This window comes from Microcoleus sp. LAD1_D5 (genome assembly GCF_036702115.1).
Classification (GTDB): Bacteria; Cyanobacteriota; Cyanobacteriia; order Cyanobacteriales; family Microcoleaceae; genus Microcoleus.
Genome location: NZ_JAUBSA010000023.1, coordinates 1 through 55,554, shown reverse-complemented (window position 1 = coordinate 55,554; position 55,554 = coordinate 1). Strand labels below are relative to the sequence as shown.

The 55,554-nt window shown below is 44.4% G+C and carries 54 protein-coding genes and 2 pseudogenes; 27 read left to right on the top strand and 29 right to left on the bottom strand.

The genetic code is table 11. From position 1 onward, the window contains the following. The 7 genes and pseudogenes from QUA70_RS12380 to QUA70_RS12350 form a co-directional block, all read right to left on the bottom strand. A pseudogene (locus tag QUA70_RS12380) lies at positions 1-1,140 on the bottom strand (hypothetical protein); the annotation flags it as partial. A 2-nt stretch (positions 1,141-1,142) separates the two neighbouring features. Further along, positions 1,143-1,946: a hypothetical protein gene (locus QUA70_RS12375; RefSeq protein WP_333347216.1), complete on the bottom strand. Its 804-nt coding sequence runs from the start codon at positions 1,944-1,946 to the stop codon at positions 1,143-1,145. After that, positions 1,946-2,212: a hypothetical protein gene (locus QUA70_RS12370; RefSeq protein WP_333347219.1), complete on the bottom strand. Its 267-nt coding sequence runs from the start codon at positions 2,210-2,212 to the stop codon at positions 1,946-1,948. Before QUA70_RS12370 ends, QUA70_RS12375 begins: the two co-directional genes overlap by 1 nt. A 350-nt stretch (positions 2,213-2,562) precedes the next feature. Beyond that, the gene (locus QUA70_RS12365; RefSeq protein WP_333347222.1) at positions 2,563-3,132 is read right to left on the bottom strand and encodes a hypothetical protein; all 570 of its coding nucleotides are present in this window, start codon (positions 3,130-3,132) and stop codon (positions 2,563-2,565) included. A 3-nt stretch (positions 3,133-3,135) separates the two neighbouring features. Then, complete coding sequence (locus tag QUA70_RS12360; protein ID WP_333347225.1) at positions 3,136-3,933, bottom strand: hypothetical protein; 798 nt, start codon at positions 3,931-3,933, stop codon at positions 3,136-3,138. Positions 3,934-3,946: 13 nt separating this feature from the next. Then, positions 3,947-4,297, bottom strand: a complete 351-nt coding sequence (locus tag QUA70_RS12355) for a hypothetical protein (protein WP_333347228.1) — start codon at positions 4,295-4,297, stop codon at positions 3,947-3,949. 3 nt (positions 4,298-4,300) lie between these two features. Continuing rightward, a complete protein-coding gene (locus QUA70_RS12350; RefSeq protein WP_333347231.1) occupies positions 4,301-4,642 on the bottom strand; it encodes a hypothetical protein in 342 nt (113 codons plus the stop codon). Between the two features lie 539 nt (positions 4,643-5,181). On the opposite strand from QUA70_RS12350, the gene QUA70_RS12345 reads away from it, so the two are divergent. The 10 genes from QUA70_RS12345 to QUA70_RS12300 all read left to right on the top strand — a co-directional run bounded on the left by QUA70_RS12345 (position 5,182) and on the right by QUA70_RS12300 (position 9,749). Continuing rightward, positions 5,182-5,523: a hypothetical protein gene (locus QUA70_RS12345; protein ID WP_333347234.1), complete on the top strand. Its 342-nt coding sequence runs from the start codon at positions 5,182-5,184 to the stop codon at positions 5,521-5,523. 127 nt (positions 5,524-5,650) lie between these two features. Next, positions 5,651-6,358: a hypothetical protein gene (locus QUA70_RS12340; RefSeq protein WP_333347237.1), complete on the top strand. Its 708-nt coding sequence runs from the start codon at positions 5,651-5,653 to the stop codon at positions 6,356-6,358. Then, positions 6,358-6,741, top strand: coding sequence for a hypothetical protein (locus QUA70_RS12335; RefSeq protein WP_333347240.1), 384 nt, complete (start codon positions 6,358-6,360; stop codon positions 6,739-6,741). The genes QUA70_RS12340 and QUA70_RS12335 overlap by 1 nt, the downstream gene beginning before the upstream one ends. Continuing rightward, on the top strand, positions 6,738-6,992 hold the full coding sequence (locus QUA70_RS12330) for a hypothetical protein (RefSeq protein ID WP_333347243.1): 255 nt from the start codon (positions 6,738-6,740) through the stop codon (positions 6,990-6,992). The genes QUA70_RS12335 and QUA70_RS12330 overlap by 4 nt, the downstream gene beginning before the upstream one ends. 3 nt (positions 6,993-6,995) lie before the next feature. Beyond that, the gene (locus tag QUA70_RS12325) at positions 6,996-7,412 is read left to right on the top strand and encodes a hypothetical protein (protein WP_333347246.1); all 417 of its coding nucleotides are present in this window, start codon (positions 6,996-6,998) and stop codon (positions 7,410-7,412) included. Next, the gene (locus tag QUA70_RS12320; protein WP_333347248.1) at positions 7,412-7,756 is read left to right on the top strand and encodes a hypothetical protein; all 345 of its coding nucleotides are present in this window, start codon (positions 7,412-7,414) and stop codon (positions 7,754-7,756) included. The genes QUA70_RS12325 and QUA70_RS12320 overlap by 1 nt, the downstream gene beginning before the upstream one ends. After that, complete coding sequence (locus tag QUA70_RS12315; protein ID WP_333347250.1) at positions 7,750-8,103, top strand: hypothetical protein; 354 nt, start codon at positions 7,750-7,752, stop codon at positions 8,101-8,103. Before QUA70_RS12320 ends, QUA70_RS12315 begins: the two co-directional genes overlap by 7 nt. Before the next feature lie 17 nt (positions 8,104-8,120). Further along, complete coding sequence (locus QUA70_RS12310) at positions 8,121-8,462, top strand: hypothetical protein (protein WP_333347253.1); 342 nt, start codon at positions 8,121-8,123, stop codon at positions 8,460-8,462. A gap of 2 nt (positions 8,463-8,464) precedes the next feature. After that, positions 8,465-8,719: a hypothetical protein gene (locus QUA70_RS12305; protein WP_333347256.1), complete on the top strand. Its 255-nt coding sequence runs from the start codon at positions 8,465-8,467 to the stop codon at positions 8,717-8,719. A gap of 223 nt (positions 8,720-8,942) precedes the next feature. Further along, the gene (locus QUA70_RS12300; protein WP_333347258.1) at positions 8,943-9,749 is read left to right on the top strand and encodes a C39 family peptidase; all 807 of its coding nucleotides are present in this window, start codon (positions 8,943-8,945) and stop codon (positions 9,747-9,749) included. Between the two features lie 382 nt (positions 9,750-10,131). On the opposite strand, the gene QUA70_RS12295 is transcribed toward QUA70_RS12300, so the two are convergent. Together QUA70_RS12295 and QUA70_RS12290 are read right to left on the bottom strand one after the other, a co-directional pair. After that, the gene (locus QUA70_RS12295; RefSeq protein WP_333347260.1) at positions 10,132-10,455 is read right to left on the bottom strand and encodes a hypothetical protein; all 324 of its coding nucleotides are present in this window, start codon (positions 10,453-10,455) and stop codon (positions 10,132-10,134) included. 68 nt (positions 10,456-10,523) lie between these two features. After that, positions 10,524-10,778 (bottom strand): hypothetical protein, encoded by a 255-nt coding sequence (locus tag QUA70_RS12290; protein ID WP_333347262.1) that lies wholly within the window; start codon positions 10,776-10,778, stop codon positions 10,524-10,526. A gap of 75 nt (positions 10,779-10,853) precedes the next feature. Between QUA70_RS12290 and QUA70_RS12285 the strand changes: the two genes are divergently transcribed. After that, the gene (locus QUA70_RS12285; RefSeq protein WP_333347265.1) at positions 10,854-11,243 is read left to right on the top strand and encodes a hypothetical protein; all 390 of its coding nucleotides are present in this window, start codon (positions 10,854-10,856) and stop codon (positions 11,241-11,243) included. A 152-nt stretch (positions 11,244-11,395) separates the two neighbouring features. After that, positions 11,396-11,719, top strand: a complete 324-nt coding sequence (locus QUA70_RS12280) for a hypothetical protein (protein WP_333410430.1) — start codon at positions 11,396-11,398, stop codon at positions 11,717-11,719. A gap of 64 nt (positions 11,720-11,783) precedes the next feature. Here QUA70_RS12280 and QUA70_RS12275 read toward each other — a convergent pair whose 3' ends face one another. The 3 genes from QUA70_RS12275 to QUA70_RS12265 form a co-directional block, all read right to left on the bottom strand. Continuing rightward, on the bottom strand, positions 11,784-13,313 hold the full coding sequence (locus QUA70_RS12275; protein ID WP_333347271.1) for a hypothetical protein: 1,530 nt from the start codon (positions 13,311-13,313) through the stop codon (positions 11,784-11,786). Positions 13,314-13,425: 112 nt separating this feature from the next. Next, a complete protein-coding gene (locus tag QUA70_RS12270) occupies positions 13,426-15,714 on the bottom strand; it encodes a hypothetical protein (protein WP_333347274.1) in 2,289 nt (762 codons plus the stop codon). 311 nt (positions 15,715-16,025) lie between these two features. After that, positions 16,026-16,496 (bottom strand): DUF4079 domain-containing protein, encoded by a 471-nt coding sequence (locus QUA70_RS12265; RefSeq protein ID WP_333347276.1) that lies wholly within the window; start codon positions 16,494-16,496, stop codon positions 16,026-16,028. A 96-nt stretch (positions 16,497-16,592) separates the two neighbouring features. Between QUA70_RS12265 and QUA70_RS12260 the strand changes: the two genes are divergently transcribed. Beyond that, positions 16,593-18,074, top strand: coding sequence for an ankyrin repeat domain-containing protein (locus QUA70_RS12260; protein ID WP_333347279.1), 1,482 nt, complete (start codon positions 16,593-16,595; stop codon positions 18,072-18,074). A 177-nt stretch (positions 18,075-18,251) separates the two neighbouring features. Here QUA70_RS12260 and QUA70_RS12255 read toward each other — a convergent pair whose 3' ends face one another. Both QUA70_RS12255 and purH read right to left on the bottom strand, forming a co-directional pair. Further along, positions 18,252-19,184 carry a 2OG-Fe(II) oxygenase gene (locus QUA70_RS12255; protein ID WP_333347281.1) on the bottom strand — a complete coding sequence of 311 codons (933 nt, stop codon included), beginning with the start codon at positions 19,182-19,184 and terminating at the stop codon, positions 18,252-18,254. Between the two features lie 300 nt (positions 19,185-19,484). Continuing rightward, positions 19,485-21,032: a bifunctional phosphoribosylaminoimidazolecarboxamide formyltransferase/IMP cyclohydrolase gene (gene purH, locus QUA70_RS12250; protein ID WP_333347284.1), complete on the bottom strand. Its 1,548-nt coding sequence runs from the start codon at positions 21,030-21,032 to the stop codon at positions 19,485-19,487. Between the two features lie 474 nt (positions 21,033-21,506). Here purH and QUA70_RS12245 point away from each other — a divergent pair, with 474 nt between their 5' ends. Beyond that, positions 21,507-23,399, top strand: a complete 1,893-nt coding sequence (locus tag QUA70_RS12245; RefSeq protein WP_333347287.1) for a PAS domain S-box protein — start codon at positions 21,507-21,509, stop codon at positions 23,397-23,399. Positions 23,400-23,599: 200 nt separating this feature from the next. Here QUA70_RS12245 and glcD read toward each other — a convergent pair whose 3' ends face one another. The 3 genes from glcD to QUA70_RS12230 form a co-directional block, all read right to left on the bottom strand. Then, positions 23,600-25,075, bottom strand: a complete 1,476-nt coding sequence (glcD, locus tag QUA70_RS12240; protein ID WP_333347290.1) for a glycolate oxidase subunit GlcD — start codon at positions 25,073-25,075, stop codon at positions 23,600-23,602. Between the two features lie 69 nt (positions 25,076-25,144). Continuing rightward, positions 25,145-26,029 carry a DUF6671 family protein gene (locus QUA70_RS12235; RefSeq protein WP_333347293.1) on the bottom strand — a complete coding sequence of 295 codons (885 nt, stop codon included), beginning with the start codon at positions 26,027-26,029 and terminating at the stop codon, positions 25,145-25,147. Positions 26,030-26,118: 89 nt separating this feature from the next. Next, positions 26,119-26,511, bottom strand: a complete 393-nt coding sequence (locus tag QUA70_RS12230; RefSeq protein ID WP_333347295.1) for a transporter — start codon at positions 26,509-26,511, stop codon at positions 26,119-26,121. Positions 26,512-26,667: 156 nt separating this feature from the next. Here QUA70_RS12230 and QUA70_RS12225 point away from each other — a divergent pair, with 156 nt between their 5' ends. The 3 genes from QUA70_RS12225 (at position 26,668) to QUA70_RS12215 (ending at position 28,577) form a co-directional block, all read left to right on the top strand. Further along, positions 26,668-27,846, top strand: coding sequence for a glycosyltransferase family 2 protein (locus QUA70_RS12225; protein WP_333410429.1), 1,179 nt, complete (start codon positions 26,668-26,670; stop codon positions 27,844-27,846). 129 nt (positions 27,847-27,975) lie between these two features. After that, positions 27,976-28,230 carry a hypothetical protein gene (locus QUA70_RS12220; RefSeq protein WP_333347301.1) on the top strand — a complete coding sequence of 85 codons (255 nt, stop codon included), beginning with the start codon at positions 27,976-27,978 and terminating at the stop codon, positions 28,228-28,230. After that, on the top strand, positions 28,227-28,577 hold the full coding sequence (locus QUA70_RS12215) for a type II toxin-antitoxin system PemK/MazF family toxin (protein ID WP_333255831.1): 351 nt from the start codon (positions 28,227-28,229) through the stop codon (positions 28,575-28,577). The genes QUA70_RS12220 and QUA70_RS12215 overlap by 4 nt, the downstream gene beginning before the upstream one ends. A gap of 96 nt (positions 28,578-28,673) precedes the next feature. Here the strand turns inward: QUA70_RS12215 and QUA70_RS12210 are convergent, their stop codons facing one another. The 3 genes from QUA70_RS12210 to QUA70_RS12200 form a co-directional block, all read right to left on the bottom strand. Beyond that, positions 28,674-28,880, bottom strand: coding sequence for a type II toxin-antitoxin system HicB family antitoxin (locus QUA70_RS12210; RefSeq protein ID WP_333347304.1), 207 nt, complete (start codon positions 28,878-28,880; stop codon positions 28,674-28,676). Next, the gene (locus tag QUA70_RS12205; protein WP_190739750.1) at positions 28,870-29,145 is read right to left on the bottom strand and encodes a type II toxin-antitoxin system HicA family toxin; all 276 of its coding nucleotides are present in this window, start codon (positions 29,143-29,145) and stop codon (positions 28,870-28,872) included. Before QUA70_RS12205 ends, QUA70_RS12210 begins: the two co-directional genes overlap by 11 nt. A 262-nt stretch (positions 29,146-29,407) precedes the next feature. Continuing rightward, a complete protein-coding gene (locus tag QUA70_RS12200; protein WP_333347307.1) occupies positions 29,408-33,403 on the bottom strand; it encodes a magnesium chelatase subunit H in 3,996 nt (1,331 codons plus the stop codon). Between the two features lie 535 nt (positions 33,404-33,938). On the opposite strand from QUA70_RS12200, the gene QUA70_RS12195 reads away from it, so the two are divergent. Both QUA70_RS12195 and QUA70_RS12190 read left to right on the top strand, forming a co-directional pair. Continuing rightward, on the top strand, positions 33,939-34,922 hold the full coding sequence (locus tag QUA70_RS12195; RefSeq protein WP_333324831.1) for a calcium-binding protein: 984 nt from the start codon (positions 33,939-33,941) through the stop codon (positions 34,920-34,922). 134 nt (positions 34,923-35,056) lie between these two features. Next, the gene (locus QUA70_RS12190; protein WP_333347310.1) at positions 35,057-36,100 is read left to right on the top strand and encodes a calcium-binding protein; all 1,044 of its coding nucleotides are present in this window, start codon (positions 35,057-35,059) and stop codon (positions 36,098-36,100) included. On the opposite strand, the gene QUA70_RS12185 is transcribed toward QUA70_RS12190, so the two are convergent. Further along, positions 36,090-36,221 (bottom strand): hypothetical protein, encoded by a 132-nt coding sequence (locus QUA70_RS12185; protein WP_333410427.1) that lies wholly within the window; start codon positions 36,219-36,221, stop codon positions 36,090-36,092. The genes QUA70_RS12190 and QUA70_RS12185 overlap by 11 nt on opposite strands. A 90-nt stretch (positions 36,222-36,311) precedes the next feature. Between QUA70_RS12185 and QUA70_RS12180 the strand changes: the two genes are divergently transcribed. After that, the gene (locus QUA70_RS12180; RefSeq protein WP_333324835.1) at positions 36,312-37,301 is read left to right on the top strand and encodes a calcium-binding protein; all 990 of its coding nucleotides are present in this window, start codon (positions 36,312-36,314) and stop codon (positions 37,299-37,301) included. On the opposite strand, the gene QUA70_RS12175 is transcribed toward QUA70_RS12180, so the two are convergent. Beyond that, a complete protein-coding gene (locus QUA70_RS12175) occupies positions 37,294-37,509 on the bottom strand; it encodes a hypothetical protein (protein ID WP_333324837.1) in 216 nt (71 codons plus the stop codon). The two genes, QUA70_RS12180 and QUA70_RS12175, sit on opposite strands and share 8 nt — an antisense overlap. Positions 37,510-37,583: 74 nt before the next feature. Between QUA70_RS12175 and QUA70_RS12170 the strand changes: the two genes are divergently transcribed. After that, the gene (locus QUA70_RS12170) at positions 37,584-38,615 is read left to right on the top strand and encodes a calcium-binding protein (protein ID WP_333347312.1); all 1,032 of its coding nucleotides are present in this window, start codon (positions 37,584-37,586) and stop codon (positions 38,613-38,615) included. 105 nt (positions 38,616-38,720) lie between these two features. Here the strand turns inward: QUA70_RS12170 and QUA70_RS12165 are convergent, their stop codons facing one another. Next, positions 38,721-39,197 (bottom strand): ankyrin repeat domain-containing protein, encoded by a 477-nt coding sequence (locus QUA70_RS12165; RefSeq protein WP_333324840.1) that lies wholly within the window; start codon positions 39,195-39,197, stop codon positions 38,721-38,723. Positions 39,198-39,233: 36 nt separating this feature from the next. Here QUA70_RS12165 and QUA70_RS12160 point away from each other — a divergent pair, with 36 nt between their 5' ends. Further along, positions 39,234-40,520, top strand: a complete 1,287-nt coding sequence (locus tag QUA70_RS12160; RefSeq protein ID WP_333347314.1) for a lipid-A-disaccharide synthase — start codon at positions 39,234-39,236, stop codon at positions 40,518-40,520. A 132-nt stretch (positions 40,521-40,652) separates the two neighbouring features. On the opposite strand, the gene QUA70_RS12155 is transcribed toward QUA70_RS12160, so the two are convergent. Next, entirely contained in the window at positions 40,653-40,823 is a 171-nt protein-coding gene (locus tag QUA70_RS12155) for a YqaE/Pmp3 family membrane protein (protein ID WP_332979828.1), read from the bottom strand. A 39-nt stretch (positions 40,824-40,862) separates the two neighbouring features. Then, positions 40,863-41,807, bottom strand: a complete 945-nt coding sequence (locus tag QUA70_RS12150) for a fused MFS/spermidine synthase (RefSeq protein WP_333347317.1) — start codon at positions 41,805-41,807, stop codon at positions 40,863-40,865. A gap of 126 nt (positions 41,808-41,933) precedes the next feature. Here QUA70_RS12150 and QUA70_RS12145 point away from each other — a divergent pair, with 126 nt between their 5' ends. Both QUA70_RS12145 and priA read left to right on the top strand, forming a co-directional pair. After that, the gene (locus QUA70_RS12145; protein WP_333347320.1) at positions 41,934-42,755 is read left to right on the top strand and encodes an ATP-binding protein; all 822 of its coding nucleotides are present in this window, start codon (positions 41,934-41,936) and stop codon (positions 42,753-42,755) included. A gap of 79 nt (positions 42,756-42,834) precedes the next feature. Then, entirely contained in the window at positions 42,835-45,396 is a 2,562-nt protein-coding gene (priA, locus tag QUA70_RS12140) for a primosomal protein N' (protein WP_333347323.1), read from the top strand. A gap of 213 nt (positions 45,397-45,609) precedes the next feature. On the opposite strand, the gene QUA70_RS12135 is transcribed toward priA, so the two are convergent. The 4 genes from QUA70_RS12135 to QUA70_RS12120 form a co-directional block, all read right to left on the bottom strand. Then, positions 45,610-47,916, bottom strand: coding sequence for a tetratricopeptide repeat protein (locus tag QUA70_RS12135; RefSeq protein ID WP_333347326.1), 2,307 nt, complete (start codon positions 47,914-47,916; stop codon positions 45,610-45,612). After that, positions 47,858-49,216: a P-loop NTPase fold protein gene (locus tag QUA70_RS12130; protein ID WP_333347328.1), complete on the bottom strand. Its 1,359-nt coding sequence runs from the start codon at positions 49,214-49,216 to the stop codon at positions 47,858-47,860. Before QUA70_RS12130 ends, QUA70_RS12135 begins: the two co-directional genes overlap by 59 nt. Before the next feature lie 472 nt (positions 49,217-49,688). Beyond that, positions 49,689-51,173 (bottom strand): glutamate synthase small subunit, encoded by a 1,485-nt coding sequence (gltD, locus tag QUA70_RS12125; RefSeq protein WP_333347331.1) that lies wholly within the window; start codon positions 51,171-51,173, stop codon positions 49,689-49,691. A 119-nt stretch (positions 51,174-51,292) separates the two neighbouring features. Then, complete coding sequence (locus tag QUA70_RS12120; RefSeq protein ID WP_333347333.1) at positions 51,293-51,445, bottom strand: hypothetical protein; 153 nt, start codon at positions 51,443-51,445, stop codon at positions 51,293-51,295. Between the two features lie 240 nt (positions 51,446-51,685). Between QUA70_RS12120 and QUA70_RS12115 the strand changes: the two genes are divergently transcribed. From QUA70_RS12115 to cysE, 3 genes and pseudogenes are all read left to right on the top strand, one after another. Further along, positions 51,686-52,717 (top strand): sulfate/molybdate ABC transporter ATP-binding protein, encoded by a 1,032-nt coding sequence (locus QUA70_RS12115; protein ID WP_333347336.1) that lies wholly within the window; start codon positions 51,686-51,688, stop codon positions 52,715-52,717. Between the two features lie 215 nt (positions 52,718-52,932). Continuing rightward, positions 52,933-54,870 carry an ATP-binding protein gene (locus QUA70_RS12110; protein ID WP_333347339.1) on the top strand — a complete coding sequence of 646 codons (1,938 nt, stop codon included), beginning with the start codon at positions 52,933-52,935 and terminating at the stop codon, positions 54,868-54,870. 156 nt (positions 54,871-55,026) lie between these two features. After that, positions 55,027-55,482, top strand: a pseudogene (cysE, locus tag QUA70_RS12105) (serine O-acetyltransferase); the annotation flags it as partial. Between the last annotated feature and the right edge of the window lie 72 nt (positions 55,483-55,554).

The following is a 55,554-nucleotide window of genomic DNA, read 5'->3' as shown; positions in this document are numbered from 1 at the left end:
AGCCATGCTCATTGGAATTTGCGCCGCCACTCCCATGCCTTGAGGGATTTGTATTCCCGTTTTTAATGTCAATCCACTGATAGCTTTGCCAATACCGTCTAGAGCCGTCCCCAGCAGGGTAATCAGCAAGAATATCGGGGCTACAAATTCCGCTACAGTTTCACTCGTTGTGCGAGGATTTTTTGCTGAGACTTCGATACTGGTCGCTGTCATATTTGCGATCGGTGTAAGCAGCTCTACTAATCCCTCCAGAATGGGATTTGTGATTTCAGAATAAGTTTCGGGGATAAGCGTGATCGCCTCCATGATGGGGTCGATCATTTTAGAAATTCCCTCCAGCACCGGGGAAAAATCAAGCTGGAAATCTTGCAGGCTTAGTTTTATTTGCTGAATATCTAGATCAAGTTTTTTGAGAAAACCGACAATCGGAGTGAGCAGATTTACCCCTCCGGTTTCCACATCCAAGGATGAAGGAGTTGTCAACGTCTCGGTTTGAGGCTTGATTGGTGCGAGGATGATTGAGCCTGTGCCTGCCTTAGCATCAAAATCGATCGCCCTTCTCGCTTCAGGATTAGGAACTGGTTTCGGTTTGAAAGGTGCTGGTGCTGGAGTTGGTGCAGGGACCGGTGTTGTCGGAATTGAAACAGGCGAATAGGGTTCCTCAATACTGAAGATCGGCGCGAAGGGGTCTTCTCTTCCCACGGTAGGCGATCTCACTTGAGGCTGAGTTTGAGGTTGCGGTCGCGTTTGGGTCTGGGTTCGTGGTGCTGTGGTCGCGGGTTTGGATATCGGGCGACCGCCTACCATGTCCGAGCCAAGTCCAACAGGTTTGGGAAAAATCAAATCGGTCGCAAGGTCAGCCACCACACCCAGCCCGACACTTGCAATCTTAGCGCCAGTTTTCACTGCCGCGGTGGCAAGTTTTTGCCCAAAGGAAAGAGGTGCAGCGCTCCTTAAATTCGCCGGGACGCTATTGACTACGGATACTCTAGGGCCTCCCGTATAAGGCTTGCTAGTAGGTGCGCTAAGCTTGCCGCCTGGTGTTGTATCTATTCCTATTCTCGCTGTCGGCACGGCCTCAACAACAGTTGCATTGACCGTGATGGGTTGAGATTGAAAATTTAGGGTTGTAGGTGGCATTTTTAATTACCACCTCCTTCTGAAAGGTTTAATCCGTTCCAGAGATTGGCTTCCAATTGGTTGAGGCGATCAATTATGGGTTGCAAATCTAGATTTATCTGCATCCCTTGGAGCATTTTATTTATTTCTCGCAATCCTTCAATCGTTCGGCGATCTATTAAGTCGCGGGTCGCTTGATGTTGCTTAATTTCGGCGATCGCATTTTCGGCGAGGATGGTAGCAATGTCATTGCAACTACAACAATTCATATTAGGTGGAGGTGGGGGTGGAGGAGCGGCAGTGCCATAAAAAATATAAAGTGGCGATGGGATAATAAAAGGAGAAAATATTTCTGGGCAACTTGAATAAATTATTTTATATCGATACTTTACGTCCCAACTCAAAAGATTTATCATGTCAGCGCCCCAGTAATTATTTAACTCTGCGCGAATAGCACTGACCCTACCCTCTGTATAGCGTATACCTGCCGCACCTCCGCCATAAGTTTCCCCCGCTTCGCCCCATGTGGATCTATAAAGAGGAAAACTACCAACATAAGGAACGTTAGCATTTCCGGGAAGAGGGGAACCAGGAATTGGCCACGATATATATTCTTTATATATAAAAGTTGAATTAATAATGCGACCTTCAGGGGTAAAAGTTCCTACACCTTCTCTTTCAAAAAACGCTATTCCATCAGGATTCCAATATCTAAACTGTGTAGACAAAATTCCTTGTTGATGGAGTGTAAAAGCGATGCGACAATATTGATTTTCGCTGTTTGTAGGAGGAATGATTTGTGGATTACCTAAATCACTTCTTGCCATTAATAACCTCCCCAACCCTGTCGAGTCATTCCAATAAACACTTTTAAGTTATTATCGTTCAAATGATTGATTAAATTCATATCGGGGTTTTCAAGCTTAACTGGTTTTATTCCAAAGCTTTGCTTAAACCCTTCTTCTTTGCCAGTTTGTAAATTGTTATACTTGCACGCTAACTCAAAACTAAGCTGCTCCGAATATCTGACGGCATCTAACCCTGACGGAGGATTCCATACCCCAAAATTGTAGTTGCCTCCTATGTCGCTCATGATTTATTTACCACACTTAATCGAAGTAAAGCCGTCCCCTCGCTACAGACAACTGATAACGGCCTACTAGCTTGCAAAAGATTTTCATACAAATACCGCATCGGCAATCCGAATGAGGAATTACTAGCACTCGCATTGCTCCCATGCCGCACCCATACTAATGCCAAAGGATTAGAGTATTGTACGGAATAAATTTTGATAAGTTTCCTGTTTAAATTAATTGTTGATAAGAGCGTTGTTGGCGATGTTCCAATTGTAATTTCATTGGTGATGTCATCACCTAATACCTCGCTAAAGGCACTTTTGTGGTGGAGATTAAGGTAACAACAGTTTACTATTCTAACCATGCTTTACCCTATGAAATTATAAATAGTATCGTCATCTCCTTGTAAAAAGCTTGCTTTGTCTTCAGCAAACCCAGTGAAAGAAATATAATCATTTTGTTGGTTTTCTCCTGTATTAACTTGAAGAATTCCATACCCTCGATCGATTACCTCGACAACAATTTTCCAACCATACTCTATGCCATACAATTGCAAATCACTGAAAAATTCGTTAACTCCTGTGAGGAAATTGGGCTTGACATTGTAAACATCGATAATGCCTACCTCAAACTTTTCTGTCCCTGCTGGATTTTCTAAATAAACCATTAACCCTTTTTTGGGTTGAACGCGAAAAAAATTGTTTTTCTGTTCTTTTTGTGCGTTCGTATCTGTTGGGAGGATGATGGGCGCGTGAACTTCCGGCAGTGAATCGAAGAAGCCGCACGCACGAATTCGCGCCATAGCCCCATTAAAATTTATGCGCGTACCCAGTAACATCGCAGAGCTTGGAGTATACAAAACCGCTCTTTGTGGGTTACTGGTGGCCGATATTTTCCCAACAATTTGTCGAGTGCGATCCGGCATGGGGATAGCCACTAATTAATATCTCCTAGTACCAGAAAAAGCAGCAGGACGATCGCCGACGACAGAAGTAGAAGCCGAAGTCATCCCGCCAGTGTAAGCCCCTGCTGAACCCGACACACTACCGCCACCGATAAATTTAGCGGCTTGTTGAGTGGCTGTTTGACCAGCTTGCCGAAGGACTTGAGGCCCCTGTTGAATAGCCGTTTGACCGGCTTTTTGTAAAACTTGTGGTGCTTGGTTGATTGCCTGCTTCCCTGTTTTACTAGCCTGCTCTTGAAGGTTCTTCAAAGTTTTATTATCCTTGCCGTACAGATTCTGCGCTGTTTGCCCTGCTAGTTTGTTGGCCGCAGCGCTAAGGTCTCCCATGAAGCCTTGAGTGGCTTCTGCCGCGGCTTCTTCCCCTGGCCGCACAAGAGTTTCGATCGCCTGCCTTTTTCCCTCTTGAAGTTCGGCATTGGCTAATTCCATAGTTTCCGTCCATGATTGGCCGGGAGCCCACTGCTCCCACGTATTTGGATCTTGAATAGTGGGAATATAGCCTGGTGGATAAGCTTTGCCCGTTTTCGGATCGAGAATAATCGGTTGGCCCGATTCCACCACTGCATAAATTGTCGTGTGCCCGAATTGTTGTCCCAGAGGGTAAATATTGCCATTCATCCCCCCCGGTTGTCCTCCGAATCCTTGCATTCCCGGCTGCATACCAGGTTGCATACCCGGCTGCATTGTAGAAAAATTTCCTTGCCCTAACTGCGTTGCTTGCTGCTGGTTATAAATCGGCGTTGTTCGGGGTTGGTTCGTGAAAGCTCCCGCCATAAAACTTTGCTCCTTAAATTAGATTGGGATTAGGGTATTCTTGACCGCGAGGAATGAGCATCCTCAAGGTAAAAAGATATTGATCAAAAGGCTTTGGTACTCCATCGGCAACCACTGTAACAATAGAAGATTCTGGGGGAAATATTCGTAACTGAGAGTCCTGACTGGTGTCTTGCTCTTCAATAATTTTCATTAACAATGCGGAAAAAATACTTTCAGAAGTGTTTACCGCTTGTGGAATCAAGCCGATAAACGCTGGTGGCGTTTTGTTGCTTACCAAATCCGCTTTTAGTATTGTAATAGTTGTCGCATCTTGGGTCGCCCCAAGTCCGAAAAATGCAGTCAGAGGTCTATCTATTGCCATAACTTATAAAAGATTGGGATTGGGGAGGGTGGAAACCGAATCATCTTGCCAGATTTCAATTTCTGCGACATACCGTCGCTGCCATTTGTTGAATCGAAATTCTAAACTTTGCTCAAAAGGCTTGAGCACAAATTGAGAATCGGTACTCTGATCTTGATTTCTTCCCCAGCGTAGCATTATGGCTAATGCGGTCGGTTCCGAATTATTGACAAGCGCAGGTATGAACTCATAGCTAGGGGTAAGACCTACGGGAGCAATTAAATCGTTTTTTAGGATGATAATACGTGATTCATCCTGCGTGGCGCCAGGGCCGAAAAAATTAGTAAATAAAGGTTCGCTTGGCATAATTAACAGTATATGTGACGGAGCATTAGTTTTCTATAGGCGCAGCATCCATGACAAATAATCTTTTCTTGAAGCTAACCGCGCATATCTGACGTTTTCTTAGGCGATTGACCACTTGGTATTTGCTCAAGAAATATTTTGCACAGTAATCCTTGAGAGGGATACACTCAGGCGGATTTGAGGGCAATGCCGCACTTGTGTAGAAAGTATGCGGATAAATTCGCCAACAGTTTTTATTTGTCATCTTTCTAGTATGAGTTACTTTGCTCCTTCCGTGCCTACAGACATAGCTACGGAGTCGTCACCAGGCAAATTATTTCAAAAGTGTCCGAAATTTTGGACACTTTATCCTGATGTTGAGCCTGGTCTCGATCTGTTGTTCCCAAAATTTACTAAGAGGCTCAAATGCTTGTAATGGAAGGGTCGTCGTATACTTTTACCTTTAAAGCCGACGACCGAGTTTTCTTTCATTTCTGGCTTGTTTTCGGCACATCGGGACTAAGCTGAAACAGTTACCAGCTAGAAATAAAGGCACGAAAATGCAAGTAGCACCGATCGACATCTTCCCTGGATACACTTTGACCGCCGATGGTCTTTCCATTGCTATTCCTTTAGCAGCGCTCCCTGGTTTAACTGCAACAGAAGCCAACGCAACGACCGGCAACGCAATGGAAGTCGTAAGACAAGTTGTCGATCGTACCCAATCTGTTATTGGAGGCTTAGCGCCAACAGCTCGCCCCACAAAAGCAGCTATTACTAAAGCAGTACCAACTATTGCTACAGGTCTTGGCGTTCAGCCTGGTACTTTGCGACAGGCTTACAACCTCACTTTCGATTTAACGCCTACAGCTTTAGAACCCGCCTCTGAATCTACTCCTTAAATAAATGCCTACAGATTTTATTTCGTTTAGGGCCGAAAATTACATTGCCGATCGTTCGGACACTACCGCTCCTGTTCCAGCAACGAACTTAATTGCTTACAGATCACGGTTTAATAGACCGCCAGCAATGACTGATGCTACTGCTACGAGTATACTTACCGCCCTTGGCGGCACTCAGTCAGTTTCTGGTGAAAAACTTCCATGTGAAGGAAGTCAAATTTTCGAGCCTCGCAAATTAAAGTTTACTTTTTCTAATGGGGCGAGTATTTCGGTTCCGGCACCAAACAGATCCCAATTAATTGCTTTAGCTACTCAAATTCGCAACATTCTGCAAACAGACTTACAAGTTAACGTTACTTGCATTTCGTTAAAAGGTGAAGAATGGAAGCGACTTGATCAAGATTTACGACCGGCGGGTGTCGTGCCGACGCCGGGAACTGACATTAGACCTGCAGGTGGAACGAAAAACCCGGTCTACACGGCTGCAGTTTCTTATGAGTCAGATAGCGGTCGGACGTTTGTAGAAAAAGTAAGGATGAATACAAATACTGTAAACGCTCCTTTTTCTGCCTACGCTACTGAAATTGCAGAAGCACTGGGGACAATCTTGCCACGAGGGTGCGGAAGCGCTACTAACGTAACGCCACGACATTATGTAGTGGATGTACTCACAACGAGCGCTTCTCATCCTGTTAGAAAATTAATTGTCCCGGCAGTAGATGACGACGCTACAGATATTCAAGCTGTAGGGGTATCGTTAGCTAGAAATACCCAAACATTGTGCTTAAGATATTTCGGCGAAACCGATTCAAGGTTTAGCAGGCTTCTAGCTTAATGTTTGTTGCTCCTCAATACTTTACCGATTTGGGGGTTGTCTTAGGATATTTGCAAATGGATGTTGCTTTTGTGGGTGAAAATATTCGCTCAGTAAGGCAAATAAAAGATTTAAATGAAATTGAAGGGTTAATCCCTCAATCGCTTAAGCCTCAATTATTAAGCTTTAATCATTCTTGCAAATCCTTAGACATTTCCCCTAGATTTCTTCTAATCACTCCAAAAACGGAAAGTCAACGCGTAAAGATATCGTACCCATTTCGGCCAAATAGCACCGAATGGAATGTATTCTGGGGTGAGGTGCGTTCCAATCCTCAAATTATTTCTGTTCGAGGAATCGGCGAAACTCTTTCTAATTCTTTTCTAAAAAGGCATTTGACATGAAATATGGTTTATTAAAAACAGAACCAAGTGACGAAGGCACAATTTTTCTTGGTTTAACTGAATTGCATCACAAAGCTTCTGGTGTTGTGCCTTTATGGATTGACATCAGAGAAGCGAAAGTAAACAAAAAAAACTCAACCGGCGAAGGTAATTTGCTTTTATTTGATGAGAAGGAGCAGCTCGAAGAAGATTTGGAATTGTGGGGACTTGCTGGTGAAAATGTAGCAATTATTGGCGTACAAATAGGATAACTAATGAGTGCTGATGAAAGAATCAAGACACTACGAACGGTTAGGGGTAAAGATTTAAAAATCCGTTACACCCAAGATAATCTCGTAGATGCTTTAATTAACCAGAGGCAGTTCTACGACCAAAATGGGCAAATTCTCGCTCCAACAACTCCAAAACTATTAGAACGGCAAATAATGGGTAATAATAGTCCAATAATTGCCCGTATAGGGGGAATAGAACCGCGATTTGTAGCGGCTTGTTTTGGTTCTGCCGTTAACGTATCGGGTGAAAGTAATTTCACTGTACTTATCCCTTACGCTCCGGGTAACACTGCTCATAATGAGCATATACGCGAAATTTTGACATTTGTATCTCCTAGCTCTAATCTCAGTCCCCCATTTCCGCTTAGCGTAAACTATCACGGTGAAAATCGAGTTTAATGGCTCCAATTATCACAACAGTCTTAGATGAAGAAATCGCACCTGTTACACCAACCTATACCGCTTGGTTTTTCAACTGCCAGTTCTTGGCGTTTCAGTCAAATTTAGTTGGAGAATATTTGGCAACAGGCGAATTTTTAGAAGTGGCCGTTGCATTATTTGCAGAAGTTAGTTCAGGGCCGATGGGAGCTGTCGAGAGACTCGTTAAAAATTGGCAAGATAGCATCAACACCATCGACTTAATCCCCTTGCCCGTTCAATACCGCAATGACTGTTTTCCTATGCGGTTACAGATAAATCCTTCTACGGGTTTCCACGCCCGAATTTTAGCAATATCATGCTAAGCCCTATCATTCAAACAGCAGCAGCCAAAGTATCTCTCACTTATCCCTTACTGCCAGGATTTAATCTTCAAATGGACTTTAATCCAATTATTAATTGGTTTCGGTTGCGTGGTCAATTTTGTATATTGCACTGGCAGGCTAAACCCTTTGGTGAAAGAAGATGGGGAATTTATGACGCTGGCGCCGACAGTTACACGAGTCTAAAATATTGTGAGTTGGAACTCCGAGCAATTCCTCGTTTGCTTCAAATAGATGAACAAGTGATAAAAACCATTCCTACGGCAGTTTTGTACTTTCCGGCAAGTAAATTAGTCAAAAATGATTACTATTCCGTGATTCCCGCTTAATTAATATCCGCCGTAATATGACCACCAAGGATTTATTAGAAATCATCTTATTCGTAATTACTGGTGGGAGTGCATTAGCCACTGGTGGGTTCACGTTTGCAACTTTACGGGCAGAAAATAGGATTGACACAAAAGTTGAGGACTTTCGAGACGAAATTGAAAACTTTCGTAAAGAGTTTCAAGACAAAATTGACATCTCTCGTGAATTTGAACGGAAAGCCAAACAAAACATCAATAATAGTTTGGTTGAAATTGGATTAAACAAAGCTGCTATTCGCGATATTAAGACGGTATTGAGAATGTATCGAGCCGAAGCACTACCAGAAGAAAACAAACCAGAACGGACAGACTTTACTTAATTATGAAGCCCGATTTATACGGCATTGCAGAAATTATCCGCTCACTAACTCCTTTGTTTTTTGCCAGCGCGGGTTTAGCTATTATTTTGGCAGCGGTGGTCAATAGTGAAAAGCTTGCTGGCGATCGATTTATATATGTTCTTGCGTCCGCCGGTCCTCTGTTAGGTTTTGCTGGTGGGGGATTTAGTCCACAAAATCGCAGCCCTCAAAATCGTGTCGATCACGCAGACAGAATTGATATTGATCAATCGAAATAAGTGCATCTCCAAGAAGCTTATACCGTTTTAGCATCCTCCGATGCAGCGCTCGACGATCTTCTGCTAGCACACCGAGTAATAGCAATCGAACACGGATATATCTTAGCTATTTGTAACCGAAAATTAAAAGATGCTCCCGGTATTGAGCCTAAATTATGGAAATTGCTAGCAATATTAACGGCAATAGAAATAAAAATCAAAAATAAAATTAATTAGGAAAAATATGACAATTCAAGCGCGAGTAGCAACAATTTTAAAAACCCGTCTAGATGGCTCTAGAAGTCTGGGGAACCATGAAAAAATGAACGTCTACAAAGGTCAGGCGTTAAACGTGTCAAAAGTAACACCAGCACCAAACCAGCATTTATTATTAGAGTTGATAGATCACGCATACGACAGAGCTTATGTATACGCGCCGCATTGGAATTATCAACCGCAACAAGTAAGTCTGGCAGTTAGTTATTACTATCAGACAGACAACCCCGGAGGATATGGTTACAGAGAATGTAGCGCAACATCTAACGCGATGCTGCTAAACTTCTTAAAGAAAAACTGGCTAAACAAACAGGCACTCGACAAAGGATTAAAACAACCTGAAAGCATCTATTTAACGGAGTTAGATCGCCACGGTGACACTACTAACCACGATGCCAATACCGCCACGCTGCGAGCTTTCGGTATCGAGTCTTATTGGTCTACATCTCTCACGCTAGAGGATCTATATTTAGCGCTGCGTAACAATATCCCCTTAGTTGTGGGGCTAGATTACAAAGGGCCTGATCACGGGCATATAGTGCTAACTAAGGGCTTTAAAATGTTGGATGACGCGGGCGATATTATAGAAGTACATGATCCGTATGGCTCGCGTTTGGGTTATAGCAATGAATGGATCTCGAACTTACCCGAAGCGGGCAAGAATGACAAATACACTCTTTCGACTTTCGAGCGCTTATGGTTCCCGCGAGGTAGCCTCGGCTGGGGTCGAATTCCTACCCATGTAGATGGCGTTAAAACTGTGTTTGCTGATTAAAATTAAGTAGTGGCGAACCGGGGCAGTACCGGCGGAGGGATTTCAATCCCTCTGAAATCTCGTGCAAGAGATAGCCGCTACCTAGAAAATTGCGACGCCTTAATCAACGACAGAATCAGTATTTCAGCCATTGAACTAGAAGAAGGTGCTAGAATCTAAAAAGCGTGGCTTCTAAAAAGCTTACCCAGTAAAGTTTTGGAGCAATTTGTAAATTCCTTCACACGGAAGTAGTCGTGGTTGGTGACAAGATGCAGTGACGCTACCCCCCCCGCACGGGTCTCCGACAGTGGTTGGCGAGAAGCTGAGAGATTCGGAAAAAACCAGCACAAAAAACCTCTGATGGGTCAACAGCATCAGAGGTTTTTTGTGTTTCAAAATCAAATTACCAGCGAGGCCATCTAGGCTCACTTACTCCACCGCCGTTAAAGTTGGGCTTTATGAATAATTCACCAACTACGTTCAATCCTGTTTCAGGTAAAACCTGAAACAATTGGAACCACGATCTGTCTTCATGCTGTTTCACCACTTCGTATAATTCTATATAGGATACTCCTTCGTTGGTTTCACAATTGCAAATTAGGATATCCCCCACTTCTGTTGTTGGTCGTAAATAACCAGGTTTAACCGGGCGGTTAACCTCTGAATATATATTGATAAATTGATCGGAAACGTTTTGAGTGTGAAAATTATCTGTTCTAGTTGTCATCAGTTTGCTTCATCAGTATTGGGGTTACAACCACCCGGCAGACGCCCCCGAAGGGCGTTTCGGCGTCATTAGATTTTAATCAACCTTCCCTCTGAAGGTAGTCCGTGGGTAGCGTCGCATTGTTCGGTATCGCTAGTTAAAAACCAGCCCGCTTCCCTTTTTTCGTAATACAAACCGGAATACGCCACAGATACCCGATCTATTCTAAACTCATCACATTTTTTAAGTAATGGCTTGACTGAGTTTGCCTCCTCTAGATTACCACCTAAATCCTTGATAAAAAATCCGTTGTGTTTGTCTCCGTGTAGAATGCGTTGAGTCATTGCTTCTTGCTCCTTGCTTATTTGATTTAATCATGCCACAATCAAATAGATAGGTCAATAGCAAAATCAAAATAAATGACAAAATCTATAGAACTCATAGCCAGCAAGAAGCCTAGAGGACGTAACGGCGGTCGCACGGCTCTACCAGATGATGAGAAGCGAGAGCAAGCTAATTTTTATTTACCCCGGTGGCTGCTTGAGGCTTTCAAGAAATTAATCCCAGCAGCAGCCGATCGCTCTAATCTGATCCTCGTTTGGGTACGGACCTACGTGATCAACAACGGTGAGAGTGATCGCCTGTTGGCACAGTCCTCACTTGTCACTAAAATTCTGAATTACCTTGAGGCGACGGATGCACCGCAAGAATTGATAGATGAACTAGAGTCTGTGATCGTGGCACGGGCGTCTGATGAGGTAAAAATTGCAGAGGGAGTTACTCGGGTGGGAGACTCTTTTGTGGTGTAGCTAGAATTTTGGGCGCTGTTAGTTAGCTAGTAACGCCCAAAATTCTTTATATGGATATCACAAATCAATTGCCTAATCTCCTTGATGTAATAATGCAAATCTAGTGCAATTTTTTTTCTAGCTTGTGTAACCTTTCCCTGGTAAGGTTTAACATGGTAAGGCAGAGGTCTGCAAAACCTCCACCCCCAGTTCAAATCTGGGTGCCGCCTTTTTTAATTTCTACAGTAACAAGTTGTTTGTCAGTGATGACAGAGTTTTGTCCATTGACGGAGAAGGAACCAGAGTTTACGCATCCGGTTTCGCCGGGGTGGTTTAGGCTGTGGGGGAATTCATTCATGGCGATCGATCTGGTAGAGTTTGATATGGCAAGGGCGATCGCTTCCTTGAACTCTGCTGAGCGTGTGATTCCGTTGTGGTTAGATCGGATTAATCTAGAGTTGTCTAAAAAAGTAGAGAGTAAGAAAGAAGGATACTAACTCTTCCTTATTTAGGTTACAGAGAAATAAGTTTAAGTGTAGATACCATTACAAATCCAGCTACTTAACGAAGTGCAGCGTTGAGAACATAAGCCCTGACCTGCACTCCTTGCTGGGATAGTTCAGCAGCTTGGGAATTAAAGTTTTCTCGTGCTTTTTCAAGACTGATTTTTGGAGCAGATTTCTTCCTAGTATCGCTTTCATCCCATTTCTCGCAATTAAACCAGCCAATTAGATATAGTCCATATTGACAGCGATTATTTTTCAAATAGCGTCCTACAAGCTGAGTTTCCATTGCAGTATCTAAATCTTTTTTGTTCCAACAACCTTTCACCTCAATGATTACGCTTACACGGTCATAAACTCCTCCTGCTGAATTTGGTACAACAGCATCTACATAAATATCTGTCTTTTCACCTCGACGAATTTCTACTTCTCTATGAAGAATAATGCCTTTTGATATAAGAGCTGCTTGTAAATATCTGCTTATATAATCAGATAGTCTTTCTTCTTCTTTTGGAATATGCGAACAGTCCTTGATTTTGCTCCAGGTAATTCCCTCCCAAAGCTTAGTTGGAGGAGAGTTATTAAAACTATCTTTTAATTTTTTGAATAATAAATTAGCTAAGTTTTTGATTTGAGTCCACTTTATTTCATTCCACAAATCAATAGCAGCAGGCGTCTCACCTTGGAGTAATTGATTCAAGTCATCTAAGGCTTCAACTATCATATCAAGAAGATCAATTTCACTATTTACTAAACGTAATTGTTGGTTTTTAGCAAGTTCAATAATTTCATTTGGTTGTGCAGGAATCCAGGTTTGGCGACGAATTGACTCTTGAGCATCAATGAAGATAGGTTTTAGTTGTTTTTTGAGTTGTGGTAGTTGTTGACTAATTTGCTGAAGTGCTTCGTAAGCTTGAGGAGTTCCCCGTTCTTTAAGATGGCAGAGAATTAAGTTTTTCCATATATCTATACTGTATTCGGGTCTAACTAAATTGTTATTTAGAGTAATACCAAGATTAGCAGATTGATTTCGTTCAGCTATATTTAAGCTGGGATACTGCTCACTTAGCCAAATGTAGAGTTGTGCAACCTGTTCCTCTGAAAGTCGTGACTCAATATTTCCTGAATTCCGAGCAAAGAAAGATATGTTTTCAATTAGTTCTCTACCAAACTGAGTATCTTGTTGAATAGCTGGCCAAACAGTTGCCCAGCCTGCATCTTCAGAATACATAATTAACACTTGTGCAGTATTTACTGCTCTGGTTCGTTCTTCTTCGCTAGTAGGAAGTGGCAAAGGTATCAAAGATTCAGCCAATTTTTTATCTTTAGCTAAAAGCTCAATAATCGGAACGACTGGTAATGGCTCTAACAGAGGAGGCACTAATGGTTCTTTTGAGACTGAAAATTGATGCTCTTCCTCAGACTGTGGCACTTGAGATGAAGTTGAATCAATCACTTGAGATGAATCAATCACTTGATTTGAATCAATAAACCTAATATATGGGGCAAATACTTCATTCAGAATTGGATTACCTTGACTAACAGAACGAATAGTATCTAAATATTGGGTTTCTTTATTATTAAACACTCTATATATCAATAGTCCGGACAGTTTTTATATAGCCCAATGGCTTATGCTCGCTTGACTTTGAGCCACTGTGGATAATTAAATCAATGTCAGCTCCACCCCTGACTTACATTTAATTCGACTTTTTTACGATCCTTGCCCTGTAAAGCTTGTAGTATCGTTCCAAAAACTGTCCGGAGTATTGATATATTAAGTGAGCGAGTATCTGCTGGTCTTGCTCAGATACAGAGGCTTGCAAATGCTCAATCATCCAAGGAATATCTCTAGTAAAAGCCAATGGAGTGCTAGTATCAGCTAATAAACTTAAATCGTCTTGCAAGTTGGAGAGTAGAGGTAGCGTTGCCCCCAGAATTATACGCCGTTTTTCATCGTTCTTCCTCAATTCTTGAAGAAATTGTGAGCGATAAGAATTATTCATAATTTCCTCGTCATTTCTCAACTGAAACAAAACTACTTTTGCAAGAGCTTCCGCTATCCCTTCTGTTCCAATGTTTTCAAAAGCTTTCAGCAGAATAGTATCTGTAATTTTCTTAAATTTCCCCAGATTTTTTTTTTCAGCCTGTTTTTTCTCAACCCATGCTAGAGAAACTAATAAACTCTGTGGTTGGAGATACTGCTTTAGTTTTGATGCCAAAGAGTGATCGTAGAGTTCAGAAGAGAAGTTAAAAGTGTCATCGCTAAGAATAGTAAATAATTGTTCTGTATTCAAGCAATCTGGAAACAGTAAGTTAAGCAGGTCAACTCTTAGTCTACTATCTGGATCGTTAGTAATATTGCTCATAACTAGCGATTTCAGTTTGTTTTTTATTTCTATGTTATTCAAATTTATGGCTCGCGCTGCGCTCCAGCGAATCCTTACTGGTTGTGAATCTTCTGTAACTACCTCCACTAAGTCATCCTGAATTTCTGGGAGCTGACAGACTTCCGCAATATCAATAGCAACCAATCTGGCCGGCTCATTTTTATTTGCTTCACGAATATAGGGACGCAGTTGTTCCGCCAAACGAGGATGAGCAAGTTTTCGATAATATCTGTAGTTTTCTACAGGAGGTTCTAATATCTTTTCCTCATCGTAGAATGTTAGTAAAGTTTTAACTAATGCTTCTCGATCTTCAACCTTAGCAGTTGCGATATCACTTGTAAGTAGTACATCAGGGTCAGCCTTCATAATCTCCCGAAATACATCAGGGAATAAATTAGCTAACCAAGCTGCTGTTTCATGTAGCTGAGGCAGTAATTTACCATCAGGATGTCGTATTAGACTCATGATCTGAGGCAGAGACATTTTATTGTGGTATAAGTACCATGCAGCAAGGAATTCAGCATAAGCTTTGTGAGCAAAACTAATACGATTAGTATTTGGAAAAGAAGGTAGTATAGATCCTGAAGAAAATAATGCAGTTCCTACTGTTTCTTCAATCTCCTTTCTACTAATTTGAAATTCATTACCTTCGGCTTTTTCTAGATTTCCCCACAAGTCTTGTATATTTACATCTTCTGCAGAACATAACTCTGGGTCTTTGCAAATAGCAGCGCGATTACAAAATATAGTAACAGCCGCGATTCTGGCAGCTACAGTTAGTAGTTGCTTAGGGGTTAAACTAGGGAAAATTTTAGCATCTCTTCGAGAATTATTATATTCTTGACAAACATACTCACAACCATCCAAATAAAGTTCAGTTTTAGTCTTTGCAAATTGTTTATTTTGCTTGTATCTCTTTAAAAGAAACTCTAAACTAATCGGCTTGATAGCTAAAGGAACTGCTTCTCTATTATAAATTTCTTGTAAAAAAGCCTTATCATCTAAATCGTTTTTCTTTGCCGCTTCAATAACATCTACTTTACGCAAAGGTGCTATCTCATAAATTATTACATTATCATTACCCCATAACTCCTTTAGCGTTTTTTCCAAAGTAGACGACCACTCATTTGTTCGACAGGTAATGCGAAACTGAAGGCGAGTGTAATGAGAGTCAATCGCTTGTAATTCACGACTTAAAATTCTTGCTAATACTGGAATTGACAAACATCCTTCATCCAAACTATCAAGAAATAGATGGAATTGATGTGTTCCCTGTTTCCAATTCTGAAACTTATCATTTCTAAAAACCGCATTACATAAAGCCTCATCAGAGCCATAATCACCTAATTTAAATAAATATTTTTCTTCAGATTCGGGAACTTGGTTGAATGCGTCTTGAATTGCAGTAGATTTTCCAATTCCTCCTTCACCTATCAATACTAAGCATGGAAGATTGGCTATAGACTCGAAAGACACTATATTAGGATTATCAAAACGTCCATCATCTGATTCTGGATCTGCAAGATAACCATAATCCTTCAGATCGAGCTGAGTCCCTCTTGGATAGCAAAATCGTTTCCAGTTGTAAAGTAGTGCCATGATTTTTCACTTAAACGAAACTTTTTCCAACGTGCGAGCTGCTAAGTACAAATACTTAACTGCCTTTTTGTAATATAGCCTTTTGTTGCGTAGACAAAGTATTTGAGCGGGTTTTATAGGATGGCTTTCCTTCTTTGGATTTCAAAAAGCTCCCTAATTAATCTTATAATTTGTTCGCTAAATTTAACTTTAGTCTATTATATCATCCACAGGGAAGCTTGGCTCTTAAACAACTAAAAAAATATCACACTTTAATTGCTAATCACTAATCGCCCCAAAGCAATTAGCAATTAGCAATCTTACCCAAATTATCACATTTTGCTGATAATTCTTTGCAGGATTTCCACGCCTGTTACCGCTTGCCAGCCAAACAGCCCCAAGAGCACAACATTCAGAAAGATGTGAGTGTTTCTCGCCCAATCATTGCCTTTTTGCATCAAAGGAGTCAGCGAGGCTGCGATCGCAATTATTGCCATCATTCCCAACCCTGCTAGCAAGTGCGGGCCAACAAATAGCTTGCCGTTGTTGATGTAGGTGACGGCCATCCCCACGATCGCAACCGTAACCATCAAAGCTAACAGCAAAGAACCCATCTGGTGGTGCTTGACGTTGAATTTGCCCTTAATTAACTCTTTTTTGAGTTCGCCTTCCGCACTTCTGGTACGTCGGATTTGAATGCCGAGATACAAAGCATACAATGAGATCGCCAGCAGTACCCACATTAAAATAGGGTGGATGAATTGGCTCCAAACTTTCACTGACTGAGGAATTTCGAGATTCATAGTGTTCTGAGGATTAGCAAACATACTTCATAAAACTTAGCATACCAGTCAGGCCGTCTCGTGCGACGGTACAAATATACGGTATGAGAGACTATTATGCCTGCCACTAAACAAGACACTGTATTAATCCAAGCGGCCAAGACTGGCAACATTATTCACGTCCAAGCTTTACTCGCTAAGGGTGTTAACGCTAACGCCAAAGACTCTGAGGGGACGACGGCTTTGATGTTTGCGGCCCAAAAGGGCTATACGGAAATTGTGCGTATTCTACTCAACAATGACGCTAATGTCAACCATGTGAGCAGGCGTTTTGGGCTAACGGCTTTGATGCTGGCGGCGGCTCACAAACAGCATGATTCCGCGCGGCTGTTGTTAGCTGCTGGTGCTGATGTTAATGCTAAAAATGATGATGGTAGTACGGCTTTGATGGCGGCTTCTCTCAAGGGAGATATCAATGTTGTGCGGCTTTTACTTGATGCTAATGCTGATGTAAATGTCCGAGATAAAGATGGAGATTCTGCTCTGAAAATAGCTGCTTTATCGGGACACGAAGCTGTTGTCAAAGCTTTGGCAGATGCGGGTGCTGTTGCTGACAATTCTATGCTGTTTTTAGCTGTGCGTCAAGGTGGCGCTGAAATTGTGCGAATTTTGCTCAAGTGTGGGGCGGATGCTAATGTTAAAAATCTAGAGAGCAAAACTGCTTTGATGCTGGCTGGGACGGCGGGAAATTTGGCTGTTGTCGAGGCGCTGTTGGCTGCTGGTGCTGATGTCGAAATTCGCGACAAAGAGGGCGAAACTGCTTTAACTTTGGCTGCGGATTCCGGCAATACTGATGCGGTGCAAACTTTGCTGGATGCGGGTGCTAATCCGAATGTGAAAAATGGAGATGGGGGCACGGCTTTGATGGCCGCTGCTGCTGGGGGAAATGCGGCGATCGCCCATATCTTACTCGATGCTGGTGCCGATATCAACGCTAAGGATAAAGATGATGAAACTGCTTTGAATTTTGCGGTGGTTGAAGGCTGCGAGGATGTGGTCGAATTACTATTATACCGAGGTGCTAGTGTCGGTTCTAGAAATCGGTTGGGCGATACGCCTTTACTGGTGGCGGCTGTTCACGGCCATAGTGCGATCGTATCGGCTCTGCTGCAAAAAGTAAACTCAAATCGGGCTGAGTTTCTGAATGCTAAAAACTTTGGGGAGACGGCTTTGACGCTGGCTGCTTTTCACGGACATACCGAGACGGTGAAGGCTTTGCTTGACGGCGGTGCTGATCCCAATATCCCGGCGGATTTGGGGAAAACGGCTTTAATGAAGGCGTGCGATCGAGGTCATATTGCGATCGTCCAATTATTAGTCGAAAAAGGTGCCGATGTCAACTTGCTAGATGATTCGGGCGCAACCGCTTTAATGTGGGCCGCACATCGGGGTTATGCTGAGGCAGTAAAGATTTTAATTGATGCTGGTGCAGAACTAAACCACAAAAATCCGGGAAATTATACAGCTTTAATGCTGGCTGAGTTTAAGGGTTCTTCCAGTGTGGTGAAATTGCTCAAAAATGCTGGAGCACTGGAGTAAGAATTAAATTGTTTTGAGTAAGGTACTTCTGTCATTCTGAGCGTAGGCTTTGCGAAGTGAAAAACCTCACATATCTAAACTTACGCATTGTAACGGTGTGGCAATAATTTGAGATTCTTCGCTTCACTCAGAATGACAAAATTAGGTGATTAGTGCATCCAGGACAATGAATTAACCTCAATTTGCTTTGCGTACCCAGCCGTTAATAGTAAATCGACTATCAGCAAAAGCTTTCGAGGGACAGCTAACTCGCAAAACTTCGTGCATATAGCGACTCAGAAAAAATACGATGCTATTATTGCGCGGTTCAACGGTTCTAAATGTCTCGGCTGCAACATAAAAATTGTTCTCGATTTTGCTGTCATAAATCTGCAATTCGCCGCCTGAAAAAGCCTTGGGTTCTCGATAGAAATAGTAAACGTAAGTAAAAAATCTGCTTGCGGTATCTGGCGAGCCGCTGTCGTTGTGAAGTTTATAAAAGTTGTTGTCATTGTGCATGGTTAACTGAGCTTCTATCTCACCAAGCGGAAATGAGGGAATATTTAATTTTTGCAGCACGTCGGGGAGAATTGCTTTGATGCGATTAACCATCAATTCGGAAAATTCAGGGAACGAGTGGAGTACCATCGAACGGCGGTAATCTTCGGCATTGGTTGAGGTGCTGGTACTCACAAATTCTGATTCTTTTGCTAAAACATATTTGATGAGTTTATTCTTTTCTGCGGGTGTCAAAAAGTTGTCTATTTGGGCGTAGCGAGATATTAAGTCGTCATTTACAGGCGGCGCAGGGGCGGGAATTTCTGTGGGGGGAATTTCTACGGGAGTTGCAGGCTGCTGCGGTTGCAGTTGCTGCAAGTAAAGTGGGGGTTCTGTCACTAATCCGACTAGGTGTTCGCCGGGAAAAGAAAGGGCGGAACGCCCGTCGTCTATGGGGATTTGAAATAAGGTGGAAAAACCGGGTGTTTGTTGAGTGCGATCGACTAATGTTTTGATCAGGCTGTGCAATAATGGTGTATCAGATTTAAGGGTGACGGTGCATTGATGTCCGCCGGTGAGCAGGATTTTGACTTTTACGTCTTGGGGTTTAATTTGCGGTTGAGTGTAAGTCATAATTTTTGAAGGACGCAACTGGGAATTTGGTACGACATAACAGTGTTGATTGGTGTCATAGCCTTCCAGATCCCCCCTAACCCCCCTTAAAAAAGGGGGGGACAAGAGTGTCTAAATTCCCATTAAGAAGGGGGGGACAGGATTTTTCTCTAAGTCCCCCTTCTTAAGGGGGATTTAGGGGGATCGAGACTTAGAGTAAAACCAGAGATACAAAGAATTTCCGACTTACGTTAAGACCAATAAACACTATTGTATCCCTACAATATGGCACACAATTGAAAATTGGTTTAGGTCTTATTCCTAATGCAAAAAGTGCCGAATATCAGTGAAAACCATTGTGATTCCGAGTTGGTTGGCGGCTTGAATGGAATCTTGATCGCGCATACTTCCGCCCGGTTGGACGATCGCAATTATGCCCGCCTCAGCCGCAGTTTTGACTGAATCGTCGAAGGGGAAGAAACCATCGCTAGCCAAAATCGCTCCTTTGCTCTTGTCTCCTGCTTGTTCTAATGCTAGTTTAACCGATCCCACGCGGTTCATTTGTCCGGCGCCGACACCGATTGTAGTGCGATCGCGCGTCACAACGATCGCATTAGATTTGACGTGTTTCGCTACTTTCCAAGCAAACAGCAATTCTTCCAACTCTGCCGCCGTCGGCTGTTTCTCAGTAACAATCCGCCATTTGCTAGTTTCTTCTACTATATTATCTGAGTCTTGCACCAGCAAACCGCCTGCAATTATTTTAACAGTTTGTGGAGGCCCTTGAGTCAAATCTGGCAAAATTAAAACTCGAACTTTCGCCTTTTTCTTGATAATTTCTTCTGCTTCTGGTTCGCACCCCGGCGCGACGATACATTCTAAAAATGTTTTAGTTAACGCCGTTGCGGTAGCAGCATCAATGGGGCGGTTGAGGGCAACAATTCCACCGAATGCTGAGACTGAATCGGTATCGAAGGCTTTTTGATAAGCTTCAGAAATAGTTGATCCCAAGGCTGTACCGCAAGGATTTGTATGCTTCAGAATAGCGGCAGCGGGGGTGTCAGGGAATTCTACGATTAGCCGCCTTGCTGCTTCTAAATCTACTAAATTATTGTAGCTTAATTCTTTGCCTTGCAGGATGGTGCTAGTCGTCCAGCCTGTGGGTGTACTTCCGCTTTGATACCAGGTGGCGGCTTGATGGGGATTTTCGCCGTAGCGCAGAGTTTGCAACTCTTTTCCTGATAAATTAAACTGGTCTGGTAGCGAAGATTCTTCAACGGATTGGCTGCTGCTGAGATAATTTGCGATCGCGCGATCGTAGCTGGCTGTATGTTTGAAGGTTTCTAGCGCACACCTTTGCCGAAACTCTAAGGATGCTTGACCGCCATTTTCCCGCAGTTCTTTTAAATAAGTATTGTACTGTTCTGGATCGCACAACACTGTCAAATGAGCATGGTTTTTGGCGGAAGCTCTCAACATTGCTGGCCCGCCGATATCTATCTGCTCAATTGCGTCTGCTAGAGTAACTCCGGGTTTAGAAATTGTCTCTTCAAATGGATACAAATTGACTACAACTAAATCTATCGCCCGAATTTGATTTGCGGTTAAATCTGCAAGGTCTTCCGGTACATCGCGGCGTGCTAAAATACCTCCGTGGATTCGTGGGTGAAGTGTTTTGACTCGCCCTCCCAAAATTTCGGGAGAACCAGTATATTCCGCAACTTTGGTGACTGGGATGCCTGCTTCTTTGAGGGCCGTTGCTGTCCCGCCACTACTAATTATGTCAAATTCAAATTCTTCTACTAGACTGCGTGCTAAGTCGATTAGTCCGGTTTTATTGGATGTGCTCAAAAGTGCTAGACGTGCCATTGGTTTGAAGTTGCGATCGCAAAAATAGATAGGTTATATTCTATACCACATCTGCCTGCAGGAAGATGATTTGGTAATGGCTAATTATGATTATTTTTAATAAACATAGATGAGTTCGCTTATTTTTGACCATATTTTTTTTCAAACTTATATAATATTTTATACTGACCAGTTGCTTCTAAATATGTAGAACTTGCGCGTGGAACTGGTTATTTTGTGAGTGCAAGGGGGATTGAAGCCATATTCAGCTTGCACAGTTCGTGTCGCTACGTAAGTGTCAATGTTGTTCAAGTTACTTAATAAAACTTAATAGATAAATTAATGGCGATCGCTGTTGAATTTTAACGATGTTTTATGATGAATTCTAAAAGTAATGTGCTAGCATCGGGTGTAAATTGCTCACTCCCTAAATTTCCTGGAAAATTGGGCGATCGCAATACCTTAATCTAAACAATAATTTGGTAGGGTTGAAATATGTTTTTTCAAGAAGCCGATCAAGAAAATAAGCTCAGTAATATTAGCAGGAATCAGAAAAAAACTGCTCACAATATGCCCCATAGAACAGAGTACCAACAGATTCCCAAAAAAAGATCCGAGAATTCGACAGAGGCCAACATTTCCGAAGCTTATAGTCTTAGTCTGTGCGAAATGCAACAGATGGAGCGAGCAATGGAACAGCTACAGCAGGATTTGAAAGCTAGCGAATCTCGGTTTCGGAATGTGATCGAAAAAAATGGTGACGGCATCGCAATCGTTAACAAGCGAGGACTTGTCTGTTTTGCCAACCAGTCAGCAGAAGCGCTGTTTAACTGCACGGCAGAGGAACTTTTAGGTCAAGCATTTTTTGGCAATTTAGTAGTAGAAGTTTCAGCTTGCGACCTTGAGATGGCGACGGATATTATTCCCCAAGTTGGAAAAACAGAAGCACTAGGAACTCGCGTCGTGCAAACAGAAGTTGAAGCTATTCGCAAGCAAAAAGCAAATGCTGTAGTAGAAATGCGGGTGGTGGAAACGGAATGGGATGGAGAAATGGCCTATTTAGCTACGCTGCGGGACATTACCGATCGCAAGCGCGCAGAAGAAATGCTTTGGTTGTACGATCGAGCTATAGCAGCTACTAGCACCGGAGTTACGATTTCTGATGCCACTGACCCCGACCATCCAATTATTTATTGCAATCCCGCATTTGAAAGCATGACAGGTTATGGGCGACAAGAAATTATCGGGAAAAACGGCCGATTTTTGCACGGAAGCGATACCGATGCGGCGGCAGTAGAAATAATTCGCCAAGCCTTGCAAACAGAAAGCGAATGCAAGGTAATATTAAAGAATTACCGCAAAGACGGAACCGCTTTTTGGAATTGTTTCTCAATATCTCCCGTGCGCGATCGACAGGGCAAATTAACTCATTTTATTGGCGTACAGAGAGACATCACTGAGCGCAAACAAGTCGAAGAAGCCTTGCATAATTCCGAAGCACAAAGCAGAGAACAAGCCGCTCAACTAGCAGCCACACTTAACCAACTCAAAGCCACTAATTCCCAATTAGTTCAAAGCGAAAAAATGTCTAGTTTGGGATTGCTACTTGCCGGCGTGGCTCACGAAATTAATAACCCAGTCAGCTTCATTTATGGCAATCTCACTCATCTCACAAATTATACTCAAGACTTGTTTGACCACCTCGAACTTTACCAAAAGCATTATCCTGATCCAGTCGCGGAAATTCAACAGGAAAGAGAAGAAAATGAACTCGATTTTTTAGCTGAAGATTTACCTAAAATACTGTCTTCAATGAGCGTTGGTGTCGAGCGGATTTGCCAGATTGTGCAGTCGCTGCGGAACTTTTCGCGGCACGACGATTCACAGATGAAACCCATTAACCTCCACGAAGGTATTGACAGCACCCTGTTAATTCTCAATCACCGTTTGAAAGGAAACGGAGAAAAGCCGCCTATTCAAATTGTAAAACAATACGGAGAATTACTGCCTGTTGAGTGTTTTGCGGGGCCAATCAATCAAGTTTTTATGAATATTCTCAGCAATGCGATCGATGCTTTAGAAGATGCCAAGAATAAGCAAAATTGTCAAGAAATGCTAGAAAACCCTAGCCAGATTAGGATTGCTACGGAAGTGGTGGGCAATTTGGTAGAAATTAAAATAGCCGACAACGGGCCGGGAATAACTGAGGAAGTCAAACAGCAGATATTCGATACATTTTTTACTACCAAACCCATTGGTAAAGGCACGGGAATGGGTTTGTCAATTAGCTACCAAATTATTGTAGAAAGACACAACGGCGAACTATATTGTACTTCCGAATTGGGCAAGGGCACGGAATTTACTATCAAAATTCCGATCGCACATTAGCACGGCGTCCCCATTGCGGGCCTTATCAACTTGCTCTATAAGCAAGCGAGCCGGAAGCTCGCATTCCTAAAAAACGATGTTTCTCGTTTTTTCTCGTTCCCCGACTCTGGCTGGTAACGCATACTTCGAGGCTCTGCCTCCCCATTGTAGAGACAATCCTAGGGTGCTTTTCGATTCACATTACCCGCATAAATAGCGAATTAAAAAACCTCCACACCATCCAACCTCTTAAAAGTTTCAACCTTAGCTCTCGCCGCTTCCCCGCAAGTCTTCGGCGTCGGAAACATCTTCCCAGGATTCGCCAAACCTTTCGGATTAAACACCTGACGTACCCACTGCATCGTCTCCAAATCTACCTCAGAAAACATATCCGGCATAAAACACTTCTTATCAGCACCGATGCCGTGTTCCCCCGAAAGACTTCCCCCAACTTTCACGCAAAGCCTGAGAATTTCCCCGCCCAATTCTTCCACCTTTTCCAGCGCACCTTTTACCGAGTTATCGTACAGAATTAGCGGGTGTAAATTCCCGTCTCCCGCGTGAAAAACATTAGCAATCCGATAACCGTATTTCTCACTCAAACCCTCAATTTCTTTCAAAACATAAGCCATTTGCGTGCGCGGGATTACGCCGTCTTGCACGTAATAATCCGGGCTGAGATGACCCGCCGCCGCAAAAGCAGCTTTCCGGCCTTTCCAAATTTTTAGGCGCGTTTCCGGGTCGCTTGCCGTCGTGATATTTCGCGCTCCGTTATGCTTGCAAATATCAGCAATTCGCTGTTTGTTTGTGGCCACTTCCACTTCTAAACCGTCGATTTCTACGAGGAGAATTGCCGCCGCATCGCGGGGATAACATCCAGTTGCCACCACATCTTCCACAGCATTGATGCTGATGTTATCCATAATTTCCATGCCGCCGGGAATAATACCAGCGCTGATAATATCGGAAACCGATTCGCCCGCTGCTTCTATACTGGAAAAATCCGCTAGGAGAACGCAAATCGATTCCGGCGCTTTGAGAATTCGCAAAGTAACTTCTGTGGCGATTCCTAAAGTGCCTTCAGAACCGACAAATACACCAGTTAAATCGTAACCGGGCATTTCGGGAATTTCGCCACCGACATCGACAATTGAACCGTCGGGAAGCACCAATTTTAATCCTAAAACGTGATTTGTTGTGACTCCGTATTTGAGGCAGTGAACCCCGCCAGAATTTTCGGCAACGTTGCCGCCAATCGAACAAACAATTTGACTGGAAGGATCTGGCGCGTAGTAGAAACCAGCGCCGCTAACTGCTTGCGTTACCCAGTTATTAATTACTCCCGGTTGCACGACTACTTGCTGATTTTCTAAGTCTACTTTCAGGATTTTTCGCATCAGGGCAGTGACAATCAGCACGCAGTTTTCTACAGGCAAAGCGCCGCCGGAAAGGCCGGTTCCTGCGCCTCTAGCCACCCAGGGAATTGAGTTGCGATCGCATATTTTGACCACTTGCGCCACTTCCTCCGTAGTTCGAGGCAATACCACCAGGGCGGGGCGCTGGCGGTAGCTGGCGAGTCCGTCACACTCGTAGACAATCAATTCTTCGCGGCGCTGCACGACGCCATTTTTGCCAACTACAGCCTCGAATTCTTTAATAACGGGTTTCCAGTTGCGTTCTGTTTCTACGGCTATCATTAGTAAATTTAATTAGGGAACTATCAATAATATTGTTACAAACTTTACTATTTTTGTGCAATTATTTTTCTAAGGATTGCAATATTGACACAGGGAAGGATCGGCAGTCTCTCGACCGTCTGGAAATAGTTTTTCTTTAGTATAACCGCAGTTTTTGCATTTATAGATTGCCGATCGCACTAGCTGAGTCGGAAAATAGCAAAGTTCGCAGGGCAATCCGATTTTCGTCTCAGCAATATCGAATCCCGGCCAACCGCACTCCGGGCAGAATTGCTTAAATTTTTTAACTAAATCCAGAGTTGCATTTTCGATGTTTTTCATCCGAGTTGGATTGTACATCGCCCGCATATCTGTTTCGATGTGAACTCGGCCGGTTGACGATTTTTTTAAGCCTGCTGTCACAGCGTCAAAAAGTTGTTTTTCTGTCCTAATGCCCTTGACAATTTCGCCGTTGCCGAGCGCAGCATCGCCAACTATAACCACCAGTGCGTGCTCGGGAAATCCAGCTTTTTTCGCAAAATCATCTGCTTCTTCTATACTGGAAACTAACTGGTGACTGTAGTTAGTTTCAACGGACAAAGAGTCGCCGATGAGTTCTAGATTGTTGGCTCGATCTAATAAAATTACTATTTCTCTGTTAGCTGGCAGATACGGCATCATTGGGTGAGGGCCGAAAGTACCTTCGCTAGCAAAGGCAAGAGTTTCGCCCGCAATTTCTAGGGCTTTATGTGCTTTATGGCGAGCCGCTTCTATTTGTGTTCCTAAGCGTTTAACTTCTCGGGTGAAGGTGCCAAAAGTGTCAGTGTCAAGCTCCGCAGGTACTAGGATATTTACGCCTAATTCTCGTTCCAAAACGGGAGCCATCACCCGTTCTTTTTGGTGCATGGTAGCAAGAACTGCGGTGCGATCGCTCAATAATTGATTGGGATTCACAGGCTCAGAAATATTAGACATATAGCAGCATCATTTCATCACCGAATGCTCAAATAAACCCTTTGACCTAAGTTCTCAATTCAGCACTCAAGCGTCAATCTTAAATGTGGCTAGTTGCCCCCAGCCACTCCCCCAGCTTGACCTCTGAGTACAAAAATTACTCCCGTCATAATTAGCGCCACGCCTACTAACCGCAGCGGCGGCAAAGGCTCGTGAAATATCAGTTTGCCGCCTAAAACAGTAAACAGGTAACTAATTGACAGTAAAGGCGAGACTATGCTAAGGTTTGCCCGCGACAAAACTACAATAAACCCGATCGAAGAAATTGCATACAAAGAAAGACCAGTTACTATCAACGGCTGAGTAGCCATTGCTATAATTTTTTCTATTAAATTAGCAGCGCCAATGGGCCCTAATATTTTAGCTCCTGCCTTCAGACTAAATTGACCGGCGACCCCGCACAATATTGCAGCAAGCAATAACAGAAAAACGCTTCTATTCATAAATTTACTAACCTATAGTACAATCAAAAATTGCCGTTCCCAAAAACCTGAAAAACTTTAATTAAGTTTGGCTAGGTTTTATTCACCACTAATATTTTAAGCAGAGATACGGGAAAATCAAGTATGGTCGAGCGCGATCGAGAGTGGAACAAATATATGGCTGAACAGACGAACCCAAGCGGAGAATACACTCTAGAACTATCGATACTCATGCCTTGTCTGAACGAAGCAGAAACTTTAGAAATCTGCATCGAGAAGGCACAGAAGTCCCTGCGCGAACTTGATATTGCCGGCGAGGTCATCATAGCAGACAACGGCAGCACTGACGGTTCTCAAGATATCGCTACCAGAATGGGAGCGAGAGTGGTGCCCGTAGCAGCCAAAGGCTACGGCAGCGCCCTGATGGGAGGAATCATCGCAGCGCGCGGAGTTTATATTATCATGGGCGATGCTGACGACAGCTACAATTTTTCCAACCTCGGCTTTTTTGTCAACAAATTGCGAGAAGGTTTCGACTTAGTAATGGGAAACCGCTTTCAAGGGGGCATCAAACCGGGTGCAATGCCGCCGCTGCACAAATATTTAGGAAATCCGGTGCTGACATCGGTTGGGCGGCTATTCTTTGCAAGTCCCGTCGGCGATTTTCACTGCGGACTCAGGGGTTTTAGGAGAGACTCAATTTTGAAACTCGACTTGCAAACAACGGGGATGGAATTTGCTAGCGAAATGGTGGTTAAGGCCTCTGTGTACAAGCTGCGGATAACTGAAATCCCAACCGTACTTTCTCCCGACGGCCGCAGCCGGCCGCCACACTTGCGAACTTGGCGAGATGGCTGGCGGCACCTCCGATTTTTGCTGCTTTACAGTCCTCGGTGGCTGTTTTTGTATCCGGGTACTGCGCTGATGATTTGGGGTCTAATTGTTAGCATTTGGCTGTTACCCGGTACTCAAAAAATTGGGAGTATCAGCTTTGATGTACACACGCTGCTGTATGGTGCGATCGCAATTATCATCGGTTTTCAAGCAGTAACTTTCGCTTTTTTTACCAAAATTTTCGCCATCAGCGAGAAATTTCTGCCCGAAGACCCCAAACTAAACAAAATATTTCGCTATGTCACCCTAGAGACAGGATTGATTGTCGGAGTCACACTGATTTTAATCGGAATAGTTGGCTCGTTCTTGTCATTAACTATCTGGAGCGAAACGGCTTTCGGTTCTCTCGATCCTTCTAAAACTCTGCGTTTGGTTATTCCCTCACTCACTTGCTTGACTGTCGGTTTGCAGATGGTTTTGTCGAGCTTTTTTCTCAGCGTGCTGGGGTTGAAGCGCAGGTGATAACATTAAGGTTACTGCCAACATTTTTCAAAACTAAGTTGCCATGCAGTGGAAGATAAGGGCGATCGCACTTCCTTCGATTCTAAATTGCTATAATGACAATCAGCAAAAAATCTTAATGAAAAATCTATGTCTACTTATAGCGAGGTACTGAGTCAGGCTCAAAATCTCACTCTTGAAGAGCAACAGCAACTGTTAGAAGTATTGTCAGCATTGGTTCGCGATCGGGTAACAACCCAAACTCAGGGTAAACGATCAGAAATTGATGCAGCACTGATTGAAATGGTACAATATCCAGACTATCAAGCTCAAGTGCTACAGATGGAGGCTGAGTTTGCGGTAGCGAGTTGGGAAGCGTTGCAATTGGGAGAATCTCCTGTATGAACCGGGGAGAAGTCTATGATGCTAGACTTGAGCCTGTTGAGGGTTCTGAACAAGGAGGAACCCGTCCTGTTATCATCGTTAGTCGAGCTACAATCAATACATATAGCCCTGTAGTTTTGGCTATTCCCTGCACTACTTATCAAACTGGTAAACGAGTTTATCCCACTCAGGTATTAATTAAAGCTCCCGACGGTGGATTAACCAACGATTCTATCGCTATGGCAGATCAAGTACGGGTATTATCTAAACCTCGTTTATTGAGTTTACGAGGAATGCTTAGTGATGAAGCAATACTTCTGCTGAATCAAGCTTTATTAATTGCCTTGGATTTGCCTGGTCAAGTTTAATTGCACTTTGGGAAGATAAGGGCGATCGTACTTTGGGAAAATAAGGGCGATCGCACTTTGGGAAAATAAGGGCGATCGCCTGTGATTCTATTTCAACTACACCAACATCAATCTACCTTTAGGTTGAGGGATAGAGCGCCCTAATTCCTGAGCAGTCTCAATCCACTCCTGCATAATCATTTCTACATTTTGCAGAGCTTCTTGATAAGTTTCACCATCGGCGGCGCAGCCAGCTAATTCAGGCACTTCGGCAATAAAAGCTTGGTCTTCCTGACTCCAGTAAATAATTACTTCATACTTCATTATCATCTTGATTGACCAGTTTATACTTCAAAACTACTGCACGAACTTGCTTAACTTGAAAAGGCTTAGCTTTTGAGCTATCTCCTTTTTGTGGTTGGAGATTTAGAATTTCTTCGACACCTTCCTTACTAAAAATATGGTGACTTCCCTTCATCCTTACATCAAACCCTAAAATCTGGACAATTTGACATAAATCGCTAAAGGAAAAGTTAGCATCAGATGCACCGAGCATCAGCTTAGTAATTAGTTTATCTATTTTAGCCATAATAATTTCTTTTAATGCTTAGTATATTAACTTAATGTTTTGTATATTATTAATTTTTTATACATACAGTATAACATACTAACTAGAGATTTGCACATAGTTTGTGTAGAATTTTCCCTACTGCTGAAGGGGGTATGAGTACGGTAATCTCTACCCTTAAACTATACCAATGCTCTTAAATTTATCTACCTCAACTTGATGTTCTCAAAACAGTGCAGGGGTATCAGCTACCCCTACACCCTTCTACACTAATTCGGGAATCCTATTCTACCCCCTCAATTCGGTCTTCCACCTCCTGATAAAGTTCACGCAGACGATCCAAATTGTTCTCCGAAGTTTCCCAATAACCCCTGCCATTCACCTCAAGCAAAGTGCTGACAATCTTGCGGAACGAATGAGGATTTAAGTTAAGCAAACGCTTCTGCATCTCCTCATCTTGGATAAACGTAGTGTTGACATCCTCATACACCCAATTATCCACAGCGCCCGCAGTCGCACTCCATCCAGTCGTATTCACCAGACGCTTAGAAATCTCCCGCACACCTTCATAGCCGTGCGACAACATCCCCTCGTACCACTTCGGATTCAGCAGCTTAGTCCGCGAATCTAAACGCACGGTTTCTGATAGCGTCCGCACCTGCGCGTTGGCTGTGGTGGTATCAGCAACAAAGGATGCCGGTTTCTTCCCATCTGCGCGCAAACTGCCGATCAATTTAGTCGGATCAGAGTCGAAATAGTGCGACACGTCGGTTAGGGAAATCTCTGCAGAATCCAAGTTTTGGAAGGTGACTTCCGCAGTTTTTAAGGATGATTCAAAAATCTGCCGATCTTGTTCCATTGTTCCGGGATTGTCGGAAGAAAAGGCGAAGGATTTGCGAGTTAAGTACATTTCCTGCAACTCGGCTTCGCTTTCCCAAGTGCTGTTTTCTACCGCCAAGTTGACGTTAGATGAATAGGAACCAGAGGCATTGGAAAATACCCGGGTTGCTGCTTGTCGCAGGTTGATTCCCATTTCTTCCGCTTGCTTCAGGGCGTGTTTGCGGACGAAGTTCATCTCTAAGGGTTCGTCGGCTTCCGCTGCCATTTTCACGGCTTTATCTAACAAATTCATTTGGTTGATGAACAAGTCGCGGAATACGCCCGAACAGTTAATTACTACGTCGATTCGAGGGCGTCCCAACTCTTCTAAAGAAAGCAATTCGAGTTTGTTTACCCGGCCCAATGCGTCGGGAACTGGCTTCACTCCCACCATCCACATTACTTGCGCGAGGGATTCGCCGTAAGTCTTGATGTTGTCGGTTCCCCACAACACAACGGCGATCGTTTCTGGGTAATTTCCGCCGTTATCAACGCGCTGTCTTTCTAACAGCCGATCGACTACAACCTTAGCAGACTTAATCGCCCCTGTGGTGGGGATTGACTGCGGGTCCAAAGCGTGCATATTCTTCCCAGTCGGCAAAACATCCGGGTTGCGAATCGGATCGCCGCCTGGGCCAGGGATAATGTATTCGCCTTCTAGGGCGCGCAATAATGCGCCCAATTCGTTGTCGGCACAAACTTGCTGCAAGCAGAATTCTAGATACTCAAACAGCGGTTTAATTAGGTCTGGATCGACCTTTTTGTAACCCGCTGCGTGTAAGGATTCAATCCAAGGTGTTTTCTTGCCCATGTTGAAGAAATTCAACTTGGAAACCAGGGAAACTCGACCCTCAGCATCGGTTTGTTCCTTCACCAAAGCGGTGACGGCATCCCGACAGGCTAAAGTGATGTTTTGCAGCAATTCAACATCTGCTAAAATGCCTTTGTCATTGTTTGTGTAGATATCGTCAATATTGCGATCGCAACTTTGAGCAATAATCCGCGACAAACTGACTAATCCGTCTTCTTCCCGGTCTAAATTGGCAATGTTAACCAAAGTTGCGATCGCCTCTTCAGCAGTCGGCGGCTTACCGATAACGTGCAAACCGCAAGGTAACAACCGCGACTCAATCTCCATCAACTTGCGGTAAACCAAGCCAACTAAATTGTCCCGTTCCTCGGCAGTCATGTCCGCAGCAACCCCGCGTTCTTGTTCGGGAGGTAAGGCGATATCCTTATCCAAATTCACCAAACGGCATTTTTCGACGATCGCATCAACAATCGGCACACCGCGCCCAGTCTCTTTCAAAGTTTGATAAGAAGCAATTAACTCGCTGAGTTCCTGCAAACCTTTGTACAACCCAGCATTTTCAGCCGGAGGAGTCAGATAACTGATTGTTTCAGCATAACTGCGACGCTTAGCAATTGTTGCCTCACTAGGATTATTAGCAGCGTAATAATAGAGGTTAGGAATCTTGCCGATCAAACTGTCAGGATAACAATCGACAGACATCCCCATCTGCTTACCGGGCATGAATTCCAGGGAACCGTGAGTGCCAAAGTGCAGCACCGCATCCGCACCCCAAATGCGCTCCAAATATGTATAGTAAGCAGCAAAACCGTGGTGCGGGCTAGCAGAACGAGAGAATAACAACCGCATCGGATCGCCTTCGTATCCAAAAGTAGGTTGCACTCCGATAAACACATTGCCAAAATGTTTGCCAAAAATAAGCAAATTTTGTCCGTCGCTGTTCAAATGTCCCGGAGGCGGGCCCCAATTTTCTTGCAACCGTTCCGAATAAGGAGTGAATTCTTCGTATTCAGCTACCGACATCCGGTAAGCAATATTTAATTCGGGACTTTGGTATTGGGCTGTTGCGTCATGAATGACTTCTTGCATCAGTTTCTCGGCGGAATCCGGCAATTCTGGCAAGTCGTAACCGTTACCTTTTAAGGCTTTCAATACTTCGTAAATCGAGCCGAAAACGTCCAAGTAAGCGGCTGTTCCGACGTTGCCTTTATCGGGAGGAAAACTGAAAACTGTGATCGCAACTTTTTTATCTAATTTTGGTTTGCGGCGCAGCATTGCCCATTTCATAGCGCGCTGGGAAATTGCTTCGATCCGGTCTTGTAGGGCGATCGCCTTTCCAGTTGCACCATCGCGTCCCGACACAATAATCGGTTCGATCGCACCATCCAACTCAGGAATGGCAACTTGCAACGCAACTTGAATCGGGTGCAAGCCTAAATCGCTATTTTCCCATTCTTCTGTCGTTTGGAAAACCAGCGGCAAAGCCACCATGTAAGGGCAATTTAATTTTTTCAAAGATTCGATCGCCTTCGGGTGATCTTGTTTCGCCGGGCCGCCCACCAAAGCAAAACCAGTCAGAGAAACCACCGCATCAACAATCGGCAGAGGTGTAACACCTTTTGCCCCGACTTCCAAGAAAAAATTCTCAACAGGTTTAGAGAAGTCCAAACCGCCGGCAAAAATCGGCACAACCCGCGCGCCCATTGCCTCCAATTCCTGCACCATTGCTACATAGTGCGCGTCATCTCCTGTGACTAAGTGAGTGCGTTGCAACACTAAACCAATGCAGGGTGCGAGGGGATCTTTTAGATCGGCAGAAATATCTGTACGGGCATTAAACCAGGTCAGATATGCTTTTACATCTTCAAACATCGACGATGCCAAAGGATGCCAAATCCCCATGTCTGGGTAGACAACCGGTTCTTGGAAAGTTGGCTGTGACTGACCTTTGAAGACATATTTATGTGACAGCATCAGCAAGAAGTTTTCCAAGTTTTCTTGGGAACCCCCCAGCCAATACTGGAAACTCAGCATGAAGTTGCGTGCATCTTGGGCTTTGTCGATGGGCAAATATTTCAGCACTTTCGGCAAAGTTTGCAGCAGTTTCAGCATTCCGTCTTGGAAGGAACTCCCGGATTTTTCCTTCCGTTTTTTCATGAATTCGCCGATCGCACTTTTGCTTTGTCCCAACTGTGCCATCGAGAAACTGCCCATTTTATTGAGCCGCATCACCCCTGGCATCGACGGGAAGACGACGGCGACATCCAAGCTGTCGCGCAGCGGTTCCACCGCCGCTACAACTTTTTCTGCCAAATCTTCGATGAAAATTAGAGAAGCAATAAATACATTGGCATCCGCCACATCCCGCTTGAAGGCTTCGTAATTTTCCGGGCTGCGGAGTTCCTCGATCAGGTAGCCACTGATTTCTATTGCCAGATTCGGATTTTTCTGGTTTATCGATCGAACCGCTGCCGACAGGGCGCTTTGATACTGCGGTTCCAGTACGACATAGACCACCTTCATGAGCGATCGCCCCTGCAAGTTTTCCGGCACAACGTGGCGAATGGTGGGCTTGACGTGAGTGAACATCCGGTTAGGCTCCTTTAAGATGCTGTTTTCGCGAATCGGGAATTTTTTTATCCCATAAGCATTTTTACCAGAAAACGCTTGCCATTAGGCGATTTGAGCCTGCACATGACACAATTCGACAAATTTAGGTCAACTTTTCGTTACATTTTTTTATAAATTCCTTGAGCAAATACTCCAATTTTTCTTTACAAAAATTAACTTGACAAATATATATTAATGTGTATAGGATTAATGAGTTGGATAAAAATAATTAAAAATTAACCAACGATTGAGAAAGAAATCCTGAAAAAAGTTCCAAGTTTTGTATAATTGATCAAACTTGCGATCGAGCAATTAACTGAGGGGAAAAAGGCATAATTTGTGAAGGCAGAATGTAGCCTGCGGATAATTGCTGAGTCAAAAAAGTTGACATTTTACCAGGAATTTAACACCAGTTCATAACGTTTGTTTTGTGTAAATTCCTGATCGGCGATCGAGTTCATGGAAAGCTAATTGCTATAAACTCTCAAACTCATCCCAACCTTAAGGGGGAAACATGGCTAACTACGCAATTTTCGACGAACAATTCTACCTGGCCTCATATCCTTGGATCAAACCAGCGATTGATGCAGGAGTAATCAAATCCGGGAGAGAACACTTTGAAAAATTTGGTCAAGCCGGCGGTCTAACTAAAGTATCGCGTTATTTTGACGAAAATGCTTACCTTGCTGGGAATCCAGACCTAGCACCCTTCGTCCGCACAGTCAACCCAAACGCACCTTTTGCTACCGGCCTCGATCACTTTATCCAGTTCGGTTACGATGAAGGACAGCGCCGCACCCAAGTATCGCCTGAGTACAACGAAAATTTTTATTTAGCAAACAACTCAGATGTCGCACCGTTCGTTCAGAACGGAACTTTCAAATCCGGCTTCGACCATTTCATTAAATTCGGAATCCAAGACGGTCGGTTTGGGACTTCATTTTTTGAACCGGAATACTTAAAAGAAAACCCCGACATTGTGCCGTTTGTCAACTCTGGAAACTTGAGAACAGGCCGGGAACACTTCTTCAATTTTGGACAATTTGAGCCGGCCCGCGATGCAACTTTTGTCGGCAGCCGCAGCAACGATGTTTTAACTGGTGTTGGCGTCGGGGATGTCGAACTCGTGGGAGTGGAAGTAGGTCTAGATTCGCAACGCAACCGACAGTATGAAAGCTTTGGCACCAATGAATTCGATGTCTTGATTGGTGCTCCGGGAACCAATACATTCGTACTCGGAGTTCCTGCTACAGCCGGGAATTTTAGCCCGACACCGCTGTATTTGGGTAACGGTCAAGCTACCATTCGCAACTTCGACATCGAAAGCGATTTTATCCAACTGCAAGGAACTTCATTAAACGGCTACAGCCTGATTCCCGTTGGCAGTAATTTGTCAATCCAACGTTTTGGAGACGTGCTCGGCGTGATTGAAGGAGGAGCAAGTTTGAATTTGAGTTTCCAAGAATCTAACGGTAACGGTACTTTCTTAATTGGTTAGTCATTGGTCATTAGTTATTAGTCATTAGTCATTAGTCATTAGTCATTAGCTAAGGACTAATGATTTTTTATTGGTGGTAGGCGATTGTTATATAAAAAAGTACGATCGCACTTTACGTTCTTAAAGGAGCAACAATGAATTACGATATCTTTGACGAACAATACTACCTTTCGCAATATCCGTGGCTGAAACCAGCCATTGATGCAGGAATCATCAAATCTGGAAGAGAACACTTTGAAAAATTCGGTCAAGCCGCCGGCCTCACAAAAATATCGCGGTATTTTGACGAAGATACTTACCTTGAGGGAAATCCAGACCTTAAACCCTTTGTCCGCACTCCCAACAATCCAAATGCGCCTTTTGCTACAGGCTTAGATCACTTTATTCAGTTCGGTTACGAAGAAGGTCGAACGCGAGTATCGCCTGACTATGACGAAGCATTTTATTTAAAACGATACCCCATACTGGCTCCGCTTGTAGAGAACGGAACTTTTAAATCAGGATTTCAGCACTTTGTCAACTTCGGAGTCAAAGAAGGTCTTTATGCGAACACCTTTGTTGAGCGAATATACTTGGATAGCAACAGTGATGTAGCAGCAGCAGTCAGGGCGGGATTTTTCAAAACAGGTGGAGAACACTACCGAGAATTCGGGCAATTTGAAGCAGATCGCAGAGCAGCTTTTATGGGAACTTCCGGCAATGATATCGTCACCCGTTTCGGAGTGGGAAATGTTGACATATTTGGAGTTCAATTAGATTTAAGCAATGACAGAACCTGGCCCTATGGAGGTGGTGGCAGCGATGAATTCGATACTCTGATTGGCGGTAGCGGTCGCGATAGATTTATGTTGGCGGGTACAGTTCGAGGTATAGGGGGTAGTAGACCGACGCCTAACACGTTCCCGTTCTACATCGGGCCGGGTTTTGCTACAATTCGGAACTTTACCCAAGGTCAGGATAGCATCCAGCTTCCAAGGATTTCCTTAGAACAATTATTGATATTTCCCATCAACAATAATCAAGATTTAGCTATCCAAACTAATGGCTTCCCAACTTCTACAAATGGTATTCCCACAACCAGTCGGCTTGACACAATTGCTGTAATTGAAGGCGGCGGAAATCTCAGTTTGAATCTCTTAGCACAAGATAGTTTTTTCCAATCTTCCCTTATTGGATAGAAATCTCGAAGGTATTCAGGATTTGCCTGATTGCTGCTGGGGAGTGCGATCGCACATTCGCAAAATGGGCGATCGTGCTGTTGTGTTTGCCATAAAAAAAATAATAAATTTGGCTTAACAATAATTAACTTGACATCCTTAGTTAGTAGAGTTACTAATAGTGGGTCAAGTTTAATCGACAAGTAAGCAGACTAAGCTTGGAGCCAAAATTATGACTAATTATGAAATTTTTGACGAGTCATACTACCTTTCGCAATATCCTTGGGTGAAACCTGCTATTGATGCAGGAATTATAAAATCCGGCAGAGAACACTTTGAAAAGTTCGGTCAAGCCGGCGGCCTGACCAAAGTATCGCGTTACTTTGACGAAGAAACCTATCTATCTCAAAATCAAGATATTGCTCCCCTGCTTCGCACCCCAAACAATGCAAACGCGCCTTTTGCCTCTGGCATCGATCACTTTATTCAGTTGGGCTACGAACAGGGTCGCACCCGCGTGTCACCTGAATACAACGAAGAGTTTTATTTGGCAAATAACTCAGAGTTGCGATCGTTCGTTCAGAACGGAACTTTCAAATCAGGCTACCAGCATTTCATTCAATTCGGACTCAAAGACGGTCGTTTTGGGACTTCATTTTTTGAACCGGAATACTTAAAAGAAAACCCCGACATTGTGCCCTTTGTCAACTCTGGAGCATTGAAAACCGGTCGGGAACACTACTTCAATTTCGGGAAAAACGAGCCAAACCGATCCGCTACTTTTGTCGGAACTTCCGGCAATGACATCCTCACAGGCATTGGTGTGGGGAATACCGAACTGATTGGAGTGGAAGTAGGTATCGATCCCCAAGGCAATCGGCAGTATGAAAGCTTTGGAAGTGATGAATCTGATGTCCTGATCGGCGGCCCTGGGAAGGATACATTCGTACTCGGAGTTCCTGCTACCTCCGGTAATCCCACATCCCGTACACTCTATGCGGATATCACCGGTATAGTTACAATTCGGAACTTTGATAAAGACAATGACAAGATCCAGTTGGCAGGCTCACCCGCTACCTACAGAACAAGTGGTGGTGGTAACGAGTTGTTAATCCTAAGCCCAGGATCTGAAACAATTGGTAGGATTGAGGGGGGAGGAAATTTAGTTTTCTCTGCGACTCAGCAAAAGGGGGACGGCACTTTCTACCTATTCCTTAAATAACCGGAACCTCGGTTATCTCTTTCTCAGTTAACATGGTAGGTGCGTTAATAACGCACCCTACTGAACTCAGATTATAGCAGTTGCCAAATTGCTGTCGATAGCGATCTAGTTGTTCTTCTGCTGGCTCAGCTTTTGCTTCGGCTGTCAAATACCGAGAACCGTGTTCATCGTGCCAGTATCGAACAGTACCATGACACAAAGTTAACAACTTTATTAATTAATTGTACGCTTCAGAAACCAGGTTTCTAAATATCAAAATCATTAAATCCGTAGTATAAAAACATGGCTAACTACGCAATTTTTGACGAACCATACTACCTGGCGCAATATCCTTGGGTGAAACCTGCTATTGATGCAGGAATTATAAAATCCGGCAGAGAACACTTTGAAAAGTTCGGTCAAGCCGGCGGCCTGACCCAAGTATCGCGGTACTTTGACGAACAAACCTATCTATCTCAAAATCCAGATATTGCTCCCCTGGTTCGCACCCCAAACAATCCCAACGCCCCTTTTGCGTCTGGCATCGATCACTTTATTCAGTTGGGCTACGAAGAAGGCCGCACCCGCGTGTCACCTGACTATGACGAAGCGTTTTACATAGCAAATAACCAAGATGTGGTGCCGTTTATTCAGAATGGAACTTTTAAAAATGGCTACAACCACTTTATTCAATTCGGGGCAAAAGAAGGCCGTTTTGGTACTTCATTTTTTGAATCAGAATACTTAAGGGAAAACCGCGATATTGTACCGTTGGTCAACTCTGGAGCTTTGAAAACAGGTAGGGAACACTACTTTAATTTTGGGCAATTTGAGCCTAGTCGCTCTGCGACTTTTGTCGGAACTTCCGGCAATGATGTCGTCACTGGTGTAGGGGTGGGGAATGTCAGAGTATTTGGAGTTGAAGTAGGAAGGGCAGGCTCAATAACGCTCTGGCCGGAAAGTTACGGCAGTAATGAATTCGATACTTTCATTGGCAGTAATGAATTCGATACTCTCATTGGTAGTAGTGGCCGCGATACATTCATGCTCGCCACAATTTTTACGGGGCGCCGTCACGGGATTGACATCGAACTGTTCTACATCGGGCCCGGTTTTGCTACAATTCAGAACTTTACCAAAGGTCAGGATCGTATTCAACTCGGAGGGTATGCAGGGTATTTCTCCTATCCCTACATTCTGATTCCCACCAACAATAATCGAGATTTAGCAATCCAAACCAACGGCGGTGACACGATCGCAGTTATTGAAGGTGGCGGAAATCTCAAGTTGAATTTATTACCAGAATCTTCTTTTGGGACACTTTTACTTGGATAGAATTCTCGCAGCTATTCGGGATGTGCCTGATTGCTGCTGTCGGTGCGATAATTGATTGTACCCTCAAGAAACCGGGTTTCTCGAATAAACCCGGTTTCTAAGTCTTTAATGGCGATCGCGCGCTAGCTTCAAAACCTCAACCGCATCTTTGTGGCCCTCCGAAGACGCCCAAATTAAGGCAGTCCAAGTATTATTATCATACGCTTTGATATCCGCTCCTTTATCGATTAAAAATTCCACAACTTGAGTGCGCCCGCTACCTGCAGCACTCATCAAAGCCGTCAAACCAAAATTAGTTTTAGCATTCACATCCGCTCCCACCTCCAGCAAAAGCTGTACAATCTCCGTATGTCCGGCAGCAGCGGCACTCATTAACGGCGTCCACCCGTCATTGTCGTGACTGTTGACATCCGCACCAGCCGCCAGCAATTTTTTGACGATCGCCGAATTGCCAGCCTCAGCCGCAGTCGTCAAAGCCGTCGTGCCTTCCTCATCTTTAGCATTGATATCTGCACGCTGTTCGATCGCACTTTCTACAGCCGCAACATCACCCGTCTTGACGGCATTAATTAAATCTGTCATAAAATCTCCGTTGCATCCTCTCAAATCTTAAATCCTATGGCAGTAGATATTTTAATCCTCTCCAACGGCCCCGGAGAATTAGCAACTTGGGTACGTCCCGCCGTCCAAGCTTTGCGCGAGGAATTGGGGAACGCGGGCACTCAAGCGCGAATCTCTGTGGTGCTGTCCCCCTGTCCGCACGCCACCGGGAAAGAAGCGCAAATCGCATCTTCCTACCCAGAAGTTGACAGAGTGCAAGCACCGGAGCATTTTTTTCCATTCTTATTGTGGGGCAAAACTGCTGAAAATTGGGATTGGTATGAAACAGGAGTTGTTTTGTTTTTAGGCGGCGATCAATTTTTTACGGTTGTTATTGGCAAAAGACTCCAATATCGCACTGTTATTTATGCTGAATGGGACGCGCGGTGGTATCGCTGGATTGATAAATTTGCGGCGATGAAACCCGAAGTTTTTGCTATAATTCCACCAAAATATGCTAATAAATTTACAGTTGTAGGAGATTTAATTGCGGAAGTAGCTCGTTCCCAGGCTGTTCCTGGAAACGCATATCCAGAGGCTCTGCCTCGTACAAAAATAGAATTAATTGGATTGTTGCCCGGTTCTAAAGCGGCCAAATTAGCTTTAGGTGTACCGTTATGTTTGTCGATCGCCCAATCCATCCACCGCATCCGCCCTGAAACTCGCTTTGTAATTCCCGTTGCTCCTACCATAGATGTGCAAACTCTAGCACGTTTTGCCGACCCTGAACAAAATCCTTGCCTGCATTTATTTGAAAACGCCAGCGCCGAACTTCAGTTAACAGAAACGCCGTTTTTGCAGACAGCAAATAACTTGCAAGTAGAACTTTGGACGCAGACACCAGCCTACGATTTGCTATCAGAATGCAGCCTGTGTTTAACTACTGTGGGAGCGAATACTGCCGAATTGGGTTCGTTAGCCGTACCGATGATTGTTTTGATTCCGACGCAGCAATTGGATGCGATGAAAGCTTGGGACGGATTGCCGGGATTGCTGGCAAATTTGCCGTTAGTGGGTTCAGTTTTTGCGACTGCGATTAATTGGCTAATCTGGCAATTGGGAAAGGGAAAGCTTTATGCTTGGCCGAATATTTGGGCACAGGAAGAGATTGTGCCGGAGTTAATTGGGAAGCTGGAACCGGATGCTGTGGCTCAATTGGCGATCGACTATTTGAGCAATCCTGATAAATTAGCACAAATGGGCGATCGTTTGCGTGCGGTTCGAGGAGAATCGGGGGCGGCGAAAAAAATTGCTGAATTGGTTTGTGAAGAAATTGAGGTTCAATCAAATTCTGATAAAAATTAGATTTTTTTATTTTTAACCGCCCACGAAGGCGGATCAACGCAGATTTAATAGATATTAATTCGTGAAAACAGGCAAAAGAAAACTTATTTTCTCTTGCCTGTTTATTATCCCAAAACAGGATTTGACCTCAAGTTAAGCTCGATCGTGCTTAGCAATCACCCAAATAGCGTGAATGATGCCGGGAATAAAGCCCAAAAACGTGAGAACCAAGTTGATCCAAAAATCAGTACCGATGCCGACCGTCAAAAATACGCCCAGCGGGGGAAGAAAAATTGCAGCGACTATGCGAATTAAATTGTCCATCTCAGTTACTCCAAACGAGTTTTCTCTTTCACTTTAACTTCACTGACCAACCGAACCTTTCCCGAAAAACTTAGGCGGTGCTGCCATAGTGTAAACTTCGGTTTCAGCGGCGATTACCTGCCGCAAGTGACCGGGAACTTGCATCAACCCCAACAGTGTAATCCCGTCCAACATCCGCAACCCGCCAGTTGTTTTCTCGGCGAGTAATTTGTCAGTAGCTTCGGGATCTGGTCGCGTATTTATTTCTTGATTAGAAGCTACGGCAAAACCCCAAGGAGCTCCATAAGTAGAAATAAAGCTGGTGCAGGATTGAACATTGGAGAAAACAGATTTCAGGGTATTTACAATGCGAGCGTGCATTTTCATTTCTGCCGGAGAAACGGGGCCCGCTTGCACTACGAAATATCCGTTAGGTGACATTACGCTGCGAACTTTCTCAAAATACTCCTTGGTAAACAACTGGAAAGATGGGCCTTCTTCAATGGGATCGGACAAGTCAGAAATGACAATATCCCAATCATTGTCAGTTTTATCTAAATAGTCCAAAGCATCGCCGATTACTACTTCGCAGCGGGGGTCGTCAAAGGCATTTTGGTGCATTTCGGGCAGGTGTTCGCGGCAAGCTTCTACTACTTCGCCGTCAATGTCGATCATCACGACTTTTTCAACTGTTTTCCAGCGCAGCACTTCTCTAATTGTAGCTCCTTCTCCGCCGCCGAGAACGAGCACTTTTTTGGGTGAACCGTGACAAATCATGGCTGGGTGCACCAGGGGTTCGTGGTACAGAAACTCGTCGCCTGTACAAGATTGCCACTTACCATCCAAAACTAAGCCTTTGCCGTAAGTACCGGTCTGAACCACGTACATTTCTTGATAGGCTGTTTTCTTGTAAGCGAGCACCGCGATGATGCCGTGAACGTAAATATCCCAAGGGGTAATGTACTCGCTCATCCAAAAGTCTGCACGAACTTCGCTACCTGACATCAATTACTCTCCAAATATAAACTGCTGTGTGGATGTTGTCACAAGTAGTAGTTCTTAGCACAAAATGGTGCGGGTGTGTGAGTACGATCGACACATTAAAGTGAGATTTCTCAGCAATGCTATAGTGTGATTGCGTTCTGGGAGAGAGCAATTAGCTTGTTACTAGAGATTGCTTGTGGGATCTCGCGCGCCCAGTCGATCGCACTTTTCCCATCGCCCCCGGTCGATCGCACTCACATTCAATATTTTCGCTTTGCATTGCCGGCGGGTTTTGTACAAAGGTTGTCTGAATCGGGCAATTTTTCCCGCTGGGCCCGCCTTTATAAGTTTGCGATCGCCCTGCTTATTTATCAAGAATCGGAGAAAGTTTGCTCCGAGAGCATCCGCGACATTGTGTTGACTTTACGCAAGTTTGCGCGGGTAGATGAAGGTGAAAAGAAACCCGTTAGCATTCACGAAGGACTTGACAGCACGCTGTTAATCTTGCAGCATTTAACTAAAGAAAAGCCCGGTCATTCGGCTATAAGATTTATTAAAAACTATGGAGCTTTGCCCAAGGTAGAGTGTTATGCGGGGCAATTAAATCAGGTATTTATGAACATCATTAATAATGCTGTTGATGCCCTGCGGGCGCGAGAGCAAAAATCTTCAGTGGACGAGATAGAAGCCAACCCTATCCAGATGACCATTACTACTTCTATTATTTCGGAAAATTGGGCAAAAATTAGCATCAAAGATAATGGTCTGGGAATGAATGAATCTGTAAAAGCGAAAATTTTCGATCCGTTTTTTACCACCAAACAAGTTGGTTATGGGACAGGTTTGGGATTTTCAATTAGCTATCAGATTGTTGTGGAAAAACACGGCGGGAATTTGGAGTGCATATCCGCAATTGGAGAAGGGACTGAATTGGCGATCGAGATTCCGATGGCCAATTCCCGCAGCTAAGAGCGATCGATCGAGCTAAACTGAGGGATAATGAAAACTCCCTTTGACCGCGGCTCCTCCTAGTTTGATGTGCAACCCTATGTCTACTGTCACTTTTGGTTTGTCAACCCCTATAGCGGCAGAGGCCGGGGCATCCTACGGCAGCAGCGAACCGCCCCAGTGCCCCACCGTGCAAGCAGAGTGGATCGAGGTATTGGTGGACTCTCCTTTCAGGGTTGCGGGGGACTCGCCTGGGGAGGAAAACAAGTTATTTACCTATCGTTTACCTGCGGAACTTACCGTGCAACCAGGGGATATTTTGAGTGTACCCTTTGGCAGTCAACAGGTAGGGGCGATCGCGATTCGGTTCATTTCTCAACTGCCGGCAGACTTAGATCCGGCGCGAGTTAAAGATGTCGAAGATGTTGTCAGTGCGGGTTTTTTCCCGCCTAATTACTGGGAATTGCTCGATCGCACTGCCACCTATTATTGCACACCTTTAATTCAAGTAATTAGAGCCTCCTTGCCACCCGGTTTGTTAAGCCGTTCCGTGCGCCGAATTCGCTTAATTAAGGACGCAATTTCTCCCAATGCCGAAACATTTCTCAATCCCGCAGCCAGTCAAATTTTGCAATTGCTGCAAGCTCAAAAAAACGGCGATTACACTTGGCAATACCTCCAGCGACAAGTCAAGGGAAGTTATCGGGGATTGAAAGATTTATTGAAACGCGGTTGGGTAGAAAGTTATTTAGAACCTCCCACTCCTCCGAAACCACAACTCAAACCGGCAGTGACATTAATTGCTAGTGCATTTGGCACAGATTTAACCAAGCGGCAACAAGAAGTATTGGAAGTTTTGCGGCGCGGCGGCGGTGAAATGTGGCTGAACGATTTGCTGAGAATTTGCAGCGCGAGTTCTTCTGTTGTCAAAAATTTGGAACAAAAAGGTAGCGTTGTTATCGATCAAAGGGAAGTGCTCAGGGGCGATCGCGGAATTTCTCAATTGCCCGATGCACCCAAAACTTTAACTCATTTTCAAGCTCAAGCTTTAGCGTTTATTAACTCTTTTTGGGGATTCCGTCAAGTGCTGCTGCACGGCGTTACAGGTTCCGGGAAAACGGAAGTGTATTTGCAGGCGATCGCCCCCATCTTAGCCAGCGGCAAATCCGCCCTCGTACTCGTTCCCGAAATCGGCCTCACACCGCAACTTACAGACAGATTCCGCGCCCGTTTTGGCGAGCAAATTTGCGTCTACCACAGCGCCCTATCCGACGGCGAACGTTACGATACATGGCGTCAGATGCTGACTGGAACGCCGCAAATTGTCATCGGCACGCGATCGGCCATTTTTGCGCCATTACCTCACCTCGGCTTAATTATCCTCGATGAAGAACACGACAGCAGCTTCAAACAAGACCAACCAGCCCCCTGCTACCATGCCCGCACCGTTGCCAAATGGCGCGCCGAATTAGAAAATTGTCCCTTAATTTTAGGTTCCGCAACGCCAGCATTAGAGACCTTGGTGGGGACGCGCCGAGATTATTACTCGTTACCAAATATCCATTATTTATCATTGCCCGATCGCATTTATTCCCGCCCGATGCCGCCTGTGGAAATAGTCGATATGCGCCAAGAATTGCGGCAAGGAAACCGCTCTATTTTCAGTGCTTCCCTGCAAAACGCGCTGGAACAATTGCAAGCAAGACAACAGCAAGGTATTCTCTTTATTCACAGAAGAGGACACAGTACCTTTGTCTCTTGTCGAAGTTGCGGCTATGTGATGGAATGCCCGAATTGCGATGTTTCCCTGTCTTATCACCACGTCGGCGAAGGAACAGCAGAAATATTGCGCTGTCACTACTGCAACCACACCGAACGACACCCCCAAAACTGCCCGGAATGCAGTTCTCCTTACTTCAAAAACTTTGGCAGTGGCACTCAGCGAGTCGAACAGGAATTAACGAGATTGTTTCCAGAATTGCGGGCAATTCGGTTTGACAGTGATACGACTAGAAATAAGGGCGATCACCGCAGATTGTTAACACAGTTTGCTAATGGGGAAGCTGACATTTTGTTGGGTACGCAAATGCTGACGAAAGGGTTAGATTTAGCTGGAGTAACATTGGTGGGAGTTGTGTCTGCTGACGGGTTGCTGAACTTATCAGATTATCGGGCAAGCGAACGAGCTTTTCAAACATTAACTCAAGTCGCGGGACGTGCGGGCAGAGGTGATGATCCGGGGCGGGTAATTATTCAAACTTACACTCCCGAACACCGGGTTATTCAAGCAGTTAGGCGGCACGAATATGCAGGTTTTGTGGAAACAGAATTAGCAGAAAGAGCGGCGCTGAATTATCCACCTTCGGGGCGGCTGGTTTTGTTGCGGTTGAGCAGTGTAGATGCGGCAGAAGTGGCGGTGACGGCGGTACAATTGGCGTCTGTTTGTCAGGAGTATATTGAGCGATTGTCTGTACCCGGGTGTGAATTGTTGGGGCCTGCACCTGCGGCGATTATGCGGGTGGCAAATCGCTATCGGTGGCAGATTTTGCTGAAGTTGCCTTTGGATGAGTCGGTGGATTTGTCGGATTTGATCGGATTGCGCGATCGCACGCCGCGTTCTGTTAGTTTAACTATTGATGTCGATCCGTTGAATTTTGGTTGATTGGGGGTGGAGAAATGCGATCCGGTACAGGAGAGGGCGGGCACGGGGGCACCGCCCCTACGATTATTTTGGGGTAGGGAAACGGCATTGCCGTGTCCTCCGTAATATCAATTCCGGTTGCCTCGGAATGATTTAACCGCAGAGAACGCAGAGAACGCAGAGGAAGAGAAGAGAGAGATGGATAATTCCGATGAAGGGCGGATTTGATATTACTTAAACATCCGGGTTGTGCCACTCTCGCTCGATTTTTTCTAAATCCTTCGTGGCTCCCAATTGTTGAAAGATTTGATGGGCTGTGTTGTAATGTTGTTGGGCAAGCTCTGGGTTGTTGCGTTTGCGTTCAAGTCGTGCTAAATCGTAGTTTGCCTCGGCAATTTTGCTAGGTTCCCCTAGTTCTTCTAACTTCGCTAAAGACTCTTTTAAAAGTGGTTCTGCTGCATCCAAGTTACCCCTAAACATCTCAATTTCTCCCAAACAACCGATCGAAGTGGCCATACCAGAGCGATCGCCCAATTTTGTCTTAAATTCCAAACATTGTCGGTACAATTTCTCAGCTTCATCCCAATTGCCGAGATTTTTCTCTATATTTCCCAATAGTCCCCAACAAATTGCCATACCAGACCGATCTCCTAATTCTGTCCTTAATTGCAAAGATTGCTGATACAATATCTCCGCTTTATCCCAATTGCCACGTCTTAACTCGATATCTCCCCATAGCTCCCAGCAAGTTGCTATACCAGAGCGATCTCCCAATCCTCTCTCAACTTCCAAAGATTGCCGGTACAATCTCTCCGCTTCATCCCAATTGCCGCGATTTCGCTCGATATCTCCCAATTGTCTCCAACAAGTGGCCATACCAGAACTATCTCCCAATTCTGTCTTAAATTCTAAACATTGTCGGTATAATCTTTCAGCTTCATCCCAATTACCACGCTTTAGCTCAATATCTCCCAATACTCCCCAACTACTTGACATAACAGAGCGATCGCCTAATTCTGTCATAATTTCCAAACATTGTCGGTATAATCTCTCGGCTTCATCCCAATTGCCACGCCATCGCTCAATATCTCCCAATTGTCCCCAACAAGTTGCCATGCCAGAGCGATCTCCTAATTCTGTCCTTAATTCCAAACATTGTCGGTACAATCTCTCAGCTTCATCCCAATTACCGCGATTTCGCTCAATATCTCCCAATTGTCCCAAACAAGTTGCCATACCAGAGAGATCGCCCAATTTTGTCATCAATTCCAAAGATTGCCGGTACAATCTCTCCGCTTCATCCCAATTGCCACGCTTTAGCTCAATTTCTCCCAATAATAAACTAATTATCATAACAAAGGAAACATCTGGCAATTCACTGAATTTTTCTAAAATTTGTTGATAATACCACTCAGCCTCATTCAGATTCCACATTTCTTTTGCTACCCATCCTAACAGTAAATAGGCAATAGCTTGCAAGTAAATATTCCCTACTGCTTGTGCAATCTCTAAATATTCCTGATAAAAAACCTTTGCTTGTGACCAATCCCGCAACTTCTGAAAGACATTACCCAAACCATATAAAGCATTAGCTTCCCCGTGGCGGTTTTCCTGTTTGCGGGCAATTTCCAGCGATTTTTGATAGGCATTCACTGCCGCCAAAAATTGTTGCTCTTGCTGATAAGATTCTCCCAATCCCTGGTATACTTGAGCTTGCAGCGCTAAATTTTTTGTTTCAACAGTCAACTCCAATGCTTTTTCTAAATATTCTCTCGCTTTAGCTGGCTTTTCTTGACTGAGATAAGCAACTCCTAATTGATGTAAAATGTTGCTGCAAGCACTAGGATTTTTTTCAGAACCAGAATGGCTCGGACTGTATTCCATCAACAAAGACTCTAAAAGTTCTATTCTTTCTTTCTTCTCCGGTGGGTTTAATGTCCTAAAAATTTTTTCCAGATCGAGAGTTCGAGCAACGGCTTCATCTCTAGTAGCTTGAGTAGTTTTAAACAGAAATACACCCGATTTCCACGCCCAAAAATCCGGTGCAAACTTCGCCAAACGAGTAATCGCATAGTCCGGCAAAACAAACAGCATCGGATGCGGAACGCTGCTTTTATAAGCATCTCGCACAAAATTGAGGTCTTGTAAAACCGGAGGATATTCGCCAAATTTGCCAATAGATTTTTCCAATCCCCGCACAATTAAAACTAATTCTTTATTTGCCTCTCGCTTAATTGTCGGTAAAATTTTTATAATTTCGTCTCGGAGAAAGCGCAAATTTTCATCAAAATTCAAAACTTCAAATTGATTTTCTTGAGAAATGGGATGATTTTTTAAACCCTCAATTAACCAATCAGCTTCTGCATTAAAATTAACTTCTACAAACCCAATCGTAAACTTGTCCGAAAAATCAACAAACGTCAACAGTTCAGTAAAGGCCTGCTGATTTACCGCTAGAAACTGCCCAATTTTTAAATCCCGATTATTCAGGGTTAACATTGGATTGTCTGGCATCTCGAAGAGCTTTTTGGAATTCTTCATTTTGCTTCACCACCGGATTCGGATAGTTCCATCGATTTTTGCCGTTATATTCCAAAACCGAAAGATTAAATAATATTAATTCACTGATTTCATCTTTATTAATATTTTTCGTCAAACAAACTTGAGCTAAAACAGGATAATGATCTTGTGGGATGAACCGCTCAAAATTAAACTGTTCTTGTTTGACTGCATAGGTAACATCTTCAGCCATTATTTTAGCATGACTGCGACCGCTGGCGGTTATGCAAGCCGTCCGCATCATCTGCATGAGTTGACGAACGTGACCGCCGCTGGCTTTTGCTAATTCCAGCAATTGTTCGCGAGACTCAAAGATTTTGTCAACTTCAACCCGGCGTTCGACTAAACTAGCCATAGCATTTAAGCTAACTTCGTTGTAGTTTAAGTCACAGCTATCTCGATTAAATTCATAAATATTGACCATTGGGACAATGTGAGGACAGTCAAAATTCTTTATGGCATTTTGAGACGAGTAAAGAACTGAAAGCGGAACTGTGTAAATTATCGTACAGTTCAGTTCTTGAAGTTGAGCAGCATAGTCAAAAAATAAATGGTTTGCCACCTTTGGAGGAACGCGGTCTAAATTATCAAATATAATCAGAAAACCTTTATAATTAGGAAACTTCTTTCGCAATTTTTTAACAGCATCATTTAACAGCAAGTTGATATCTGCTTTTAATCGTGAAATATCTTTTTCTAAAGTTTGGCGAATTGTTTTTTTCTGCTTATCTGAACCTTTGATTTGTGCCAGTAACTTAACCAACAACTTTGCTAAAAAGGGAGCTTCTGGTCCCAAAGTTGCTTCTCCTTCGATGCTTACGGAACTTTCCACCGTCTGTTCTGTTTCTTTGGTAACATCCTTAAACCAAGCCTCAAAATTATCCATCAGGCGAGCATCTAATTTCAGTCCCAGACCCCGCATTTCAAACTCAACTTGCTTGATAGCGATTAAATAGAAATCAGTATAACTGACATCATTAATATCTGTTTCTTCGTCCACCTCCAGATAAATGACGCGATAATCTTTTTCCCACTGCTTTTGAATTCGCTTCAATTCGGTGCTTTTGCCGCAGCCCCGATGCCCTGTAAACAGGATTGTAGTAAACTGTTCGGGTTCTTGAAAGTCTAAAATGTTACTGACACCTGCGATCGCTTCGGTTTTGCGAACCTCTGATAAATCAACATAATAGCGATCGAGGTCATCGCCTTCTAAGGGTTCGACATTACAAACTCTAAAAGCAGTTTTGAGGGTAGTTGCGCGGTTGATAGGATGAGTAGTCATAGGTTTTTAATTTAGTAGATTTATTGCACAAAACCTGAATAATGTATCAAAGTTAAGTTGTTTATGTACTTGTATTTTAGCAAAATAGGTTCGCAGTCAGCACTTTAGTCCTGAGAAAAGAAAGGACTGAAGTCCTTACTACAAACTAATGGGTAATATACCAGTTTTCAGCCGAGTGAAGTACAGATTCAACGGTAGGGAAACGGCACTGCCGTGTCCTCGATCCTGTCAATAAGGGCGTTAAACCCGCACTCCGGCAGGGGTTTCAACCCCTGCCTCAAAGCGAAAGTCCTCTTAAGAGGACTGAGAAAAAGACTTGTAAACTGATTAGTCCTCTTCAGAGGACTTTCACTATTAGACAGGGAATTCATTCCCTGGCGGACTGCCGGGTAGGCGGCAGGACTGGCGGACGAAAAGCTTAAGTTGACACGCCTTGGGCACGGCGCTGTGTCCCTACTGTAAATCCTGCAAACTAAGGCAAATCAGTGCTCCCCATCAGATAAAGGTCGCACTCCCGGGCCACGCCGCGCCCTTCGTTAATTGCCCAAACCACCAAACTCTGTCCCCGGCGACAGTCACCAGCCGCGAAAACTCCCGGAATGCTGGTTGTATATTTTTCGTGTTCGGCTTTCACGTTGCTGCGGGCGTCCCGTTCCAATCCCAGCGCATCCAGCAAGGGCTGTTCCGGGCCGAGGAAGCCCATCGCTAGCAACACAAGCTGTGCCGGCAACACTTTTTCCGTGCCCGGGATGTGTTTCGGAATGAACTGCCCTTTCTCGTTTTTCGCCCACTCCACCTCAACTGTGTGCACAGCTTTAACATTGCCGTTTTCGTCGCCCTCGAACTTTGTCGCCGTGGTGAGATAGCCGCGGGGGTCGTCGCCGAATTTGGCTGCGGCTTCTTCTTGCCCGTAGTCGAGGCGGTAGACTTTTGGCCATTCGGGCCAGGGATTGTTGGCGGCGCGTTCCGAGGGCGGTTTGGGCAGGATTTCTAGCTGTACCAGGCTTTTGCAGCCGTGGCGAATGGAGGTGCCCACGCAGTCGGTGCCGGTGTCGCCACCGCCGATGATCACGATATCTTTGCCTTCGGCGGAGATGAAGTTATCGTTGGTGCTCTTGTCTAAAACTGCTTTGGTGTTCGCAGTCAAAAAGTCCATTGCGAAGTGGATGTTTTTTAATTCCCGGCCGGGGATGCCTAAGTCGCGGGGTTTGGTGGCGCCGGTACAGAGAACAACGGAGTCGTATTCTTTTAGCAGTTGTTCTGCTGGTAGGTCTTTTCCGACTTCGGTGTTGCAGACGAATGTCACGCCTTCATCTTCAAGGACTTTGAGGCGGCGCATCACGACTTGTTCTTTGTCTAGCTTCATGTTGGGGATGCCATACATTAGCAGGCCGCCTGGTCGATCGGCTCTTTCGTATACAGTTACCCAATGACCGGCTTTATTTAGTTGCGCGGCAGCGGACAAACCTGCGGGCCCGGAACCGATGACGGCAATTTTTTTGCCGGTGCGTTTGGCGGGTGGTTCGGCGGTAATCCAGCCTTCATCCCAGCCTTTGTCGATAATTGCGGCTTCGATGTTTTTAATCGTCACCGGCGGATTGTTGATGCCGAGTACGCAAGCGCCTTCGCAGGGGGCGGGACAGACGCGGCCGGTGAATTCGGGGAAGTTGTTCGTTTTGTGGAGTCTGTCTAGGGCTTCTTTCCACAGTCCCCGATATACTAGGTCGTTCCATTCGGGGATGAGGTTGTTAATCGGGCAGCCGCTTGCCATGCCGCTGATAATTGTGCCCGTGTGGCAAAACGGGATGCCGCAATCCATGCAGCGCGCGCCTTGGGTGCGGAGTTTGTCCTCATCCATCGGTAGGTGAAATTCGTCCCAGTTGTGGACTCTCTCGACTGGTGAGAGTTCGGAGGGCAATTCGCGCAAGAATTCGATAAAGCCTGTTGGTTTTCCCATAGTGGTGTTCTGGTTAGAATTTACTATTCTGTGAGTTTCTCAAAGGTGAAGCTGGCGGGCTTCTGAATTAACTATTGTGATCTAAATTGTGTGCGATCGCACTTCAGATTGAGCACTTCCTACGTGAAATCTTCAATATCGCCGGGAGTCGGGGAATTGTCGGCAGCCGTAAAATATACAGCGACAGCAAAGAAACCGGGTTTTTTACGGGGATTAAAGGTTTTAAAGGTTTTGATGCAGTATTCTTCGTCCATTAAACCGGGTTTCTGCATAATTTCAGCATCGCTTACTCTGGGACGATCGCATTTACCGCTACATCTCGAAACGCTTACGGGTTAACTCTTCGGGCCCGCCAGCCTCAACTTTGAAGCGCAGTCCCCATCAGGAGGGCCTCGAAATACAATACAAAAAGTTACAGGTGTTGCAAAATATTATTTTCAAGATATACTACTGTAAATCGGTCAGCTAAGCGGAGTTTGGTTTGTTAACTCCTAAAATAGGTAAATAAACTCATGAGCATTACAGTTCAGAACGTATCGAAACACTTCGGCTCCTTCCACGCAATTGACAACGTGAATTTGGAAATTAAAAGGGGATCTTTAGTCGCGCTGTTGGGGCCTTCGGGTTCCGGGAAATCGACTCTGCTGAGGATGATCGCGGGGCTAGAACCGCCGGACAGCGGTCAGATTTACCTGATCGGTGAAGATGCTACTCATCAGTCGGTGCAGGAGAGGCATATCGGTTTTGTGTTTCAGCACTACGCTTTGTTCAAACACATGACTATTAAAAAAAATATTGCCTTTGCGATGGAAATTCGCAAAGTTCCTAAAGGCTCGATTAGCAGGCGGGTTGATGAACTTTTGGATTTAGTGCAGTTGACAGGTTTGGGCGATCGCTATCCTTCGCAACTTTCCGGGGGCCAGCGGCAGCGGGTGGCTTTGGCAAGAGCTCTAGCAGTTCAACCAAAAGTGCTGCTGCTAGACGAACCTTTTGGAGCATTAGATGCTAAAGTCCGCAAAGAATTGCGATCGTGGCTGCACAACCTTCACAAAGAAGTAAACATCACCACAGTTTTTGTGACTCATGACCAAGAAGAAGCTATGGAAGTAGCCGATGAAATTGTGGTGATGAACAAAGGTAGAGTCGAACAAGTTGGCACTCCTGCTGAAATTTACGACAAACCAGCATCAGCTTTTGTGATGAGTTTTATTGGGCCGGTCAATGTGCTGTCGAATGCTGCGGGTTTGTTCGCCAGCAACGCCACAACGGCTCGCAATAATGGAGCCGCTCATTCGGACGTACTGTTTTTGCGCCCCCACGACGTGGAAATTAAAACTAAGCCGGAGTCTGGTTTTTCATTAGCAAAAGTCAGTCGCATCATTCATTTAGGGCGGGAAATACAAACCGAGTTACTGTTAGAATCCGAGCAGGTAGTAACAGCTTACGTCAGTCGCGAGCGCTTCGATTCTCTAAAGTTAACGCGAGATCAGCAGGTTTACGTCAAGCCCAAACACGCGGTGACTTTCCCTGCTTATTCAATTTAAATCAGCGACGGCATCTTACTCAAAATACTATCCGGGCGCTTCTACAAAACACTGCTCCCACATCGTTACCAGGCTCGTGCCTGGTAATGCTGTCTCGTGCCTCCAAACCGGAGGCAGAGCCTCCTGAAATTCATTCCCAGGCTCGGCCTGGGAAGAGGAAAAAGCTTCCTCCTGAAATTTTGAGTGGGAACCATAAAAAAAGGTCAGCGAAGAATATGAATGCTAACAAATTCTTGAATTTAGCAACTAGCACTTTACTTGCTTATCGCCGTTACATCCAGGCAGGATTAACACTTTGTGCAGGATTGGGACTTTCTGCGATCGCCTCTTCAGTTGCGTACAATTGGGAATACAAATCCATGCAAGCCGAACTGCAAGACCGGCTGGACAAAATAGCTACAGACATTCAGAGAGATGTTAGCGGCAATTTAGAAATCATTCGGGCTGCGGGAGCATTTTACAGCGTATTTGACGGCGTTAAAAAACCTGAAATTAAGACATTTGTGGGTTCTGCCCTCTACCGCCATCCGAGCCTGAAGGCGATCGCTTGGCTGCCCAGCGTTTCTGACTCTCCGCAATTCCTGACAGAGGAAATAGATTTAGATTGGACTGCCAATCAGGTAGCATTAGAAAAAGCCACAAAAAGACAAGAAATTACTGCCACTGACCGCCAAAAATTGCCATCGCAAAATCAAGCCAGCATCTTCGTCTTTATGCCAATTTTTAGTCAAATTTATTCTGGTGATACCGCAGCATTGCAGCCCAATTTGCCTACTAAGCAACCACAAAAGCTTAAAGGCTTTACTCTCGGAGTTTTGCTCATTGATGCTCTTATCAAATCGGCTTTGCAGGAAAGTCAACTCAACTTTGTTAACGTGTATCTTCAAGATGCTATGGCTCCTGAAGCAGAAAGGTTTCTTGCGTTTTATGAAGCCAAGACCAAAAGGATAATTACCGACGAAAATATCAAAAATAAACTCGCTATGGGGGAAAGAGCTTACTGCCCCGACGGCAGCAGTTGCACCCGCATTCTCAATATTGAAAATCGCAGGTGGTTGCTGCAACTGCGACTAACGCCAGAGTACATTAATCCTCTAACATTTTGGCGTTCTTTGACTGTCTTAATTTTGGGGACAATCTTAAGTTTGGCCGCGACACTTTATCTAATGAGCTTGTGGAATTATACCGATAGAATTGAAAAAATCGCAGCAGAACGCACGGCTAAATCTCGACAGCTAGAGCAAACGTTGCAAGAGTTGCAGCAAACTCAAAGTCAACTGATTCAGCAGGAAAAAATGTCTAGTTTGGGTTTATTAGTTGCTGGTGTCGCCCACGAAGTTAACAATCCTATTAGTTTTATTTACGGCAACATTCACCACGCCAGCGAATATACTAGGGATCTGTTCGAGTTGGTAAAACTTTACCAAAAAAACTATTTATCCCCTCCCTCGGAAATTTCAGACTATTTAAAAAATATTGACTTGGACTTTCTCAGCAAAGATTTGCCCCAACTGCTGTCCTCGATGAAAATAGGAGCAGATCGCATTATTCAAATAGTCCAATCTTTGCGGAATTTCTCTCGCTTAGATGAAAGCGAAATGAAACCTGTCAACATCCATGAAGGCATTGACAGCACTCTGCTAATTCTGCAAAGTCGCCTGAAAGCTACAGGCGATCGCCCCGCGATCGAGATTGTTAAAAACTACAGCCATTTACCTTTAGTAGAGTGCTATGCCGGACAATTAAATCAGGTGTTTATGAATATTCTGGCTAATGCGATCGACGCCCTTGAGAGTTACAACCTCGATCGCGGGCCCAAAGCAGCGAAAGCCAATCCGATCGCGATCGCAATAACCACAGAATATTCCATCCCCGATAAAATAATTGTGCGGATATCTGACAACGGCCCCGGTATGGCAGAAAATGTCAAAAAACGGCTGTTTGACCCGTTCTTTACGACTAAACCTGTGGGAAAAGGGACAGGATTGGGACTGTCAATCAGCTATAAAATTATCGTAGAAAAGCACAAAGGTACGCTGCGCTGCGATTCGACACCGGGATTGGGGACGGAATTCTCGATCGAGATTCCGCTGCGGCAAGAAGTCAGACAAGCTGTACCGTTTGTTTCGCGGAAAATATCCGAGGCCGCTTAGAAAGGGCTGGGGAAGGAAAATTTTTTTCTCATTAACTACTGTAATTCGGTCGGATTATAGTATTATAGGTAAGAATGCCACAATCAATACTGCTTTATGCAGCTTAAACCGTCGGCACTGCCGATACTGTATAACCAAAACAGGGCGAGATTAAATATGTTCACTGACTTGCAAATTATTTACGAACGTGACCCTGCGGCGCGCAACTGGCTAGAAGTATTATTTTGCTATCCCGGACTGCAAGCACTTTTTTTGCACCGGATAGCACACTGGCTTTCTTCCGCTGGCCTTCCGTTTGTACCGCGCTTGATTTCCCAACTGAGCCGCTTTTTAACAGGTATTGAGATCCACCCAGGAGCGAAAATTGGTAGGGGCGTGTTTATCGACCACGGCATGGGGGTGGTAATTGGCGAAACTGCGATCGTTGGAGATTATGCTGTCATTTATCAAGGAGCGACCATTGGCGGCACGGGTAAAGAAATAGGAAAACGGCATCCCACGCTGGGAGAAAATGTAGTGGTAGGAGCCGGTGCTAAGGTTTTAGGCAATATTCAAATTGGCAATGATGTTCGGATTGGTGCGGGTTCGGTAGTGCTGCGAGATGTCCCTAGTACAGCTCGGCGAAAATAGAATACCCACTAAACCGCTAATACTTTACCCTTATAAGTCCACTTGAAGGGCTTT

Excerpts from the sequence above, each read along its gene's own strand:
- QUA70_RS12235 (WP_333347293.1), bottom strand. The coding sequence starts at position 26,029 with ATGTCTAATATTTCTGAGCCTGTGAATCCCAATCAATTATTGAGCGAT.
- QUA70_RS12120 (WP_333347333.1), bottom strand. The coding sequence starts at position 51,445 with ATGCAGAAACCCGGTTTAATGGACGAAGAATACTGCATCAAAACCTTT.
- QUA70_RS12265 (WP_333347276.1), bottom strand. The coding sequence starts at position 16,496 with ATGAATCTCGAAATTCCTCAGTCAGTGAAAGTTTGGAGCCAATTCATC.
- QUA70_RS12280 (WP_333410430.1), top strand. The coding sequence starts at position 11,396 with ATGGTAAGGCAGAGGTCTGCAAAACCTCCACCCCCAGTTCAAATCTGG.
- QUA70_RS12270 (WP_333347274.1), bottom strand. The coding sequence starts at position 15,714 with ATGGCACTACTTTACAACTGGAAACGATTTTGCTATCCAAGAGGGACT.
- QUA70_RS12310 (WP_333347253.1), top strand. The coding sequence starts at position 8,121 with ATGACCACCAAGGATTTATTAGAAATCATCTTATTCGTAATTACTGGT.
- QUA70_RS12130 (WP_333347328.1), bottom strand. The coding sequence starts at position 49,216 with ATGACTACTCATCCTATCAACCGCGCAACTACCCTCAAAACTGCTTTT.
- QUA70_RS12205 (WP_190739750.1), bottom strand. The coding sequence starts at position 29,145 with ATGGCTAAAATAGATAAACTAATTACTAAGCTGATGCTCGGTGCATCT.
- QUA70_RS12165 (WP_333324840.1), bottom strand. The coding sequence starts at position 39,197 with ATGACAGATTTAATTAATGCCGTCAAGACGGGTGATGTTGCGGCTGTA.
- QUA70_RS12325 (WP_333347246.1), top strand. The coding sequence starts at position 6,996 with ATGAGTGCTGATGAAAGAATCAAGACACTACGAACGGTTAGGGGTAAA.
- QUA70_RS12225 (WP_333410429.1), top strand. The coding sequence starts at position 26,668 with ATGGCTGAACAGACGAACCCAAGCGGAGAATACACTCTAGAACTATCG.
- QUA70_RS12335 (WP_333347240.1), top strand. The coding sequence starts at position 6,358 with ATGTTTGTTGCTCCTCAATACTTTACCGATTTGGGGGTTGTCTTAGGA.
- QUA70_RS12360 (WP_333347225.1), bottom strand. The coding sequence starts at position 3,933 with ATGGCGGGAGCTTTCACGAACCAACCCCGAACAACGCCGATTTATAAC.
- QUA70_RS12245 (WP_333347287.1), top strand. The coding sequence starts at position 21,507 with ATGTTTTTTCAAGAAGCCGATCAAGAAAATAAGCTCAGTAATATTAGC.
- QUA70_RS12155 (WP_332979828.1), bottom strand. The coding sequence starts at position 40,823 with ATGGACAATTTAATTCGCATAGTCGCTGCAATTTTTCTTCCCCCGCTG.
- QUA70_RS12345 (WP_333347234.1), top strand. The coding sequence starts at position 5,182 with ATGCAAGTAGCACCGATCGACATCTTCCCTGGATACACTTTGACCGCC.
- QUA70_RS12170 (WP_333347312.1), top strand. The coding sequence starts at position 37,584 with ATGGCTAACTACGCAATTTTTGACGAACCATACTACCTGGCGCAATAT.
- QUA70_RS12115 (WP_333347336.1), top strand. The coding sequence starts at position 51,686 with ATGAGCATTACAGTTCAGAACGTATCGAAACACTTCGGCTCCTTCCAC.
- QUA70_RS12150 (WP_333347317.1), bottom strand. The coding sequence starts at position 41,807 with ATGTCAGGTAGCGAAGTTCGTGCAGACTTTTGGATGAGCGAGTACATT.
- QUA70_RS12160 (WP_333347314.1), top strand. The coding sequence starts at position 39,234 with ATGGCAGTAGATATTTTAATCCTCTCCAACGGCCCCGGAGAATTAGCA.
- QUA70_RS12305 (WP_333347256.1), top strand. The coding sequence starts at position 8,465 with ATGAAGCCCGATTTATACGGCATTGCAGAAATTATCCGCTCACTAACT.
- QUA70_RS12215 (WP_333255831.1), top strand. The coding sequence starts at position 28,227 with ATGAACCGGGGAGAAGTCTATGATGCTAGACTTGAGCCTGTTGAGGGT.
- QUA70_RS12290 (WP_333347262.1), bottom strand. The coding sequence starts at position 10,778 with ATGACTCAACGCATTCTACACGGAGACAAACACAACGGATTTTTTATC.
- QUA70_RS12180 (WP_333324835.1), top strand. The coding sequence starts at position 36,312 with ATGACTAATTATGAAATTTTTGACGAGTCATACTACCTTTCGCAATAT.
- QUA70_RS12355 (WP_333347228.1), bottom strand. The coding sequence starts at position 4,297 with ATGGCAATAGATAGACCTCTGACTGCATTTTTCGGACTTGGGGCGACC.
- QUA70_RS12195 (WP_333324831.1), top strand. The coding sequence starts at position 33,939 with ATGGCTAACTACGCAATTTTCGACGAACAATTCTACCTGGCCTCATAT.
- QUA70_RS12300 (WP_333347258.1), top strand. The coding sequence starts at position 8,943 with ATGACAATTCAAGCGCGAGTAGCAACAATTTTAAAAACCCGTCTAGAT.
- QUA70_RS12135 (WP_333347326.1), bottom strand. The coding sequence starts at position 47,916 with ATGAAGAATTCCAAAAAGCTCTTCGAGATGCCAGACAATCCAATGTTA.
- QUA70_RS12370 (WP_333347219.1), bottom strand. The coding sequence starts at position 2,212 with ATGAGCGACATAGGAGGCAACTACAATTTTGGGGTATGGAATCCTCCG.
- glcD (WP_333347290.1), bottom strand. The coding sequence starts at position 25,075 with ATGATAGCCGTAGAAACAGAACGCAACTGGAAACCCGTTATTAAAGAA.
- QUA70_RS12210 (WP_333347304.1), bottom strand. The coding sequence starts at position 28,880 with ATGAAGTATGAAGTAATTATTTACTGGAGTCAGGAAGACCAAGCTTTT.
- QUA70_RS12320 (WP_333347248.1), top strand. The coding sequence starts at position 7,412 with ATGGCTCCAATTATCACAACAGTCTTAGATGAAGAAATCGCACCTGTT.
- purH (WP_333347284.1), bottom strand. The coding sequence starts at position 21,032 with ATGGCACGTCTAGCACTTTTGAGCACATCCAATAAAACCGGACTAATC.
- QUA70_RS12260 (WP_333347279.1), top strand. The coding sequence starts at position 16,593 with ATGCCTGCCACTAAACAAGACACTGTATTAATCCAAGCGGCCAAGACT.
- QUA70_RS12350 (WP_333347231.1), bottom strand. The coding sequence starts at position 4,642 with ATGCCAAGCGAACCTTTATTTACTAATTTTTTCGGCCCTGGCGCCACG.
- gltD (WP_333347331.1), bottom strand. The coding sequence starts at position 51,173 with ATGGGAAAACCAACAGGCTTTATCGAATTCTTGCGCGAATTGCCCTCC.
- QUA70_RS12330 (WP_333347243.1), top strand. The coding sequence starts at position 6,738 with ATGAAATATGGTTTATTAAAAACAGAACCAAGTGACGAAGGCACAATT.
- QUA70_RS12295 (WP_333347260.1), bottom strand. The coding sequence starts at position 10,455 with ATGACAACTAGAACAGATAATTTTCACACTCAAAACGTTTCCGATCAA.
- QUA70_RS12200 (WP_333347307.1), bottom strand. The coding sequence starts at position 33,403 with ATGTTCACTCACGTCAAGCCCACCATTCGCCACGTTGTGCCGGAAAAC.
- QUA70_RS12230 (WP_333347295.1), bottom strand. The coding sequence starts at position 26,511 with ATGAATAGAAGCGTTTTTCTGTTATTGCTTGCTGCAATATTGTGCGGG.
- QUA70_RS12340 (WP_333347237.1), top strand. The coding sequence starts at position 5,651 with ATGACTGATGCTACTGCTACGAGTATACTTACCGCCCTTGGCGGCACT.
- priA (WP_333347323.1), top strand. The coding sequence starts at position 42,835 with ATGTCTACTGTCACTTTTGGTTTGTCAACCCCTATAGCGGCAGAGGCC.
- QUA70_RS12110 (WP_333347339.1), top strand. The coding sequence starts at position 52,933 with ATGAATGCTAACAAATTCTTGAATTTAGCAACTAGCACTTTACTTGCT.
- QUA70_RS12375 (WP_333347216.1), bottom strand. The coding sequence starts at position 1,946 with ATGGCAAGAAGTGATTTAGGTAATCCACAAATCATTCCTCCTACAAAC.
- QUA70_RS12255 (WP_333347281.1), bottom strand. The coding sequence starts at position 19,184 with ATGACTTACACTCAACCGCAAATTAAACCCCAAGACGTAAAAGTCAAA.
- QUA70_RS12285 (WP_333347265.1), top strand. The coding sequence starts at position 10,854 with ATGACAAAATCTATAGAACTCATAGCCAGCAAGAAGCCTAGAGGACGT.
- QUA70_RS12220 (WP_333347301.1), top strand. The coding sequence starts at position 27,976 with ATGTCTACTTATAGCGAGGTACTGAGTCAGGCTCAAAATCTCACTCTT.
- QUA70_RS12190 (WP_333347310.1), top strand. The coding sequence starts at position 35,057 with ATGAATTACGATATCTTTGACGAACAATACTACCTTTCGCAATATCCG.
- QUA70_RS12315 (WP_333347250.1), top strand. The coding sequence starts at position 7,750 with ATGCTAAGCCCTATCATTCAAACAGCAGCAGCCAAAGTATCTCTCACT.